This window comes from Enterobacter sp. E14S, from assembly GCF_055666685.1.
In genome coordinates this window covers 54,485-111,664 of sequence record NZ_JBVODQ010000006.1, presented here as the reverse complement: position 1 = coordinate 111,664, position 57,180 = coordinate 54,485, and the positions used below count along the sequence as shown (strand labels likewise).

Genomic DNA, 57,180 nt, shown 5'->3' with positions numbered 1-57,180 from the left:
CGCCGAAACGCGCGTGGCCAATCATGCGAAACACGGTATCGGCAATCATGTTGTCAGACTTTTTCAGCATGATTCGTAGTAAATCGTGCAGCGGCGGAGACTGTTTGCTGGCGATGACCGTGCCGGGCTGGTTAATCTGCGTCTGGCGAAGCAGCGTGCCGCTGTATGTAATGCCCGCTTGTTTCAGCTCATCTTTCAGAATGGCACCCGCATAGCTTGCGCCATCCTGTATCGCAAAGGCTAGCGGCAGCGGATCGGCGCGCTGCGTCAGGCAGCCGGTAAGCGTGAAGCGGTTAAGATCGCCCGGCACGACGTCCAGCTCACAATATTGCGCATCCGGGGAGCCTTTCGCCAGCGTTCGGACCTGACTAAACATTGTGACCGGGTAGTAGGACGCTATGCGGATAAACGCTAAATCGTCTGGCTTTGGCGCGCTGTAAAGCGAAACCGAGAAGCAGTTACGGTCAACAATCGCGGCGGCGGGCGGGGCGCTAAAACATTGGGTCATGTCGTTCCACGGCCAGCCTGGGGCTTTATCGTGGCTGGCAAAGATGGACGTGTCGATCAGCACATTGCCATCAATTTTCTGTACGCCCGATTTTTTCAGTACCGCAACCATATTGCGGATATCCTGGCGCTTAAAGGTCGGATCGCCGCCAAAACGGGCGATAAGATCGCCTTTCAGTTCGCCACCCTCGACGTTACCTTTGGTCTCGAGTGTGGTCGTAAAACGGAAGTCAGGCCCGAGCTGGAGCAGGGCGGCGAGGGCAGTGATCACCTTTTGGGTACTGGCAGGCAGCGCCATCTGTTGACTATGATAGTCAATCTCGGGAGCCTGTGCGCCAACCTTCTGCACCATCAGGGCAAGGTTCGCGCCTGCGGGGAGCTGATTAATGTACTCATCAACATTCGCGGCCTGGGCGGTGAACGTTATACTGGTAGTCAATCCGATGATAAATCTGGAAAATCGCATAATCTCGCGCTAACAACCCGAAAACAAACCGCCATACTACGGTGCATGGCACTGCAAAGTAAACGATGACCCATAATGAACTTCGCGGTAAAATGCATATCAAATTGAAAAATTGCTGCTGACCTGGGGCATTGCTCCCGGGTCGGTTTTCTTTTTGCTTCTTGCCCGCTTAGGGGGGCAGGAGCAGGGAACACTGCTCCCAACAGGAATGTTTAAGAGGTATAACAAATGCAAGCTATTCCGATGACCTTACGTGGTGCCGAAAAACTGCGCGAAGAGCTGGATTTCCTGAAATCCGTACGTCGCCCTGAAATCATCGCCGCTATCGCGGATGCGCGCGAGCATGGCGACCTGAAAGAGAATGCTGAATACCACGCCGCGCGTGAGCAGCAGGGCTTCTGTGAAGGGCGTATTAAAGATATCGAAGCAAAACTGTCCAATGCACAGGTTATCGATATCACCAAAATGCCTAATAATGGGCGTGTGATCTTTGGTTCTACCGTTACCGTGCTGAACCTGGACAACGACGAAGAGCAGACCTATCGCATCGTGGGTGATGATGAAGCAGACTTCAAACAGAACCTGATTTCAGTGAACTCCCCGATTGCTCGCGGCCTGATTGGCAAAGAGCAGGACGATGTTGTCACCATCCGCACCCCTGGCGGTGAAGTGGAATACGAAATTATCAAGGTTGAATACCTGTAATTCGCTTCTCTACTAAGATGTTGATACATTGTAAAGAAAAGAAAAAGGCCGCATAGCGGCCTTTTATCAACTCAAGGAGCATGGCATTTTGCTCGCCTGCTGACAGAAATCCCTCGTTTCACACAGAAAATGTGTTTGATTCAGGATATCCTTAGCGTGGCAGCGAGATTTTACGCTCTTTAGATGGGCGGTAGAGCACCAGCGTTTTACCGATGACCTGTACATTACAGGCGCCGGTTTCGCGCACGATGGCTTCCACGATCAGGTTTTTAGTGTCTCTGTCTTCAGAGGCGATTTTCACCTTGATCAGCTCGTGGTGTTCCAGCGCTTGTTCAATCTCGGCAAGCACCCCTTCGGTCAAACCATTGTTGCCAAGCATGACTACAGGCTTGAGCGGATGTGCCAGACCTTTTAGGTGCTGTTTTTGTTTAGTACTCAGATTCATCGTATATTTTTGCTTACGTTGGGATTGAAAACGGTTCATTCTACCGCCATCTCCCTTATATCGCCAAATAGCTGCGTAGAAATTTACGTCACAGGCAGGTAACGATGAACCAGGACGGAAATGTTAAATGACAGGTAAAAAGCGTTCTGCCAGCTCCAGCCGCTGGCTTCAGGAACACTTTAGCGATAAATATGTTCAACAGGCACAGAAAAAGGGGTTACGTTCCCGTGCCTGGTTTAAACTTGATGAAATACAGCAAAGTGACAAACTTTTTAAGCCGGGGATGACGGTTGTTGACCTCGGTGCGGCACCTGGCGGATGGTCCCAGTATGCGGTAACGCAGATCGGCGGAACGGGCCGAATCATCGCGTGCGATCTTTTACCAATGGATCCCATCGTCGGTGTCGACTTCCTTCAGGGCGACTTTCGTGATGAATTAGTGCTGAAAGCGTTACTTGATCGTGTAGGTGACAGTAAGGTCCAGGTTGTCATGTCAGATATGGCACCAAATATGTGCGGAACACCGGCGGTGGATATCCCCCGCGCCATGTATCTGGTGGAGCTAGCGTTAGAAATGTGTCGTGATGTACTAGCGCCTGGTGGTAGTTTTGTTGTGAAGGTGTTTCAGGGCGAAGGTTTCGAGGAGTATCTTAAGGAAATTCGCTCCCTGTTTGCGAAGGTTAAAGTTCGTAAGCCGGACTCTTCCCGGGCCCGTTCCCGAGAAGTGTATATTGTAGCGACCGGGCGAAAATGATAACCGGTAGATTTCAGGCGAAAGTTTGAATGAAACTGGATATAGAGTATCCTGACGCTGTTTTTAACACAGTTGTAATATGAGGTTAATCCCTTGAGTGACATGGCGAAAAACCTAATACTCTGGCTGGTCATTGCCGTTGTGCTGATGTCAGTATTCCAGAGCTTTGGGCCCAGCGAGTCGAATGGCCGCAAGGTGGATTATTCTACCTTCCTGCAGGAGGTCAATCAGGACCAGGTTCGCGAAGCGCGTATCAACGGACGTGAGATCAACGTTACCAAGAAAGATAGTAACCGTTACACGACTTACATCCCGGTGAACGATCCTAAGCTGCTTGATAACCTTCTGACCAAAAACGTCAAGGTGGTAGGTGAGCCGCCAGAAGAACCAAGCCTGCTGGCTTCTATCTTCATTTCCTGGTTCCCGATGCTGCTTCTTATTGGCGTCTGGATCTTCTTTATGCGTCAGATGCAGGGCGGCGGTGGCAAAGGTGCCATGTCGTTCGGTAAGAGCAAGGCGCGTATGCTGACGGAAGACCAGATCAAGACCACGTTTGCTGATGTCGCCGGTTGTGACGAAGCGAAAGAAGAGGTGGGTGAACTGGTTGAATACCTGCGTGAACCGAGCCGTTTCCAGAAGCTGGGCGGTAAGATCCCGAAAGGCGTGCTGATGGTTGGCCCTCCGGGTACCGGTAAAACCCTGCTGGCGAAAGCCATCGCAGGTGAAGCGAAGGTGCCGTTCTTTACTATTTCAGGTTCTGACTTCGTCGAAATGTTCGTGGGTGTCGGTGCATCTCGTGTGCGTGACATGTTCGAGCAGGCCAAGAAGGCAGCACCGTGCATTATCTTCATCGATGAAATCGACGCCGTGGGCCGCCAGCGTGGCGCAGGCCTGGGCGGTGGTCACGATGAACGTGAACAGACGCTAAACCAGATGCTGGTTGAGATGGACGGCTTCGAAGGTAACGAAGGTATCATCGTTATCGCGGCGACTAACCGTCCGGACGTACTTGACCCCGCGCTGCTGCGTCCAGGCCGTTTCGACCGTCAGGTTGTTGTGGGTCTGCCGGACGTTCGCGGCCGTGAACAGATTCTGAAAGTTCACATGCGTCGCGTACCGCTGGCGCCAGATATCGACGCGGCAATCATTGCGCGCGGTACCCCGGGCTTCTCCGGTGCTGACCTGGCGAACCTGGTCAACGAAGCTGCTCTGTTTGCCGCTCGCGGTAACAAGCGCGTCGTATCGATGGTGGAGTTTGAGAAAGCGAAAGACAAAATCATGATGGGTGCGGAACGTCGCTCCATGGTGATGACGGAAGCGCAGAAAGAGTCCACGGCATACCACGAAGCGGGTCACGCGATTATTGGTCGCCTGGTGCCGGAACACGATCCGGTGCATAAAGTGACGATTATTCCGCGCGGTCGTGCGCTGGGTGTGACTTTCTTCCTGCCTGAAGGCGACGCGATCAGCGCCAGCCGCCAGAAGCTGGAAAGCCAGATTTCGACCCTGTACGGCGGTCGTCTGGCAGAAGAGATTATCTACGGTGTGGAACATGTTTCTACCGGTGCGTCCAACGACATTAAAGTTGCGACAAACCTGGCGCGTAACATGGTGACGCAGTGGGGCTTCTCCGACAAACTCGGTCCGCTGCTGTATGCAGAGGAAGAGGGTGAAGTATTCCTGGGCCGTTCTGTGGCTAAAGCGAAACATATGTCCGATGAGACGGCTCGTATCATCGACCAGGAAGTAAAATCTCTGGTAGAGCGTAACTACGCACGTGCACGCCAGATCCTGAACGACAATATGGACATCCTGCATTCGATGAAAGATGCGCTCATGAAATATGAGACCATCGATGCACCGCAGATTGACGACCTGATGGCGCGCCGTGAAGTGCGTCCGCCAGCAGGCTGGGAAGACCCAGGCGCTTCCAATAATTCTGACAACAATGGCACCCCGCGTGCGCCGCGTCCGGTTGATGAACCGCGTACGCCAAACCCGGGCAACACCATGTCAGAACAGTTGGGCGATAAGTAAGTCACTGCTGTTGAAGCGTTTGTCTGTACTTCAAACCCTGGAGCTTGCTCCGGGGTTTTTCATTTCTGTTTAACGATATAGATACCAGGGATTTCGCCATGAAATTATTCGCTCAGGACTCGCATCTCGATCTTTCACATCCCCATGTGATGGGGATCCTGAATGTTACCCCTGACTCCTTCTCTGACGGCGGCACGCATAACACGCTTATCGAGGCGGTTAAGCACGCGAATTTAATGATTAATGCGGGTGCCACCATCATTGACGTGGGCGGTGAATCGACGCGTCCTGGTGCAGCGGATGTGTCTGTGGAAGAAGAACTGGCGCGCGTGGTGCCGGTGGTTGAAGCTATCGCGCAGCGGTTTGAAGTATGGATCTCCGTTGATACCTCTAAACCCGAAGTGATTCGTGAAGTGGCGAGAGTGGGCGCTCACATTATCAATGATATTCGTTCACTCACTGAGCCTGGCGCACTGGAAGCAGCAGCAGAGACGGGATTACCGGTATGCCTGATGCACATGCAGGGCCAACCGAAAACCATGCAGGAAGCACCGAAGTACGACGATGTCTTTGCCGACGTGAATCGCTTCTTTATTGAGCATATCGCGCGCTGCGAACGTGCAGGTATCCCAAAAGAGAAATTGCTGCTCGACCCGGGGTTCGGTTTCGGTAAAAATCTCTCCCACAATTATGCGTTGCTTGCGCGCTTATCGGAATTCCATCACTTTGACCTGCCGCTGCTGGTGGGGATGTCGAGAAAGTCGATGATTGGGCAGTTGCTGAACGTGGGGCCGAGCGAACGCCTGAGCGGCAGCCTGGCCTGCGCGGTGATTGCGGCGATGCAGGGCGCGCACATTATTCGTGTCCATGACGTCAAAGAAACAGTAGAAGCCATGCGTGTGGTGGAAGCCACACTGGCAGCGAAGGAAAACAAACGCTATGAGTAATCGTAAGTATTTTGGTACCGATGGTATCCGTGGGCGTGTAGGCGATGCTCCCATCACCCCTGATTTTGTCCTGAAGCTCGGCTGGGCTGCTGGCAAAGTGCTGGCGCGTCATGGTTCCCGTAAGATCATTATCGGTAAAGACACCCGTATTTCCGGCTATATGCTGGAGTCCGCGCTGGAGGCGGGTCTGGCGGCGGCTGGACTGTCCGCGTCCTTTACGGGCCCAATGCCAACGCCTGCAGTCGCGTATCTGACGCGCACCTTCCGTGCGGAAGCGGGGATTGTTATCTCAGCTTCTCACAACCCGTTCTACGACAACGGCATTAAATTCTTCTCCATTGACGGCACCAAGCTCCCGGATGACGTGGAAGAAGCCATTGAAGCCGAAATGGAAAAAGAGATCACCTGCGTTGATTCCGCAGAGCTGGGTAAAGCGAACCGTATCGTTGATGCGGCGGGCCGTTATATCGAATTCTGTAAAGGCACCTTCCCGAATGAGCTAAGCCTTGCTCACCTCAAAATTGTGGTGGACTGTGCTAATGGCGCGACCTATCACATCGCCCCGAATGTTTTCCGCGAACTGGGTGCGAAAGTCATCACCATTGGCTGCGAGCCGGATGGTCTGAACATTAACGAGCAGGTCGGCGCAACTGACGTTCGTGCCCTGCAGGCGCGTGTTCTGGCAGAGAAAGCCGACCTGGGCATTGCGCTGGACGGCGACGGTGACCGCGTGATCATGGTCGACCACGAAGGTAACAAGGTCGACGGCGATCAGATCCTCTACATCATTGCCCGTGAGGGCCTGCGTCAGGGCCAGCTGCGCGGCGGTGCGGTGGGCACGCTGATGAGTAACATGGGCCTGGAACTGGCGCTGAAACAGCTCGGTATTCCGTTTGTCCGCGCGAAAGTGGGTGACCGCTATGTGCTGGAAAAATTGCAGGAGAAGGGCTGGCGCATCGGCGCAGAAAACTCGGGTCACGTTATCCTGCTTGATAAAACCACAACCGGTGACGGTATCGTGGCCGCGCTGCAGGTGGTTGCCGCAATGGCGCGCAACCATATGAGCCTGCACGATCTGTGCAGCGGGATGAAAATGTTCCCACAGATCCTGGTTAACGTACGCTTCACTGCCGGTAAAGGCGATCCTCTGGAAAATGAGAACGTTAAAGCGGTGATGACTGACGTTGAAGCGGCCCTGGGCAATCGTGGACGCGTGCTGTTGCGTAAGTCCGGTACTGAACCGCTGATCCGCGTGATGGTGGAAGGTGAAGACGAAGCGCAGGTAACCGAATTTGCACACCGTATTGCGAATGCTGTAAAAGCTGCATAATCGTGCACGCTAAATGTATAAAAAGGCGGCTTTTGTCGCCTTTGTTTTAAGCAATTAATGGCTTTTTGCTGTTTTTTTCCGCAGTTGATACAATGCGTCAAAAATGCCCTTGCGAAGGTCATTCGCTTTGGTTAGTATTCACACCCGCTTCAGTGGGAAACAAAAATCCTGCTAATTGGTCGAAGCATTGGTATGCGGCAAATCCGCAAGGAACAGGTTGATTATGTACGAAGCTCTTTTAGTTATTTTCCTTATTGTAGCCATCGCTCTCGTAGCGCTGATCATGCTGCAGCAAGGTAAAGGCGCTGATATGGGAGCCTCCTTCGGAGCAGGCGCTTCCGGTACGCTGTTCGGTTCAAGTGGTTCTGCGAACTTCATGACCCGCACAACGGCGATTCTGGCTACGCTGTTCTTCATCATCAGCCTGGTGCTTGGCAATATCAACAGCAACAAGACCAGCAAAGGAAGCGAGTGGGAAAATCTGAGCGCGCCAGCGAAAACTGAGCAGACTCAGCCAGCTGCACCGGCTAAGCCAACCAGCGATATCCCGCACTAAGTATTCTGTACCGAGGTGGTGGAATTGGTAGACACGCTACCTTGAGGTGGTAGTGCCCTAACGGGCTTGTGGGTTCGAGTCCCATCCTCGGTACCAATATTCCAGAAGAAAGACGTCGAAAGACGTCTTTTTTTTCGTCTGTAGATTGCGAGTCCCCGATCTTTTGTAGGGCGGGAAAGCGCATGCGCCACCCGCCATGTTGCCCGGTGGTCTGCGCTTACCGGGCCTACGAAAATCAAAATAAAAAAGGCGCCCTGTGGGCGCCTTTTGCATGTTACATCAGCGATTACTTCTTATCGCTGTGCTCCAGGTTTTCAACCTGCGGCAGACCGTTACCTGAACTGGCGGAGAGCAGGCCATTCTCAACATAGTTGAACAGCTTCTCGCGGGTATCGGTGATGTCCAGATTACGCATGGTCAGCTGGCCAATACGATCGTCCGGCGAGAACACGGATTCACCTTTCTCCATGGTCAGACGCTCTGCTTTATAGGTCAGGTTGTCAGACACGGTGTTCAGGATGGAGTAGTCGTTACCGCGACGCAGTTCCAGCGTGACTTCACCGGTGATCGCGCTTGCCACCCAACGCTGCAGCGCATCGCGCAGCATCAGCGCCTGTGGATCGAACCAGCGGCCCTGATACAGCAGTTTACCCAGCTGACGGCCATGAGAGTGATACTGCTCAATGGTGTCTTCGTTGTGAATGCCGGTCAGAAGACGCTCGTAAGCGATGTGCAGCAGCGCCATTCCTGGGGCTTCATAGATGCCACGGCTTTTCGCTTCGATGATACGGTTTTCAATCTGATCGCTCATGCCCAGACCGTGACGACCGCCAATACGGTTAGCTTCCAGCATCAGTTCAACATCATCAGAGAAGGTTTTACCGTTCAGCGCAACCGGATGGCCGCGTTCGAAACGTACGGTAACTTCTTCAGCCTGGATTTTGACGTTATCGTCCCAGAACTTCACGCCCATGATCGGGTTAACGATCTTCACGCTGGAGTTCAGGAATTCGAGGTCTTTAGCTTCGTGCGTCGCACCCAGCATGTTGGAGTCGGTGGAGTAGGCCTTCTCGACTGACATCTTATAGTCGAAACCGCAGGCGATCATAAACTCAGACATCTCATGACGGCCACCCAGCTCGTCGATGAAGTCGGTATCCAGCCACGGCTTGTAGATCTGCAGTTCGGCGTTGGTTAGCAGGCCATAACGATAGAAACGTTCAATATCGTTACCTTTATAGGTGCTACCGTCACCCCAGATGTTGACGCCGTCTTCTTTCATTGCTGCAACCAGCATGGTACCGGTGACCGCACGGCCCAGCGGGGTGGTGTTGAAATAGGTCAGGCCGCCGGTGGTGTTATGGAACGCACCGCACTGAATAGCCGCGATACCTTCAGCGACCAGTTGCTTACGGCAGTCAATCAGGCGCGCGTTCTCTGCACCATACTCTTTAGCGCGACGAGGAATGGCATCATAGTCGTCCTCATCCGGCTGACCCAGGTTCGCAGTATAGGCGTACGGAACCGCTCCCTTCTGGCGCATCCACAGCAGTGCAGCGCTGGTATCCAGGCCGCCTGAGAAAGCGATGCCAATACGTTGTCCTACCGGAAGATGCTTGAGAATCGTCGTCATAGAATAAAACCCTGCTTGATTGACTGATTAGAGACCGCTTTCGCTCTCTTGTGCATTTTTATGCAAAATAAGTGAGTATTCATTTAATCATCTTTTGGCGAAGACCGGAAGAGAGTCGTGCGTTTTTTGTAAAAATTTTGGTCTAATCGATCTGGCGGAAGTTGGGTTGACAGGTGGGGTCAACTATCAATATACTAAACGCCGATTTTACGTCCCGTCTTCGGTACCAAATCCCAGCATTATTTGCAAATTCTGTCCAAAACGCGTAGAATTTGCCACGTTTCAGGCGCGGGGTGGAGCAGCCTGGTAGCTCGTCGGGCTCATAACCCGAAGGTCGTCGGTTCAAATCCGGCCCCCGCAACCACTTTCCCATAAAGTTCTTTTTCAAATATACTGTGAAGACTTAGAGCCTTCGTAGCTGGATTTGAAAAAATTCTTTCGGAAAGTGCTCCAGGCCACAGTTGTGGCTATAGGGTTCAGTTATCTAAAGCCCCGATTTATCGGGGTTTTTTGTTATCTGACTACAGAATAACTGGGCTTTACGCCCTTTTTTTATGTCTTGGGGGTGGGCTTGTCCACATTAGAGCAAAAATTAACAGAGATGATTACTGCACCGGTCGAAGCACTGGGCTACGAACTGGTCGGCATCGAATTCGTTCGCGGCCGTACATCGACGCTGCGCATCTATATTGATAGTGAAGATGGCATCAATGTTGATGATTGTGCTGATGTCAGCCACCAGGTGAGTGCGGTTCTTGATGTTGAAGACCCGATTACCGTTGCGTACAACCTGGAAGTTTCCTCACCTGGCCTCGATCGCCCGATGTTCACGGCCGAGCACTATGTGCGCTTTACCGGTGAAGAAGTGGCTCTCGTTCTGCGTATGGCCGTACAGAACCGCCGTAAATGGCAGGGAATTATCAAAGCCGTTGATGGTGAAATGATCACGGTGACAGTCGAAGGCAAAGATGAAGTGTTCGCGCTGAGTAATATCCAGAAGGCGAACCTGGTTCCCCACTTTTAACAGTCTGGATTGAGGTGAAAAGCCCGCGATGAACAAAGAAATTTTGGCTGTTGTTGAAGCCGTCTCCAACGAGAAATCACTGCCGCGTGAGAAGATTTTCGAAGCGCTGGAAAGTGCACTGGCTACAGCAACCAAGAAAAAATACGAACAAGAGATCGATGTTCGCGTAGAAATCGATCGTAAAAGCGGTGACTTCGACACATTCCGTCGTTGGGTAATCGTTGAAGAAGTGACCCAGCCGACCAAAGAGATCACGCTGGAAGCCGCCCGTTTTGAAGACGAAAGTCTGAACGTGGGTGAGTACGTTGAAGATCAGATTGAATCTGTGACCTTCGACCGTATCACGACCCAGACCGCTAAACAGGTTATCGTGCAGAAAGTGCGCGAAGCCGAGCGCGCGCTGGTTGTCGATCAGTTCCGCGATCAGGAAGGCGAAATCATCACCGGCGTGGTGAAGAAAGTGAACCGCGACAACATCTCCCTGGAGATCAAATCCGAAGGGTTGCCGGGTAACGCTGAAGCCGTGATCCTGCGTGAAGATATGCTGCCGCGTGAAAACTTCCGTCCAGGCGACCGTATCCGCGGTGTTCTGTACGCCGTTCGTCCTGAAGCGCGTGGTGCACAGCTGTTCGTGACCCGTTCTAAACCAGAAATGCTGGTAGAACTGTTCCGTATCGAAGTGCCGGAAATCGGTGAAGAAGTTATCGAGATTAAAGCGGCGGCTCGCGATCCGGGCTCCCGTGCGAAAATTGCGGTGAAAACCAACGACAAGCGTATCGACCCGGTCGGTGCTTGCGTCGGTATGCGCGGTGCGCGCGTTCAGGCAGTTTCAACTGAGCTGGGCGGCGAACGTATTGATATCGTTCTGTGGGATGACAACCCGGCGCAGTTCGTGATCAACGCAATGGCTCCAGCTGATGTGGCGTCTATCGTTGTTGACGAAGACAAACACACCATGGATATCGCTGTTGAAGCGGGCAACCTGGCGCAGGCAATCGGCCGTAACGGTCAGAACGTACGCCTGGCGTCACAGCTGAGCGGCTGGGAACTCAACGTAATGACCGTTGATGACCTGCAGGCTAAGCATCAGGCTGAAGCCCATGCGGCGATCGATACCTTCACTAAATACCTGGATATTGACGAAGACTTCGCCACTGTTCTGGTTGAAGAAGGTTTCTCTACGCTGGAAGAACTGGCCTACGTGCCAATGAAAGAGCTGCTGGAAATTGACGGTCTGGATGAACCAACCGTTGAAGCCCTGCGTGAACGCGCTAAAAACGCACTGACCACCCTGGCACTGGCTCAGGAAGAAAGCCTTGGCGATAAGAAGCCGGCTGATGACCTGCTGAATCTGGAAGGTCTTGATCGTGCGATTGCGTTCAAGCTGGCTGCCCGTGGTGTTTGTACGCTGGAAGATCTCGCTGAGCAAGGCGTTGATGACCTGGCTGATATCGAAGGTTTAACCGACGAGAAAGCCGGCGAGCTCATCATGGCCGCACGTAATATTTGCTGGTTCGGCGACGAAGCGTAATAAACTGTAGCAGGAAGGAACAGCATGACTGATGTAACTGTAAAATCGCTGGCTGCTGAGATTCAGACCTCCGTGGACCGCCTGGTACAGCAATTTGCTGATGCAGGGATCCCGAAGTCCGCTGATGACTCGGTGACCGCGCAAGAAAAACAAACCTTGTTAACGCACCTGAACCGTGAACACGGTTCTACGCCTGACAAGTTAACGCTGCAGCGCAAAACGCGTAGCACGTTAAACATCCCTGGTACCGGTGGCAAAAGCAAATCGGTCCAAATTGAAGTCCGCAAGACGCGCACCTTTGTAAAACGTGATCCGCAAGAGGCAGAACGCCTTGCCGCGGAAGAGCAGGCACAGCGTGAAGCGGAAGAACAAGCTCAGCGTGAGGCGGAAGCAACCGCCAAACGTGAAGCAGAATTAAAAGCTGAACGTGAGGCCGCAGAAAAAGCGAAACGCGACGCAAGTGATAAAGTGAAGCGTGACGCTGCGGAAAAAGACAAAGTGAGCAATCAACAGACAGACGAAATGACCAAAACCGCCCAGGCTGAAAAAGCCCGCCGTGAAAATGAAGCTGCCGAGCTGAAGCGTAAAGCGGAAGAAGAAGCCCGCCGTAAGCTGGAAGAAGAAGCTCGCCGCGTCGCCGAAGAAGCGCGCCGTATGGCAGAAGAAAACGAGAAGAATGGTGTGAATACCGTTGAGCCGACTGAAGACACCAGCGACTATCACGTGACCACTTCTCAGCATGCGCGTCAGGCTGAAGATGATAACGACCGTGAAGTTGAAGGCGGTCGTGGCCGTGGCCGTAATGCAAAAGCAGCGCGTCCGGCGAAAAAAGGCAACAAGCACGCTGAATCCAAAGCTGACCGTGAAGAAGCACGCGCTGCTGTTCGCGGCGGTAAAGGCGGTAAGCGTAAAGGTTCCGCTCTGCAGCAGAGCTTCCAGAAGCCTGCTCAGGCCGTTAACCGTGACGTCGTGATTGGCGAAACCATCACCGTTGGCGATCTGGCGAACAAGATGGCGGTTAAAGGCTCTCAGGTCATCAAAGCGATGATGAAACTGGGCGCCATGGCGACCATCAACCAGGTCATCGACCAGGAAACCGCACAGCTGGTTGCTGAAGAGATGGGCCACAAAGTTATCCTGCGTCGTGAAAACGAGCTGGAAGAAGCAGTAATGAGCGACCGTGATACTGGCGCTGCGGCTGAACCGCGTGCACCGGTTGTGACCATCATGGGTCACGTTGACCACGGTAAAACCTCTCTGCTTGACTACATTCGTTCTACTAAGGTTGCCTCTGGTGAAGCGGGTGGTATTACCCAGCACATCGGTGCTTACCACGTAGAAACCGAAAACGGCATGATCACCTTCCTGGATACCCCAGGCCACGCAGCGTTTACCTCAATGCGTGCTCGTGGTGCTCAGGCAACGGATATCGTTGTACTGGTTGTTGCCGCAGACGACGGCGTGATGCCACAGACCATCGAAGCTATCCAGCACGCGAAAGCGGCGCAGGTGCCTCTGGTTGTTGCAGTCAACAAAATCGATAAGCCAGAAGCCGATCTGGACCGCGTGAAGAACGAACTGTCTCAGTACGGCGTTATGCCGGAAGAGTGGGGCGGTGAAGCGCAGTTCATCCCAGTATCTGCGAAAGCGGGTACCGGTATCGACGACCTGCTGAACGCGATCCTGCTGCAGGCTGAAGTACTGGAGCTGAAAGCGATCCGTAATGGTATGGCGAGCGGCGCGGTAATCGAATCCTTCCTGGATAAAGGTCGTGGTCCGGTTGCAACCGTTCTGGTTCGTGAAGGTACGCTGAACAAGGGCGACATCGTTCTGTGTGGCTTCGAATACGGCCGCGTTCGTGCGATGCGTAACGAACTGGGTCAGGAAGTTCTGGAAGCGGGTCCGTCCATTCCAGTGGAAATCCTGGGTCTGTCCGGTGTTCCGGCTGCCGGTGACGAAGTGACCGTTGTGCGTGACGAGAAGAAAGCGCGTGAAGTTGCGCTGTATCGTCAGGGCAAATTCCGTGAAGTTAAACTGGCTCGCCAGCAGAAATCTAAACTCGAGAACATGTTTGCCAACATGACCGAGGGCGAAGTTCACGAAGTGAACATCGTTCTGAAAGCTGACGTTCAGGGTTCTGTGGAAGCGATCTCCGACTCCTTGCTGAAACTGTCTACCGACGAAGTGAAAGTGAAGATCATCGGTTCTGGCGTAGGTGGTATCACCGAAACCGACGCGACCCTGGCTGCTGCCTCCAACGCTATCCTGGTTGGCTTCAACGTTCGTGCGGATGCATCTGCGCGTAAAGTAATTGAAGCCGAAAGCCTGGATCTGCGTTACTACTCCGTCATCTATAACCTGATCGACGAAGTGAAAGCAGCGATGAGCGGCATGCTGTCTCCTGAGCTGAAACAGCAGATCATCGGTCTGGCTGAAGTACGTGACGTGTTCAAATCACCGAAATTCGGTGCGATCGCGGGCTGTATGGTTACCGAAGGTAACATCAAGCGTCACAACCCAATCCGCGTACTGCGTGACAACGTGGTTATCTACGAAGGCGAGCTGGAATCCCTGCGCCGCTTCAAAGATGACGTTAACGAAGTCCGTAACGGCATGGAATGTGGTATCGGCGTGAAGAACTACAACGACGTTCGCGTTGGCGATATGATCGAAGTGTTCGAGATCATCGAAATTCAGCGTACCATCGCTTAATCTTCGTCGGCTTTTGGGCCGCCACTGCGTTGGCTGCGCTCGTTCACCCCGGTTACATAGTTATCTATGCTCCCGGGGATTCACGAGCTTGCCGCCTTGTTGCAACCCAAAATCCTTAGAAGATTAACTAGCGTAGGCCGGGTAAGCGAAGCGCCACCCGGCAATAATTTTAAAAGGGGCTTTTAGCCCCTTTTTTGTCTGGAGAATTTATTATGGCGAAAGAATTTGGTCGCCCTCAGCGCGTAGCGCAGGAAATGCAGAAAGAGATCGCACTCATTCTGCAACGTGAAATTAAAGACCCGCGCGTCGGCATGATGACCACCGTTTCCGGTGTCGAAATGTCCCGCGATCTGGCGTATGCAAAAGTGTTCGTCACCTTCCTGAACGATCAGGACGAAGCGGCAGTGAAAAACGGCATTAAAGCGCTGCAGGAAGCCTCTGGTTTCATTCGCTCTCTGCTCGGCAAAGCGATGCGCCTGCGTATCGTGCCTGAGCTGACCTTCTTCTACGACAACTCGCTGGTCGAAGGTATGCGTATGTCCAACCTGGTGACCAGCGTGGTTAAACATGACGACGAACGTCGTGTTAACCCGGCGGACGACAGCAAGGAGGACTAATGAGTCGTCCTCGTCGTCGCGGTCGCGACGTGCATGGTGTGCTGCTGCTGGATAAACCCCAGGGCGCTTCCAGCAACGACGTGCTGCAGAAAGTTAAGCGTATTTATAACGCCAACCGTGCGGGCCACACCGGCGCGCTCGATCCGCTGGCGACCGGTATGCTGCCGGTCTGCCTGGGGGAGGCGACAAAGTTTTCCCAGTACCTGCTCGACTCGGATAAGCGTTATCGCGTTATCGCGAAGCTAGGCCAGCGTACGGATACCTCCGACGCGGATGGTCAGGTGGTGGAAGAGCGCCCGGTGACCTTCAGCGCCGAACAGCTTGATGCGGCGCTGGAGAGCTTCCGCGGGGACACGATGCAGGTGCCGTCGATGTATTCGGCGCTGAAATATCAGGGCAAGAAGCTCTACGAATATGCGCGCCAGGGCATTGAAGTCCCGCGTGAAGCCCGTCCGATAACCGTGTATGAGCTGCTGTTTATTCGCCACGAAGGTGATGAGCTGGAGCTGGAAGTACACTGTTCGAAAGGGACCTATATTCGCACCATCATCGACGACCTCGGTGAAAAGCTGGGCTGTGGCGCGCATGTGATCTACCTGCGCCGTCTGGCGGTAAGCAAGTACCCGGTGGAGCGGATGGTGACCCTGGAATATCTGCGCGAGCTGGTAGAACAGGCGGAAGCGCAGGGGATTGCGCCGGCAGATTTGCTGGATCCCTTGCTGATGCCGATGGACAGTCCGGCAGCGGACTTCCCGGTTGTTAATCTTCCTTTAACATCGTCCGTTTACTTTAAGAACGGCAACCCGGTTCGTACGGCGGAAGCGCCGCTTGAAGGACTGGTACGCGTGACCGAAGGTGACGAAGGGAAATTCATCGGTATGGGCGAAATGGATGGCGAAGGGCGCGTTGCGCCGCGTCGTCTGGTCGTCGAATATCCGGTCGACGCGTGACGGTGATAACGGCTTACCTTGCGATAAGCAGGGGAGACGAGTAGAATATCGCCGCTTAACGCCTGGTAAATTGTTTAACAATCTGCGAGGCGTACATGGGATTGCTGAATTAGAGATCGGCATCCTTACATTCTTTATATTTTGGAGTTTGAAAATGTCTCTAAGCGTTGAAGCTAAAGCTAAAATCGTTTCTGAGTTTGGTCGTGGTACTAACGACAGCGGTTCTACCGAAGTTCAGGTTGCACTGCTGACTGCACAGATTAACCACCTGCAGGGTCACTTTGCAGAGCACAAAAAAGATCACCACAGCCGTCGTGGTCTGCTGCGTATGGTTTCTCAGCGTCGTAAACTGCTCGACTACCTGAAACGTAAAGATGTTGCACGCTACACCGCGCTGATCGAGCGTCTGGGTCTGCGTCGCTAAGTCTTGCGAGTTTCAGAAAAGGGGGCCTGATGGCCCCTTTTTTCAACCAGACGGCAGCAATTCACTGGAAACTATTGTATTGTTGCTATAAATGATCTTCATTGCAGAGGTTCGCGCGGCTAATGAGAGGCTTCACCCATGGGGGTGTTGGTTGTCATTAGTCGCGAGGATGCGAAGAAGGTCGGGTTAAATCGACAGCACACCGGTGGTGTGCTGTCAAACATTTAAGAAAGGACAGAACTTTGCTGAATCCGATCGTTCGTAAATTCCAGTATGGTCAACATACCGTCACGCTGGAAACCGGCATGATGGCACGTCAGGCTACTGCTGCCGTTATGGTAAGCATGGATGACACTGCGGTATTCGTTACCGTTGTTGGCCAGAAAAAAGCTAAACCAGGTCAGGACTTCTTCCCGCTGACCGTTAACTACCAGGAGCGTACCTACGCTGCCGGTAAAATCCCGGGTGGTTTCTTCCGTCGTGAAGGCCGCCCAAGCGAAGGCGAAACCCTGATTGCGCGTCTGATTGACCGCCCGGTTCGTCCGCTGTTCCCGGAAGGCTTCGTTAACGAAGTACAGGTTATCGCGACCGTTGTTTCCGTTAACCCACAGGTTAACCCGGACATCGTTGCCATGATCGGCGCATCCGCTGCCCTGTCACTGTCTGGTATTCCATTCAATGGCCCAATCGGTGCCGCGCGCGTTGGCTACATCAATGACCAGTACGTGCTGAACCCAACCCAGGAAGAGCTGAAAGAAAGTAAGCTGGACCTTGTTGTTGCGGGTACTGAAGCGGCTGTGCTGATGGTTGAATCCGAAGCTGAACTGCTGAGCGAAGACCAGATGCTGGGCGCTGTGGTATTTGGCCACGACCAGCAGCAGATCGTTATCCAGAACATCAACGACCTGGTGAAAGAAGCCGGTAAACCACGTTGGGACTGGCAGCCAGAAGCGGCAAACGACGCGCTGAACGCACGCGTTGCAGCCCTGGCAGAGTCTCGCCTGAGCGATGCGTACCGCATCACTGACAAACAGGAGCGTTACGCTCAGGTTGACGTGATCAAGTCTGAAACTATCGCGACCCTGGTTGCTGAAGACGAAGCGCTGGACGCTAACGAACTGAGCGACATCCTGCACGCAATCGAGAAAAACGTTGTTCGTAGCCGTGTGCTGGCAGGCGAGCCGCGTATCGATGGCCGCGAAAAAGACATGATCCGTGGTCTGGATGTGCGTACTGGTGTTCTGCCACGTACTCACGGTTCCGCGCTGTTCACCCGTGGCGAAACGCAGGCGCTGGTTACCGCGACCCTGGGTACTGCACGTGACGCACAGATCATCGACGAACTGATGGGCGAGCGCACTGACAGCTTCCTGTTCCACTACAACTTCCCTCCGTACTCCGTAGGCGAAACCGGTATGGTTGGCTCGCCGAAGCGTCGTGAAATTGGTCACGGTCGTCTGGCGAAGCGCGGCGTGCTGGCAGTAATGCCAGAAGCCGACAAATTCCCGTATACCGTTCGTGTAGTGTCTGAAATCACCGAATCCAACGGTTCTTCTTCCATGGCTTCCGTGTGTGGTGCTTCTCTGGCGCTGATGGATGCAGGCGTGCCAATCAAAGCCGCCGTTGCGGGTATCGCAATGGGCCTGGTGAAAGAAGGCGACAACTTCGTTGTTCTGTCTGACATTCTGGGTGATGAAGACCACCTGGGCGATATGGACTTCAAAGTAGCGGGTTCCCGCGAAGGTATCTCTGCGCTGCAGATGGATATCAAAATTGAAGGTATCACCAAAGAGATCATGCAGGTTGCTCTGAACCAGGCTAAAGGTGCGCGTCTGCACATCCTGGGCGTGATGGAACAGGCGATTAACGCGCCGCGTGGCGACATTTCTCAGTTCGCTCCACGTATCCACACCATCAAGATCAATCCAGACAAGATCAAAGATGTTATCGGTAAGGGCGGTTCCGTAATCCGTGCGCTGACCGAAGAGACTGGCACCACCATCGAAATCGAAGATGACGGTACTGTGAAGATCGCAGCAACCGACGGCGAGAAAGCGAAATTCGCGATCCGTCGCATCGAAGAAATCACTGCAGAGATCGAAGTGGGCCGCGTCTACGCAGGTAAAGTGACCCGTATCGTTGACTTTGGCGCGTTCGTTGCCATTGGTGGCGGTAAAGAAGGTCTGGTTCACATCTCTCAGATCGCTGACAAGCGCGTTGAGAAAGTGACCGATTACCTGCAGATGGGTCAGGAAGTACCGGTGAAAGTTCTGGAAGTTGATCGCCAGGGCCGTATCCGTCTGAGCATTAAAGAAGCAACCGAGCAGTCTCAGCCAGCTGCTGCGCCAGAAGCACAGGCAGCAGAACAGCAAGGCGAGTAAGTTGCCATTTGCCCTCCGCTTTGCGGAGGGCCTATTATCAGGCAGGACGCCTTGTTAAGCCGCCGGGGGACAGGACGTTCATCCAATAGTTGTCTTCGGGAGTGGGAAATGAAGCCTTTTTTGCGCTGGTGTTTCGTTGCGACAGCTTTAACGCTGGCAGGATGCAGCAACTCTGCCTGGCGTAAGAGCGAAGTCCTCGCAGTGCCATTGCAACCGACTTTGCAGCAGGAAGTGATCCTGGCACGCATGGAACAAATACTTGCCAGTCGGGCTTTAACCGATGAAGAACGCGCACAGCTTTTATATGAGCGCGGAGTGTTGTATGATAGTCTCGGTCTGAGGGCATTGGCGCGAAATGATTTTTCACAAGCGCTGGCTATCCGACCTGATATGCCTGAAGTATTCAATTACTTAGGCATTTATTTAACGCAGGCAGGCAATTTTGATGCTGCCTATGAAGCGTTTGATTCTGTACTTGAGCTTGATCCAACTTACAACTACGCGCACTTGAATCGCGGTATCGCATTGTATTACGGCGGTCGTGATAAGTTAGCGCAAGATGATCTGCTGGCGTTTTATCAAGACGATCCTAATGATCCTTTCCGTAGCCTGTGGCTTTACATCGTTGAGCGGAAGCTCAATGAGAAGCAGGCAAAAGAGGCACTGAAACAGCGCTTCGATAAATCGGACAAGGAACAGTGGGGATGGAACATTGTCGAGTTCTACCTGGGCAACATTAGCGAAGCAACGCTGATGGAACGCCTCAAGGCGGACGCAACGGATAACACCTCGCTCGCTGAGCATCTCAGTGAAACCAACTTCTATTTAGGTAAGTACTACCTAAGTCTGGGGGATATGGACAGCGCTACGGCACTGTTCAAATTAGCGGTTGCTAACAACGTACACAACTTCGTTGAGCACCGTTATGCATTGTTGGAATTATCGCTCTTGGGCCAGGAGCATGACGACCTGGCAGAATCGGACCAGCAATAGCTGACGACATAAACATCAGCCCGTAATCTTTTGATTGCCATCATCTTAACTGGTGAGGGCGTTGTTGTTCGTCAATACACCTACTTTGAGCCGGTTCACACTTTTCAATGAAAATTGCTAATCATTTTCACGATGAGCTAAGTAGACTGGCCGCCATTAATATCGAGGCACTTGTACTACATGGCTGAATTCGAAACCACTTTTGCAGATCTGGGCCTGAAGGCTCCTATCCTTGAAGCCCTTAACGATCTGGGTTACGAAAAACCATCTCCGATCCAGGCTGAGTGTATCCCACACCTGCTTTCTGGTCGTGACGTGCTGGGCATGGCCCAGACTGGTAGCGGTAAAACTGCAGCATTCTCGCTGCCGCTGCTGAACAACATTGATCCGGACCTGCGTGCACCGCAGATCCTCGTCCTGGCTCCAACCCGTGAACTGGCTGTTCAGGTTGCAGAAGCCATGACGGAATTCTCTAAACATATGCGCGGCGTAAACGTGGTAGCCCTGTACGGCGGCCAGCGTTATGACGTGCAGTTACGCGCCCTGCGCCAGGGCCCACAGATTGTTGTCGGTACGCCGGGCCGTCTGCTGGATCACCTGAAGCGCGGTACTCTGGACCTCTCTAAACTGAGCGGACTGGTACTGGATGAAGCAGATGAAATGCTGCGTATGGGCTTCATCGAAGACGTCGAAACCATCATGGCGCAGATCCCGGACGGTCATCAGACCGCGCTGTTCTCTGCCACCATGCCAGAAGCGATTCGTCGTATCACCAAGCGCTTCATGAAAGATCCTCAGGAAGTGCGTATTCAGTCTAGCGTAACCACTCGCCCGGACATCAGCCAGAGCTACTGGTCTGTGTACGGCATGCGCAAAAACGAAGCGCTGGTACGTTTCCTGGAAGCGGAAGATTTTGATGCGGCGATTATCTTCGTGCGTACCAAAAACGCGACCCTGGAAGTGGCTGAAGCCCTGGAGCGTAGCGGCTACAACAGCGCAGCGCTGAACGGCGACATGAACCAGGCTCTGCGTGAGCAGACTCTGGAGCGTCTGAAAGACGGTCGTCTGGATATCCTGATTGCAACCGACGTGGCAGCACGTGGTCTGGACGTTGAGCGTATCAGCCTGGTTGTAAACTACGACATCCCGATGGATTCCGAGTCTTACGTTCACCGTATCGGCCGTACCGGTCGTGCAGGTCGTGCGGGTCGTGCTCTGCTGTTCGTTGAGAACCGCGAGCGTCGTCTGCTGCGTAACATTGAACGCACCATGAAGCTGACCATTCCAGAAGCTGACCTGCCAAACGCAGATCTGCTGGGCAAACGCCGTCTGGAAAAATTCGCCGCGAAAGTACAGCAGCAGCTGGAAAGCAGCGATCTTGACCAGTACCGTGCGCTGCTGTCGCAGATTCAGCCTGTTGCTGAAGGCGAAGAGCTGGACATGGAAACCCTGGCTGCAGCACTGCTGAAAATGGCTCAGGGTGAACGTAGCCTGATCGTGCCACCAGATGCGCCGATGCGTCCTAAGCGTGAATTCCGTGACCGTGACGATCGCTTCGAACGTCGTGGCGACCGTAATGACCGTGGCCCACGTGGTGACCGTCCAGAGCGTGGTGGTGAAGACCGTCCACGTCGCGAGCGTCGCGACGCGGGTGACATGGAACTGTACCGCATTGAAGTGGGCCGTGATGATGGCGTTGAAGTTCGTCACATCGTTGGCGCGATCGCTAACGAAGGCGACATCAGCAGCCGTTACATCGGTAACATCAAGCTGTTCGCATCCCACTCCACCATCGAGCTGCCAAAAGGCATGCCGGGCGAAGTGCTACAGCACTTTACGCGTACCCGCATCCTGAACAAGCCGATGAACATGCAGCTGATGGGTGATGCACAGCCACGCCCTGACCGCGGTGGTGAACGTCGTGGCGGTGGTCGCAGCTTCGGTGGTGAGCGTCGTGAAGGCGGCCGCAGCGAAGGTCGCGGTGGTGAAGGCCGTCGTTTCTCCGGCGAGCGCCGCGAAAACCGTGGCCCACGTCGTGAAGAAGGCACCAGCCGCCGTCGTTTCGGTGACGCGTAAGCCTTTCGCTTCTGACGTAAAGTAAAATATACAGCCCCGATATACGCTATCGGGGCTTTTTTTATTCCCTTTGTACTCTTGTACTGGTACAGTGCGTCACATTAAAATGCAGAACCGCATGATTGACTGGAGAAAAGGCTGTATGGCGACACTAACCACCACCCAAACGTCACCTTCGCTGCTTGGCGGCGCGGTGATCATCGGCGGAACCATCATTGGTGCCGGGATGTTTTCCCTGCCAGTGGTCATGTCCGGTGCGTGGTTCTTCTGGTCGCTGGCGGCGCTGGTGTTCACCTGGTTCTGCATGCTCCATTCCGGGCTGATGATCCTTGAAGCAAACCTGAACTACCGCATCGGCTCCAGCTTCGACACCATTACCAAAGATCTGCTGGGCAAAGGCTGGAACCTGGTGAACGGGCTATCCATCGCGTTTGTGCTCTATATCCTGACCTACGCGTATATTTCAGCGAGTGGCTCGATTCTGCACCACACCTTCTCGGAGATGTCGCTGAACGTTCCGGCGCGTCTGGCAGGGCTATGTTTTGCGCTGGCTGTGGCGTTTATCGTCTGGATGAGCACCAAAGCGGTGAGCCGTATGACGGCGATCGTATTAGGCGCTAAAGTCATCACCTTCTTCCTGACCTTCGGCAGCCTGCTGGGGCACGTGACGCCCGCCACGCTGTTTAACGTCGCCGAAGTGAACACCTCCTACACGCCGTACCTGCTGATGACGCTGCCGTTCTGTCTGGCGTCGTTTGGCTACCACGGTAACGTGCCGAGCCTGATGAAGTACTACGGCAAAGATCCCCGCACCATTGTGAAGTGTCTGGTCTACGGCACGCTGCTGGCGCTGGGTCTGTATGTGATTTGGCTGCTGGGGACGATGGGCAACATCCCGCGTCCGGAATTTATCGGCATTGCCCAGAAGGGCGGTAACATCGACGTGCTGGTGCAGGCGCTGAGCGGCGTGCTGAACAGCCGCAGCCTGGATCTGCTGCTGGTGATCTTCTCTAACTTTGCGGTGGCGAGCTCTTTCCTGGGCGTGACGCTGGGCCTGTTTGACTATCTGGCGGATCTGTTCGGATTTGATGATTCTGCGATGGGGCGTTTAAAAACCGCGCTGCTGACCTTCCTGCCGCCGATTGTGGGCGGCCTGCTGTGGCCGAACGGCTTCCTGTATGCCATCGGTTATGCAGGGCTGGCGGCAACTATCTGGGCGGCGATTGTGCCGGCGCTGCTGGCGCGCAAATCACGTAAACGCTTCGGCAGCCCAAAATTCCGCGTCTGGGGCGGCAAGCCGATGATTGCGCTGATTCTGGTATTCGGCGTTGGTAACGCTCTGGTACACGTGCTGTCGAGTTTTAATCTGTTGCCCGTTTACCAGTAAAACGTGCGGTTTGAACCCCTCACCCCGGCCCTCTCCCACGGGGAGAGGGAGAAAAGCAAAAACTACCCCACCAGCTCCTCTTTCACCTGCATCGCCAGTTCAAACGAATGCAAACGCGCCTGATGATCGAAAATCTGGCCGTTAACCATAATCTCATCCGCCTGCGTTTCGCGCAGCACCGCGTCCAGCCCGTGACGCACTTTCGCCTTATCGCCTACCAGCGACATGCTCAGGGCCTGCTGCACGCCATACTGCTCGGAGGCGGACCACAGCTGATGCATATTCTCCACCGGCGGCGGAAGCTGGCCCGTCTCACCGCGGCGCAGCTTCACAAACGCCTGCTGCATTGAGGTAAACAGGAATTCCGCATCGCGATTGCTGTCGGCCGCAATGATGTTGATGCACACCATCGCGTACGGCTTCTCAAGACGCTCGGACGGTTTGAAGTTGGTGCGGTAAAGGTGCAGCGCCTGATGCAGCATATCCGGTGCAAAGTGGGAGGCAAACGCAAACGGCAGCCCAAGCTGCGCGGCGAGCTGTGCGCTGTAGAGGCTTGAGCCTAACAGCCACACCGGGATCTTCTCACCGTAGCCCGGCACCGGGCGCACGTGCGGGTTCGGATCGCGCGCGTCGAACCAGTCCACCAGTTCAGCCACATCGCGCGGGAAGTTGTCGATATCGCCGCTCATATGGCGACGCAGGGCGCGCATGGTTGGCTGATCGCTGCCAGGCGCACGACCAAGCCCTAAATCTATACGGCCCGGGTAGAGCGTATTCAGGGTGCCAAACTGCTCGGCAATCACCAGCGGGGCGTGGTTCGGCAGCATTACGCCACCGGAGCCCAGGTGCAGGGTGGTGGTATTTGCCGCCAGATAGCCAATCAGTACCGAGGTCGCGGCGCTGGCGATGCCCACCATGTTGTGGTGCTCGGCCAGCCAGTAGCGGTGATAGCCACGCTTTTCGGCCAGCTGAGCCAGATCGAGAGAGTGCGAAAAGGCTTCTCTTGCCGAGGAGCCCTGAGGGATCGGCGCCAGATCCAGCACCGAAAACGGAATGGTTTTGTCAGTCATAACAGCTCACTTTGTCGACGGTCAATCTTTAATACTGCATTAAAAGATGATAACCGTTGTTAACAAAGTGAGCCTTTTTTACGCCTGCAGCTCCAGCCCGGCGAGCCGTCTCCAGTAGCCGTTGCAGTCGCTGTTTGCCGTCAGCGGCAGCGGAGCGGCGCCGTTTTCATTGGCGCGGAAGGCGTCCAGCATCGCGAACACCCCGGTATCCAGCGGCGACAGACGAACCATATCCACCAGCCCGTCCATCGACGCCAGCTCGTTGCCGAGGTTATAGACATAGCCGCTCATGGTCTGAATACCGTTGAGGACAAATACCTGCTGATTCTCCTGCGACAGCATGCTGCGTCCGTTCGGGTACTTGATGCAGCAGGTTTCGCACTCGTCTTTCGGGCGGTCTTCCGAGCGTGCGGTGAAGCAGCGGGCGGAGTAGGCCAGCGGCAGATGGCCGTAGCTCAGCACTTCCACTTCAAACTGATTGCGAATGCCCACCTCTTCGCACTGGTTAAGCAGGTTAGCCAGCCAGTCGCGGGAGAGTTCCACCGGCATACACCAGCGCGTCATTCCCTGTTTGAGCAGCAGGCGCAGGGTTACGGCGTTGTAGCAGTTGAGGGCATGGCCCGCGACAAACGGCAGCTTGCGTTCAGCGCACATGTTCACCACGCCCAGATCGCTCGCTTCCAGCAGGAACTCGCCGTTTTCGACGTAGCGCTTCAGCTCGCCCAGTTCGGAAGACGCTTGCACCAGTGCGAGCGTGGAGAGCACCACCTGCTTGCCGCTGCCGGCCAGGCCTTTCGCCATATCCAGCCAGTCGCCCACTTTGGTGGCGCGGCGCTTGCTGCACACCGCTTCGCCGAGGTAAATCACGTCGGCGCTGCTGGTCGCGGCCTGTTGGTAAAAATCTTCCAGCGTCTCTTTTGGCCAGTAGTAGAGCACCGGTCCTAATGAATATTTCATGATTTTCTCACTGCCATTTACGGTGATACGCGCCAAGCGTGGTTTGCGTGCCTTCGGACATCGATCCGAGCGTCTCCATCCAGGCCTGCTGTGGAGCGTAGTTCTGCGGATCCGCCATGCAGCGGTCGATGGCCTGACGCCACACTTTCGCCACCTGGCTCACATAGGCCGGGCTGCGCTGGCGGCCTTCGATTTTCACCGAGGCAATATTGGCCGCCAGCAGTTCCGGCAGCAGCTCCAGCGTGTTGAGGCTGGTCGGCTCCTCCAGCGCGTGATAGCGCTCGCCGTCGACCAGATAGCGGCCTTTACACAGGGTTGGATAACCGGCGTTTTCACCGTCCTGGTAGCGGTCAATCAGCACCTCATTCAGGCGAGATTCCAGCCCCTGAGGGGTCTGCTGCCAGCGAACAAAGCGGGCAGGAGAGCAGGCCCCGACGGTATTCGGTGATTCACCGGTTAAATAAGAGGAAAGATAGCAGCGGCCTTCGGCCATGATGCACAGGCTGCCAAAGGCAAAAACCTCCAGCGGCACTGGCGTGACGCGCGCGAGTTGCTTAACCTGATGAATAGAGAGCACGCGCGGCAGCACCACGCGGGCCACGTCAAAGTGTTGATGGTAAAAACGCACCGCCTCTTCGTTGGTGGCAGATGCCTGAACAGAGACGTGGCGCTCAATATGGGGATAGCGTTCTGCCGCATACTCAAGCATGGCGAGGTCGGCCAGGATCAGCGCATCGGCACCCAGCTGTGCCGCCATATCCACCGCGCGCTGCCAGCGGGCGTAGCCGTCAGGATGAGCAAAGGTATTGATGGCGATATGCAGCTTGCGGCGGTGCTGGTGAACGAAGTTAACGGCTTCCTGAAGCTTTTTCTCCGTAAAGTTGAGGCCAGCAAAATGGCGGGCGTTGGTGTCATCTTTCAGCCCGATATAGACCGCATCGGCCCCATTTTCGATGGCCGCCTTAAGCGCCGGAAGGTTTCCGGCAGGGCAGAGCAGCTCCATAATTTATCCTGATGTAGTCGATCGCAAAATTGTTAACGAGCTGGGATTTTAATTAACCCATACGCGACAATTTTTGATTTAAGGCAGCTAATGGCGTATTGATGACACCAATAATGAGGTACGGCTGACGACGGTTTGTTGATTTACGCCGCTATGTTGCGCTTCGGATATGGCAAAATAGCAGGACTATAGATATCAGGGAGTAAAGCTCGTGCTGGATAAACTGCGTTCACGTCTCGTACAATTTGGTCCATCAATGCTGAGCGTGCCGGTCAAGCTGGCACCGTTCGCGCTTAAACGGCAGGTGCTGGAGCAGGTCCTGAGCTGGCAGTTCCGCCAGGCGCTGCAGGACGGCGAGCTGGAGTTCCTGGAAGGCCGCTGGTTAAGCATTGAGGTGCGTGACATCGGGCTGCGCTGGTTTACCTCCGTTGAGAATGACCAGCTGATCGTACGTGAATCCGCCGACGCGGATGTGAGCTTTAGCGCCAACGCCAGCGATCTGCTGATGATCGCCGCGCGCAAGCAGGATCCGGATACGCTCTTCTTCCAGCGCCGTCTGGTGATTGAAGGCGACACGGAGCTGGGCCTGTACGTGAAGAATTTAATGGATGCCATTGAGCTGGAGCAGATGCCAAAAGCGCTGCGCGTGATGTTAATGCAAATGGCAGATTTCGTTGAGGCCGGGCTGAAAACCCCGCCGGACGGTAAACACACTTCAGTAGGTGAGCCATGCTGATTCGAGTCGAAATTGGGATTGATGCGCCGGGGATCGATGCGTTGTTACGCCGCGCCTTTGCGAGCGATGCCGAAGCCCAACTGGTCCACGACCTTCGCGAAGACGGCCTGATTACGCTGGGGCTGGTTGCCACCGATGACGAAGGTCAGGTGGTGGGCTATGTTGCCTTCAGTCCGGTCATCGTTCAGGGCGAAGAGCTGCAATGGGTCGGCATGGCGCCGCTGGCGGTAGATGAGAGCTATCGCGGGCAAGGTCTGGCGCGCCAGCTGGTCTATGAAGGGCTGGATTCGCTCAATGAGTTTGGCTATGCCGCCGTTGTCACGCTGGGCGATCCGGCGTTCTATGGCCGTTTAGGCTTTGAGCAGGCCGCGCATTACGATCTGCGCTGTCGCTGGCCGGGTACGGAATCCGCTTTCCAGGTCCACCGTCTGGCGGACGACGCGCTCAACGGCGTCAACGGGCTGGTCGAGTATCACGACCATTTCAATCGCTTTTAATCAGGCTCTCGCGTAGCGCCTCAAAGGAGCCGTCTCCGGTCACGAGGCGCTCTTTCTGGCGCTTCGTCAGCTGCTTGATGCGGTATTCCAGCCTGAGCGCCAGCGATCGGTCGCCGACCGCCGCTGAAAAGGCGAGCTGTAATTCCCCTTTCCCCCGCAGCGCTTTTGCCCCTTTCCCCGTTTGATGTTGTAAAAATCGCCGCGCCACATCGGTGGTGATCCCGGTGTAGAGGGCGTTATCAGCGGTTCGGACAAGATAGAGAAACCAGCACACGGTAAACGGATTCAGTATGTTAAGGTGAACGCACCATAGCATGAGAGAGAATGAAAATGGAAACACTGGCCGCCATTAACCGCTGGCTGGCGAAGCAGCATGTTGTCACCTGGTGCGTCTGTGACGAGGGGGAGATGTGGTGCGCAAATGCGTTTTACTACTACGATCCTGAGCGCGTGGCTTTTTATGTCATGAGTGAAGACAAAACGCGTCATGCGCAGATGACCGGCCAGCAGGCAAAGGTGGCAGGCACGGTAAACGGCCAGCCGAAAACGGTCGCGCTGATCCGCGGCGTGCAGTTTAAAGGGGAGATCCGTCGTCTGGATGGTGAAGAGAGCGACGCGCGCCGTAAGCTCTACACGCGCCGCTTTCCCGTTGCCGCTGCGCTAAAAGCCCCGATGTGGGAAATCCGCCTCGATGAGCTGAAATTTACCGACAACACCCTGGGCTTTGGCAAGAAGCTGCACTGGTTACGCGCCGAGCAGGCGTAGCGCTTCGCGGTTAAACGCCGGGAGATCGTCCGGGGTTCGGCTGGTGATCAGCTGGTCTTTGTCGTTGACCACCTCCTGATCGTAAAACTCGGCTCCCGCGTTTTTCAGATCGATAACGATCGGTTTCACGGCGGTCAGCTTACGCCCGCGGACCACTTCTGCGCTGATGAGCAGCTGCGGGCCGTGGCAGATGGCAAAGACCGGTTTGCCGGTCGAGACAAAGTCCCGGGTGAAGGTCACGAAGCGCTCGTCCCCGCGCAGTGAATCCGGGGAATGGCCGCCGGGTAACAGCAGAGCGTCGAAATCTGAGGGGCTAACGTTATCGATGGTCTCATCGATGGTCACGGTCGCCTCGCCCTTATGGCCTGTCACCGTTTTGCCCGCCTCTTTCTCAATGGTGATGACCTCATGTCCCGCCTTGCGGAACGCCTCTGATGGAGAGGTGAATTCTGAATCTTCAAACTCGTCGGTAATCAAGACTGCGATTTTCTTGCCCATGCTTCCTCCGTTGTTTTGGCTTCAGACTGATTTTTCTCCGCTTGTGGTAAATACTTACCCGTAACAGACTTCTAAGTGTGGTCGACGACGCTGAGTTCGCAAACGGACAATTCTGTAAAGGGGAAAAGATGAGTCAGGTATTGATTACAGGTGCTACCGGGTTAGTGGGCGATCATCTGCTGCGGCTGCTGATTCAGGATCGCCGCGTGAACTATATCGCAGCCCCGACGCGTCGACCGCTGGCGGACTTATCCGGCGTCTTTAATCCGCACGATCCTCAGCTGACCGACGCGCTGGCGCAGGTGCAGGATCCCATTGATATCGCCTTTTGCTGTCTGGGCACCACGCGGCGGGAGGCGGGCAGCAAAGAGGCCTTTATCCACGCCGACTACACGCTGGTGGTGGATACCGCGCTCACGGCGAAAAAGCTGGGGGCCAAACATTTTCTGGTGGTCAGCGCGCTGGGCGCCAGTGCTGGATCGCCTTTCTTCTACAACAAGGTGAAGGGCAAGATGGAGGATGCGTTGATTGCGCAGAAATGGGAGCAGCTGACGATTGTGCGCCCTTCGATGCTGATCGGCCACCGGGACGAACGCCGGTTTAACGAGTCAATATTTGCCCCGCTGTTTCGCGTCCTTCCCGGCAACTGGAAATCCATCGAGGCGCGGGACGTCGCGCGCGCGATGTTAAAAGAGGGGCTGGCCCCGTCGAAAGCGGGCGTAAACATTATCCCTTCGGCAAAACTGCGTGAAATCGCGCAGGGCGAGGCGTAAACTCCCCCGGCTAATAACCTAATACTCTCCGGGGAATGCTATGACTGGTCAGTCTTCATCTCAGGCGGCAACACCTGTTCAGTGGTGGAAGCCCGCACTCTTCTTTCTCGTGGTCATTGTTGGCCTCTGGTACGTGAAATGGCAGCCGTACTACGGTAAAGCCTTCACTGCCGCCGAAACGCACAGCATCGGTAAATCTATTCTCGCTCAGGCTGATTCCAGCCCGCTGCAGGCGGCGTGGGACTATGCCATGGTCTACTTCCTTGCCGTCTGGAAGGCCGCCGTTTTAGGCGTCATTCTGGGCTCGCTGATTCAGGTGCTTATCCCCCGCAACTGGCTGGTGAAAACCCTCGGGCAGCCGCGCTTTCAGGGCACGCTGCTGGGAACGATTTTCTCCCTGCCGGGCATGATGTGCTCCTGCTGCGCCGCGCCCGTGGCCGCAGGGATGCGCCGTCAGCGCGTGTCGATGGGCGGCGCGCTGGCGTTCTGGATGGGGAACCCGCTGCTCAACCCGGCGACGCTGGTGTTTATGGGCTTTGTGCTGGGCTGGCATTTCGCGTTCATCCGTCTGGTCGCCGGGCTGCTGACCGTGCTGGTGGTGGCGACGCTGGTGCAAAAACTGGTGAAGGATACTGCCGCAGAACCCGCAGCCGTTGAGCTGGACGTCAGCGAACCGCAGGGGGGCTTCTTTGCGCGCTGGGGCAGGGCGCTATGGCAGCTTTTCTGGAGCACCATCCCGGTCTATATTCTGGCGGTGCTGGTTCTGGGGGCGGCGCGCGTCTGGCTCTTCCCGCATGCGGATGGCGCTATCGACAACACGCTGATGTGGGTCATTGCGATGGCCGTCGCAGGCTGCCTGTTTGTGATCCCAACGGCGGCGGAGATCCCGATTGTTCAGACCATGATGCTGGCCGGTATGGGCACCGCGCCGGCGCTGGCGCTGCTGATTACGCTGCCGGCGATCAGCCTGCCGTCGCTTATCATGCTGCGTAAGTCGTTCCCGGCGAAAGCGCTGTGGCTGACCGCAGGGCTGGTGGCGTTGAGCGGGGTGATTGTGGGCAGTATTGCGTTGATGTAAAAAAAGCCCGGTGGCGCTGGCGCTTACCGGGCCTACAAAAAAATCCCCTCAAGCGAGGGGATTTTTTTATTTGATATAAGTAAACGCGGTGGTGACGTGCTTCACGCCGCTCACCCGGCTGGCGATATCCGCCGCCGCTTTCCCTTCACGGTCGGTCACCAGACCCAGCAGGAACACTTCGCCGTTTTCAGTCGTTACTTTCACGTTGGAGGATTTCACCTGGTCCGAGCCCAGCAGCTGGGAACGCACTTTGGTGGTGATCCAGGTATCGGAAGAGGCGTCACCCAGACCAATTGGCTTGCCCTGACGCACTTCGTTAAACACCTCTGTGGTCCCTTCGACGCCCATTGCAATCTGTTTCGCGCGAGAGGCGAGCTCCAGATTTGGCGCCTGGCCTGCCAGCAGCACTTTGCCCTGATAAGCCGTCACGTTGATACGCGCTTCTTTCTTGATTTGTTCGTCTTTCGACAGCGCACTGTTGACGCGCAGCTCCAGCGTACCGTCATCCACCTGTGTCCCCACGGTGCGTGGATCGGTTGCCGCTTTGGTGCCTACCGCGGCCGTACCCACAACGGCCGCAGCGATACATCCCTGAAGCAGTAATGCAGACATAAGGACTGCGAGGGTCGATAAAGCCTTCATAAGAACTCCTTAATCATCCTGGTGAGGGAAAAGCGTGTTATCGATCAAATCACATAAGCAGTTCACCGTAAGCATATGCATCTCCTGAATACGCGCGCTCCGGTGAGAAGGAATGCGGATTTCCACATCCTGCGGCCCAAGCAGACCCGCCAGCTCACCCCCGTCATAGCCGGTTAAGGCCACGATGGTCATGTCGCGGGTGACGGCGGCTTCAACGGCTTTGACTATGTCCCGGCTGTTGCCGCGCGTGGAGATGGCCAGCAGCACATCTCCCGCATGACCCAGGGCTCGCACCTGCTTTGCGTAAATTTCGTCATGCAGACGATCGTTAGCAATCGCCGTTAAGACCACATTATCGGTATTAAGTGCAATGGCGGGTAAACTCGGGCGTTCTGTTTCAAAGCGATTGATCATGCTGGCAGCAAAATGCTGTGCGTTGGCGGCTGACGTGCCGTTGCCACAACAGAGGATTTTGTTGCCATTAAGCAGGGATTGCACCAGCGTCATTGCGGCACGCGAGATAGCATCCGGAAGGGCTTCCGCCGCGGCAATCTGAGTCTGGATGCTTTCTGTGAAGCACACTTTAATTCTTTCGAGCACGTTATCCCTTTTAAATCTTAATTATGCGTCTTCGCCAAAAGCGTTTTTAAGCCATTCGATCTCATTTCCGGTGAAGGCTATCACATCGAACCGGCAATCCACAGTATCAAAGCTCCCATTATGGCGGGCAAGCCACAAGTGGGCAGTCTGTAATAATTTATGTTGTTTGGCGAGCGTCACGCTGGCGGCAGCACCGCCAAAACGGGAGGACTGTCGAAAACGGACTTCTACAAACACGATGACCTGACCCTCTTTCATGATCAGATCAATTTCGCCGCCGCGCCCGCGGACGTTAGCGGCGATAAAGCGCAGTCCTTTGCCTTCAAGCCAGCGACGCGCCTTTAACTCCCACGCATCGCCGGTCTCTTTACGGCTTAACTGGCCGGGACGATTTGCCCCTGCTGGTATTTGAGCCATGATAACTTCCTGTTGATCACGCAGTCCTGAGTCGCGGTCAGATCGCCGGTGTTGCCGTTAAGCTCAAAGCCCGGCACCTGACGCATCTGGGTAAAGTGGTTCGCCAGCGCCCATGCATCGACACCCATCGCATACAGACGCGCCAGCGAATAATCGTTACGTACGGTACTCAGCGCCTGCTGCATCAGCGCCGGGTTGCTGCCTGCCAGCATCGGGATTTCGCTGTACTGCAGACCGTCCATTTCCAGACGGAAATCCGGGCCTGCGGTGCCCTGCGCGCTGCGCGAGCTGGCGTAAAGCGTTGCGCCGCTCTGGCTGCCGTTACGCATCGCGATCATCGGTTTGATAAAGGCGATCTCCTGAGGTGTGGCAACGATATAGGCCGCATCCACTTTACCGCCACCGCTAATCTGCGCGTCGGTAGGCGGGGCAGGGATCGTCAGGCCGCCAATCGTCACGCCCTGCTGCTGCGGCAGGCTCGCGGTGACAGGACTGCCGTTAAGCGCGATACCCGCTCCACCGTTTACGCCCGCGCGCAGTTCAGAGACGGAACCGAATTTCTGCTGCAGCACCACGCCGCCGCCGAGCTTCTGCCACTCATCGGCAAAGGCATTGGCCACGCGATCGCCCAGCGCGCTGCGAGGGATGAGCAGCAGCGGAGCCTGCTTACCCTGCTCGTGAATGTGACGCGCCGCATCGCGGGCTTCATCTTCAGGGGAAAGCGCGAAGTAGCAAATATTGGCCCGGTTCTGAACCTGCTCAGGCTGGTTGAGCGCCAGCACGTTCAGCGTGGTATTGCTCTTCATCAGCTCTTCCACGTTGTTTTTCAGCAGCGGACCGACAACGATGCTGGCCCCGTCCTGCTGAACCTGCGCCAGAACCTGGTCAAGCGGCTGCGAGCTGGTGTCGTAAATTTTCACCTCAGCGCCAGGGTTGGCGCTGGTGGTTGCCACGGCCTGCGGCTGAGCGGCAGGCTGGGCCGCGGGTTGTGCAGGCTGCTGTTGTGGCTGTTCTGCTGTCGCTTCAGGTGCTGATGCCGCTTGCGTCTCGGCCGGAGCCTGAGTCGCTGGTGCTGTAGTAGCCGGGGCTGCCGCAGCAGGTGCTGCTGTAGCCGGAGGCGTCGTCGGGGCCGTCACCGGGTTTTGCATCGTACCCTGTGCCGGCGCTTGCGCCGTGGTCAGATCGCTGGTCTCCGCTGCGGACGGGCTGACCACATCATTCACGTTAGCCGCCTGGGCCGCCTGCGCGGGAACCGCGCTGCCGGTTACCGAAGTGGTACCGTTTTTCGCGGCTTCAAAGCCCTGCTGAATGGTACGGCCGAACACCGCCGCCTGGCCGTTGAGCGGCAGAAGCAGGGCGATTTTGCTGGTGGACGCTGGCTTAAAGTTCTGCACGTTTACCAGCTGGGTTGGCAGCATTTTCGCCCCCGGGTTTTGCGGGTAGCGCGTCTGCCAGTCCGTAATACCGGCCTTCAGCATCTTTGGATCGCTGCGGTTGTTAAACCACATCTGCTGCAGATCCAGCCAGCCCTGAAGGACGTTTTCATCGGCGTTGATGACCAGAGCCTGCGCCTGTTCCTGGGTCATCGAGGCAAGCGCTTGCCAGGTGGCATCAATATTTTTCTGCTTATCGGCACCGCCGAGCAGCGGCTCTTGCGCGATGAGGGCACGGAGCAGCGTCAGGGAAGGACGCCCCTGCTCTGCGGTAATGCCCGCCTGCCAGAAGCGAGCCTGCTGATTTTTATCCAGCGCGCTCACGTCAATGTCCCCGAGGATCTTCTTCGCGGCGGCGTTATCTTTCAGCGCGACCTTCAGCTCGGCAGAGAGCAGGCTCTGCTCACGACGCTGAGCGTCGTTAAGATCTTTCGGCAACTGGTTAAACAGTTCGGCTGCCTGCTGGGTTTTACCCTCTTTCAGCAGTGCACGAATGGCGAGTAATTGCCAGTTGGTCTTGGTATCATTTGAACTCTGCGACATTTGTTGCAGATAAAAGCCAGAATCAGCCTGAGCAGACCCCTGAAGATGGGCGGTGCTCTGGTCAGGTGCCTGGGTGCCACAGCCTGCAAAGATCAGGGCTGCCAGCAGAAGCGGCACGCTGCGCGTGGCTTTTTTTCGAAGAAACGTTAACGGTACCATACTGTATCCAGTGATTTTTTTACGCAATGCTCAATATTAAATCGGCAATACGGATGAAACAATGAAACAACACGAAACGGCAGATAATTCTCAAGGCCAGCTTTATATTGTACCTACTCCTATCGGGAATTTGTCTGATATTACCCAACGTGCGCTCACCGTACTGCAAGCTGTTGATTTAATTGCTGCTGAAGATACCCGCCACACCGGCCTGCTGCTGCAACATTTCGCGATTAACGCCCGTCTGTTTGCTTTGCACGATCACAATGAGCAACAAAAAGCCGAAACGCTGGTGGCTAAGCTGAAAGAGGGGCAGAACATTGCGCTGGTCTCCGATGCCGGTACGCCGCTGATTAACGACCCTGGCTATCACCTGGTGCGTACCTGTCGTGAAGCCGGTATTCGCGTGGTGCCGCTGCCGGGGCCGTGCGCTGCCATTGCTGCGCTGAGCGCCGCAGGTCTGCCGTCTGACCGTTTCTGCTATGAAGGCTTCCTGCCTGCTAAATCCAAAGGCCGCCGTGACGTGTTAAAAGATCTGGAAGCGGAACCGCGCACCCTGATTTTCTACGAATCCACGCACCGCCTGCTGGAGAGCCTGGAAGATATGGTGACCGTGTGGGGAGAAGCCCGCTACGTGGTGCTGGCGCGCGAGCTGACCAAAACCTGGGAAACCATTCACGGTGCGCCAGTGGGTGAACTGCTGGCGTGGGTGAAGGAAGACGAAAACCGCCGTAAGGGTGAAATGGTGCTGATTGTCGAAGGGCATAAGGCGCAGGAAGACGCGCTCCCTGCCGACGCGCTGCGCACGCTGGCGCTGCTGCAGGCGGAACTGCCGCTGAAGAAGGCCGCTGCGCTGGCGGCGGAAATTCACGGCGTGAAGAAAAATGCGCTGTATAAGCATGCGCTGGAGCAGCAGGGGGAGTAAGCCCCTGCCGCCTGTTTTGCCGGGTGGCGGCTGCGCCTAACCCGGCCTGCAGATCTTTATGTGCGTTTTAGCTAACTGGCACCGCCTCAAACACCAGCGTTTCCAGCGGCTGCAGCGTAATCACCACCGCGTTTTTATACTCCTCCGGTACGGTTGAATTACTGCCGTACACCGCTTTCAGACGAAACTGCGCCGCGTTCCCCGTCGGGATTTCAAAATCTTTTGTTAAATCCAGGTAGTAGCTTTGCGGCTTATCCGACGGGTTACGCAAGCCGAGAATCGCTTTGTCCTTGCTCCAGGATGCCCAGCCGTACACCTGCAGCGCGGTTGGATCGCCACCAACCCAGTGCGTATCCACCAGCACGCCGGCGTTTTCCCGCGACCACTTCGCGGCCCGCGCCAGGGTATCCCACTTCGCCTTGTTCAGCATTGAAGGGGTGATATACAGCTCCTGCAGCTGGGTTCCGGTCGCGAAGTAGCTCCAGACCTGATCGGCAAAGTCGCTGTCCGTTTGCACTTTCTCCAGCCCGTAATAGGCGTTTTCCGCGCTGACGATCCCGTGGTACATCAGCGAGTTCAGCGGGAACAGCGGCCCTTTGCGAATAATGGAGCGGTACGTTTCCGCATCGCGGTAGGTCATCCACTGCTGAACCGGCGTGCCGGGGCCGTACAGGTTGATGTCATCGCCCTGGCGCCAGATGGAATCAGCGTAGAACAGCCAGGACGGGCTGGCGTTGGTACCGGTCGTCAGGTTAATAAACAGATTCGGGTTGGCGCTGCGCATGTTGTGCAGCAGAGCGATAGAGGCGTCAAAATCCGAGGCGAACGGGCTGCCCTTAATATGCGAATTGGCATTACCCATCCCGTCCAGCTTGAACGAGGTAATGTGCTCGTTTTTAATTAGCTTAATGATCTGCTCATTGAAGTTTTTAAAATAGTTTGGGCCTGACAGCGCCAGCTTCCCGTCTACCGTTTCGAAACCGTACTCTTTTGCATGCGAGACGCGAGTGTCGCGCGGTTTGTTATATCCACCCCACGGCGAGAGCCACAGCCCGACCGAGCTGCGCAGGCTGTCGGCTTTTTCCCGAACTTTGCTAAAACCGTTGCTGAATGCCGGGCCAAACAGCCAGCGTCCGCTCAGGTCATCCCAGCCATCGTCAAGCAGGAACGCATCCAGCGCCACGCCGCGCCCGGTGATAAATTCCTTATTCCATTCATCCATTCGCCCCAGCACGTCCTGCTCGGAGTACGGATTGAAAAAGCCGATATCCATCCAGCTGTTGTAGTGCAGATAAGGCTTGTACGGTCGCGGACGCACGGCATCAATAAACTGATTCACGCTGCGGCGCAGCTGGTTGATTTCCGGGAAGGTGCCGAACCAGGTGGTAAAGCTGACAGGTGTTTCCGGCTGGATCGGCGTTTTCAGCTCTACGTTGAGATTGGTGGTCGCTTCATAGGCGTAAGTGTTTACGATGGGCTTGTCAGGCAGAATAAAGAACGAGTCTGCGACGATCGGCGAGCTGTTAATCGCCCCGTCTACGTAAGGTGCCTGAGCCTGCTTTTTGGTCGGGAAGAAGGTAATTTTCGCCACGTCTCGCGGCTGGCCAACGGCGGCAACGGTGTAGTCGATGCTGGCGTATTTCCCCTTCACCAGGTTCAGCTTCACCGTTACGTTAAAGTCCGGATGGGTGAAATCGATGACCAAGCCGCTGTCCTGCTTTTCGACATGCTTGATTTTAAAATCAGCGGTGTGGATTTTCGTCTCGTCCGGCAGCGTCAGAAAGAACAGCTCCTGCGGCGTGAGTGGATGGTTAGCCTTATTGTCCTTAACCACTACCGTTGAGTTTGTGTCATCAAACGAGAGGGCAATATTGTCGTTACCGAGCGCGTAGTTCGCGGCCACCGCGCTATGGGAAACGCACAGGGCCAGCACTGAGAGTGCGAGATTTTTTTCATCAGCGTAAGCTCCTTTTTAATCAGGCTTCTGCCGGAAGCAGCAATCGGTTTGCCGAACCGCAAACGGCGATCTTGCTTCTGACCACCTCTTTCATGGCGTCCATGCCTACCCGCATGTAGAAGCGCGGATCGTTCCCCTGCGGGTTTTCGGCAAACCAGGCTTTAACCGCGTCAGAGAAGGCAATTTTCAGCTCGGTCGCCACGTTGACTTTGCACACGCCCAGCTCGATGGTGCGGCGCACAAACTCATCCGGCACATCGCTCGCGCCGTGCAGCACCAGCGGCACGGTGACCACTTCGCGGATTTCCGCCAGACGCTGGAAGTCGATTTTCGGGCGTTTGGTATACAGGCCGTGCGCGGTGCCGATGGCGACGGCAAGGCTGTCTACGCCGGTCAGTTCGACGAAGCGTTTCGCCTCCTGCGGATCGGTGAGGAATGCGCTTTCCGCGTCCACGCTCATGTCATCTTCCATGCCGCCCAGACGGCCCAGCTCGGCCTCGACGCTGCAGTCGTTGAGGTGGCAGAAATCGACCACCGACTTCACCAGCTTCACGTTTTGTTCAAACGGATAGTGGCTGCCGTCGATCATCGCGCTGCGCACGCCCGCGTTGACCTTGCGGCGAATATCGTCCAGCGATTCGTGGTGATCGAGGTGCAGCGCCAGCGGCATGTCGTAGGTGTGGGAGTAGGCGCTGCACAGAGCGTAGATCTCTTCCAGCGCAATATGCTTAAAGGTGCCCGGCGTGCCCGCGAGGATCACCGGCGATCGCATTTCGCTGCACGCTTCGAGGATCGCCTGGATCGTCTCCGCGTTGTGGATGTTGAACGCCGGAACGGCGTAGCCTTTTGCCTGCGCATCCTGCAGAAGATATTTCGTTGAGATAATACTCATAATCAGATCCTCTTAAGCCTGCCACGGATGAATAACGACGCCCTGCACCACGCGGTTGACCGTCCCGCTGGCGGATGGCGTATCGGGCGTAATGCCTGTGCTAAGCGACTGGGTGAGCGCAAAGACCTGGGCATACATCAGGAAGCAGAACGCCTGTTCCATATCGATAAACGGACGTGAAGGCGGCAGCAGAATGTGCGGACCCGCTTCAATGACCGGATCGTTTTCAGCGGCGATGGCGACGACGCGCAGGGCCTGGCGATCGCGGCGCAGCTCGGCCAGCAGATCCAGATCGTACTGACGCGTATACGGATGGCTGGAGATGAACACCACCACTAGCGTTTCGCTATCGACCAGCGACTTCGGCCCGTGACGAAAGCCCGTTGGGGAGTCGTAAAATGCCGCCAGCTTGCCCGCCGTCAGCTCCAGCACCTTCAGCGCCGATTCGCGCGCCGCGCCCTGCAGGCCGCCGCTTCCCAGATACACGATCCGTTTCCACGGTTCGCTGCCAAAGACGCCGTGGCTGAAATCGCCGAGCGTAGTGAGGATCGCCTGACAGCGATCGGCGACGTCGCGGAAGGAGTGGGTATCGATCGTTTCCGGGGCGAACACGGCCAGACAGCTCGCCATCATGGTGGTGATGCTGCTGGTCATCGCGAACCCGCGATCGTGCGTTTCGGCAGGCATCAGCAGGGCAAAGGCGTTATCGCTGACGACGGCGTTCTGGTACAGGCTGCCCGCCTCGTTGCAGGTAATCGACAGGTGGTAGCACTCCGGCACGAACTGGTTTGCCCGCTCAACGGCCGCGACGCTTTCCGGACTGTTGCCGGAGCGGGCAAACGAAACCAGCAGCAGCGGGTGCGCAGGGCTGAAGTAATCCATCGGGTTTGTGACCAGATCGGTTGTCGGGACGGCGGTGAAGTTTTTCCCGGTGTGGCTCGAAAGCCATGGCGCAATGATATCGCCGATAAAGGCGGACGTGCCCGCGCCGGTCAGGACGATCCGCAGATCGCGCTTGCGCAGCAGCGGCGTCAGGAAACTGTCAATCGAAGCACGCAGGTTATCGATGTTGTTGAGCGAGCGGATCCAGCTGGCAGGCTGCTGGCGGATCTCTTCCTCGGTCCAGGTGCCGGTTGTGGCGGCGGTAGTGGTTTGTGGCATAACTCAGTCCTTAGTCGTGTGAATTCCACATCAGACGCTGGTAATCGTGTCGCTATCTTTCGTTTCGTTTCACTTGTTCACTTAAGCAGTTAAATAAAATCTATAGAAAAGAAATCGAAACTTCAATGAAAGAAAAGAAATAAAACGAAAAGTGTGATCGTAAAAGGAAAGGGAAAATTTAAGGAAAGGAAAAGAAAGGCCTTACGGTTTCAGGCCGTAAAGCCAAAAGGAGACACAATGAAAGGGCTAAAGGGGGAGAGCCTGGCCCTGAATCCAGATCCGCTGGAGGTGTAAACCCCCGTCCAGCGCAATGATATTGGCGCGTTTGCCCGGGGCTAAGGATCCAAGCTGACCGTCAACGCCCAGCAGCCGGGCAGGGTGCAGCGAGGCCATATGGATCGCCTCTTCGGCGGTTACGCCCGCATACTCCACCATATTCCTGACCGCGGCATCCAGCGACAGCGTGCTGCCCGCCAGCCCGCCGGAGCCGGTTCGAACCACGCCGTTTTGCATCATGACCTCTTCGCCGCACAGGGTATACCGACCGTCCGGCATACCTGCCGCCTGCATGGCATCGGTAATCAGCACCACGCGATCCTGCGCGCAGCAGCAGCATAAACGCATCGCCCCCGGATGGACGTGGTGGCCGTCGGCAATCAGCTCCAGCCACGCCCGTTTGTCCGTCAGCCCTGCGCCGACCATGCCGGGCTCTCTGTGGTGCAGCCCCGTCATGCCGTTGTAGCAGTGCACCAGCCCGTCGGCACCCGCATCAAACGCGGCAAGAGTTTGCCGGTACGTGGCAGTGCTGTGGCCCAGCATGACGCGTATACCGCGCTGTTTAAGATGGTGGATCGCCTGCAGCGCGCCGGGTTTTTCCGGCGCGAGCGCCACAACCCGTAGCGTGCCCTGTGAAACGTCAACCAGCCTGTCCAGCTCGGCGATATCCAGCTCCCGGAACAGCTCGGGCGGATGCGCCCCTTTGTTCTGGGGCGTAAAGTACGGTCCTTCCAGATAACTGCCCAGGATCTGCGCGCCGGGTCCGCCGGACTGACTGCGCCGGGCGATACGCATCAGCGCGCTGTGGATGGCTTCCAGCGGAGCGGTCACGGTGGTGGGCAGAAATGCGCCCACCCCTTCACGCGCTTTATGCATTGCCAGGGTGTCCAGCACGTCAAGCGCATCATCCATGACGTCCACGCCCGCGCCGCCGTGGACGTGCGTATCGATATAGGCCGGGCAAAGCAGCTCCGTATCGCGCGCCGTAACGCCCGCCGGGATGGGTTCAATCGCCGCAACCGCGCCGCTTTCAATGCGTAGCTGGTGGTCGTCCAGCCAGCCCTGTTCGGTAAGGATCCGTCGCGCGCGCAGCAGCTGGCTCATATCCCTTCCTCAGCCGGAGCTTCCTCGCGACAGCGCCCCAGCTCGTCGACCAGGCTCGTCAGGCCGCGGTGCCCGCACTCCAGCGCCTGCAGACGAAACGCCTCGCTGCTTAATCCGTCGCGCTCCAGCACCATTTCCAGCAGCAGCTGCAGGTTGGTGCCGGTAATCACTTCGCTACCTGGCCTTTGCATCGCGAGCGTTGACGCCACGCGGAACGGCGTGCCGCCGAGCAGGTCGGTGAGAAACACAATATCGTGCTGCGCATCGAGTTCGCTCACCGCCTGCTCAAGCTGAGCGGTCAGCCGCGCGGTGGTGGACGTCTCTGGAAAATCAATGGCGATAAACTGCGGCTGCTCGCCGAGGATCTGCTTCATCGCCTGCTCAAGCCCGCTGGCAAAACCGCCGTGACCCGTCAAAATAATGCCTAACATCGCAACCTCTTTGCTTTTACAGGAAGTGACAGAATTTACCGACAACGCCCAGCAGCACGGTGATACCGATCAGCCGCAGCGGGCTCCAGCCGCGGCGTACCAGCCAGAACATCGTCAGGGTGTAGACCAGCGGCAGGAACGCGGGCATCAGCTTGTCGATGACGTCGGCCTGCAGTTTGACCACGGCATCACCCGCCTTGATTTCGAGCGTGGTATTGAGGCGGACGTAGGTTGCCACCAGCGCGCCGATCACCGTCATCCCGACGATAGACGCCGCGTGGCCGACCTTTTTGGTGTTGGCCTTAATCAGCGGAATGGCCGCGACGCCCATCCGGTAAGCGTAGTGCGCCAGGCCAAAGCGCAGGCCAAGGTGTACCACGTTAAACAGCACGATAAAGACCACCGCGCCCAGAATCGATCCCTGCAGCGCCAGGCTGGCGCCAATACCGCCGCAGATGGGCAGCAGGGTTAGCCAGAACATGGCGTCGCCAATACCGCCGAGCGGCGCGCCGACGGCAATTTTGGTGCTCTGGATGCTGTTCACATCCTGCTTGGATCGCTCCATCGCCAGAATGATGCCGATAACAAAGGTCACCAGGAACGGATGGGTGTTAAAGAAGCCCATATGGCCTTTCATCGCCCGCGCCAGGTCCCGCTTGTTGGTGTGGATCTTTTTCAACGCGGGCAGCAGCCCGTACAGCCAGCCGGAGGCCTGCATACGTTCGTAGTTAAACGATGCCTGCAGCAGCATGGAACGCCAGGCCACGCGGTTTATATCCTTTTTCGTCAGCTCGGCACCGATGTTCTGGTCTTCGTAGACGTTTTCATTCACGCCGGTCAGCAGTGTCTCTTCGCTTTCAGACACGCCCGGCAGGGTGGTGTGGTTAGATGCCATCTTCGAATTCCTCTTTCTGGGCTGCGGGAGCCGTCGGTTCAGGTGATTTACGCATCAGGTCAATCAGCGCCATGGCCAGCGCGGCCGCCGCAATCGCCAGCACCGGAAGCTTGAGCCAGGCGGCGGCGACAAAGCCGATAATGAAGTAAGGGATGTAGACGTTTTTCATCATGATCTTCAGCAGCACGGCGAAGCCGATGGCTGGCATGATGCCGCCCGCGACGCCGAGGCCGTCAATCAGACGCGCTGGCAGAACGTCAATGGCGGTTTTCGCATGTTCCGCACCGAAGTAGATCGGCAGGAACGCGCACAGAAAATAGAAGATGCCGAGCGCCAGCAGCGCAAGATAGTTAACCCGTTCAATACCGTGAGTATCTGCATTGGCCGCCATGCGATCGCAGCGCGACATGACGCCGGACATCACCGAGAAGAGGAACGTAATCCCCATCTGAACCGCCACGGCAAACGGCACGGCGACGCCAACCGCAACTTCTGGCTTCACGCCGGTGCTGATGGCAAATGCGGTACCCACGATGGTGCCGATAATGACGTTAGGCGGCTGGGCACCGGCTAGCGGGGCCAGCCCCATCCAGACCAGCTCTAACGTCCCGCCGGTCAAAATGCCGGTGTGCAGATCGCCCAGAATCAGGCCGACCAGCGGCCCGAGTACCACCGGGCGGTGCATGTGCGTTAACCCGTTAAACATATCCAGACCGGCGATAAAGGCGAGTATGCCTAACCCCAGCGCCTGCAACAGACTGATTTCCATTGTGAATCCCTCAGAGCAGTTTAAAGAGATCCAAAGCAGTTTCTGTTGGAACGCCCTGAACGAAGCATTCCACACCGGCCACTTTCAGGCCGTTGAACGCGGCGATATCGTTCGCGTCGACAGAGACCGTTTTGGCAATTTGTTGTTTGCCACTGGCGTAGTGCATGTTTCCGACGTTAATACGGGTGATGGGCACGCCGCCCTCAACCAGCTTCAGAAAATCGGCGGGTGATTTGCAGACCAGCAGGATTTTCTGGCGGTCAGCGGCGCGGTGAATGTTGTCGATCGCTTTTTGCAGCGACCAGAAGCGCACGGCGATCCCTTCCGCGAGCACCATTTCCATCAGGTTCTGTTGAACCGGATCCTCAGCGACCTCATCGTTAGCGACGAGCACCAGGTTTGCCCCCGCAAACCCCACCCACTGCACGCCCACCTGACCGTGGATCAGGCGTTCGTCGATGCGGCATAAAACAATGTTTGGCATAGCGTTTTCCTCTTTTTTAATTATGCGTTTTGAGTCGTTACGCCTTCGCAGGCGGCGTGGTACTGCTGGAGTATGTCCTGAATGTGGTCGATGATGAGTTCCCGTGGCGTTGACTTGAGAGCGCCCTCGCGAACTTTGGCGTACTGCAACGGCAGGTACTGGCTGATCAGAGGCAGGGGAATAGGCTCGTCTGCCAGGTTACGCACCAGCCGTGCAAAGGCGTCGTCAATCTGGCTGTCCGGCCAGTAGTAGCGCACGCGGTCAGAGTAGCTGTAGCCGCGCGCCAGGCGACGCGCGTTGCCGTCACCGTGGTAATGGCTTTGCCAGTATTCCGGGCGATCGAGCATGACGTTTTCCAGCACGTGACGCAGGCCGGAGCTGGCTTTTGCCGGCAGCAGCTCCTCTTCTATGGCGGCCAGCGAGAACAGCGCTTCGCGCATGGCGAAGGTCAGGGCGGGGCCAACTTTCAGAATGGCAAAGTGATCGTTAACCAGCTGGCGCAGCGCCTGCGGCGTCTGGTAGTCGGTGGAGTGCGCTTCAAACACCAGCGTATCGTAGGCTTCAACCATTTTGCTCAGGGCAACGGCTTTCTGCGGCTGATAGTCGCAGACGTGCGCATGATCGAACTCCACGCCAGGCTGGACCACCAGGCCAATAATGCGCGGCCAGATATCGCTTAAACCTTCCTTTTCGAACGCGTGGCGGTGCGCCTCAAGCGTGGCGCGGGCCGCGTCCGGCGTGGTGACGGCAAGTTCGGTGAGCGTCTCGTGCGCGCCACCGGGAACCGGCACTTCCGTGCCGATAACGTAGACCAGATCGGATTCACCAAACTGCTCGCGACAGGTCGCTTCGGCAATCTTCGCCAGGCGTGCGGAGCGTCCGGCAACGATCGCGTCGGTCAGGGGAACCGGGTCGTCCTCGCAGGACATGCTGCAGTCGAGGTGGATCTTTTTGAATCCGGCAGAAACATAGCTTTTGATCAGATCGTTGGCATTTGTCATCGCCTGTTCCGCAGGGAGATTTTGCCAGCGGTTAGGGCCCAGATGATCGCCGCCGAGGATCAGCTGTGACGTCGGAAAACCGAGCGACTCGGCCAGCCGGCAGACAAACCCGTGAAAATCCGCAGGCGTCATGCCGGTATAGCCGCCAAACTGATCCACCTGGTTGGAGGTGGCCTCGATCAGCAGCGGCGACTGATGCGAATGCGCGTAACGAATGGCTGCTTCAAGTACCAGCGGATGTGCGGAACAGACGGCATAGATCCCGTATGAATTCCCTCGTTTATGTTGTTCCACCATTTCTGTCAGATGTTTCACTTTCCTCTCCATTTCGGATGGCAATGACACTTGTCTTTCGTTTTGTTTCATTTAATCCTGCATCATGGTGATATAAAAATAAAACGAAAGATAATGGTTTTCCGATCTGTTTCACAAAAGAAACATAATGAAAGGTTTCAGCGCAGTGTAGGCTTGCGTCTGGACGTAAGGCGGGACTTGCATTCCCGAAAAAGAAAGGCCTTAATAGACAAAACGAAATGAAACGAAAGTTTATTTATTAAGGAGCTCGTATGAGCAGCACCGATTCATCCGCAGAAAAGCGCATCACCGGGACCAGTGAAAGGCGAGAGCAGATCATTCAGCGGTTGCGGGCGCAGGGAAGCGTGCAGGTTAACGACCTGTCTCATCTGTACGGCGTATCGACGGTGACGATCCGCAACGATCTGGCGTTTCTGGAGAAGCAGGGCATTGCCGTTCGCGCTTACGGTGGGGCATTGATTTGCGAAGGCAACATGCCGGGCGCTGAGCCTTCCGTGGAGGATAAAAGCTCGCTGAATACGGCGGTAAAGCGCAGTATCGCGCAGGCCGCTGCCGCGCTGGTCAAACCCGGGCACCGTATTATTCTGGACTCCGGCACCACGACGTATGAAATCGCCCGCATGCTGCGCCAGCACACGGACGTGATTGCGATGACCAACGGGATGAACGTGGCGAATGCGTTGCTGGAAGCGGAAGGGGTGGAACTGCTGATGACCGGCGGGCATCTGCGCCGTCAGTCGCAATCTTTCTACGGTGACCAGGCAGAACAGTCGCTACAGAATTACCATTTTGACCTGCTGTTCCTCGGCGTTGACGCCATCGATCTCGACCGCGGCGTGAGTACGCATAACGAGGACGAAGCCCGTCTGAACCGCAAAATGTGCGAGGTGGCGGAGCGTATTATCGTTGTCACGGACTCCAGCAAATTTAACCGCTCAAGCCTGCATAAAATCATTGATACGCAACGGATTGATATGATTATTGTCGATGAAGGCATTCCGGCGGAGAGCCTGGACGGGCTGCGGAAAATCGGGATTGATGTGGTGTTGGTTTAAGGGGGCTTTTCCCCTCACCCTAACCCTCTCCCCATAGGGGAGAGGGGACCGTTCGGTGCGGTTGGGAATATGAATCACGTCACCGGTGCCGGGTTGAACACCGCCAGCTGATTATGTAATCCCCATTGATCCGAGAAGGTTTTCTTCCGTCCGCTGGCGACATCCAGAATGAAGTGGAACAGCTTCCAGCCCACGTCCTCAATGCTCTCTTCCCCGGTGGCGATGGTGCCCGCGTTGATGTCCATTAAGTCATACCAGCGGTTTGCCAGCTCGGTACGGGTCGCCATCTTGATCACCGGCACCGCCATCAGGCCGTACGGCGTGCCGCGCCCGGTGGTAAAGACCTGTACCGTAATGCCTGACGCTACCTGCTGCGTGCCGCAGACGAAATCGCTGGCCGGCGTTGCCGCGTAAATCAGGCCGCGCTTCGTCGGGCGCTGGCCCGGAGAGAGCACTTCCACAATCGCGCTCTGTCCGGATTTGGCAATCGACCCGAGGGCTTTTTCCACCACGTTCGCCAGGCCGCCTTTTTTGTTCCCCGGAGACGGGTTGGCGCTGCGGTCGGTTTTGCCCATATCGAGATAGCTATCGTACCAGGCCATTTCCTCGAGCAGGCGCTTCCCGACCTCTTCATTAACGGCGCGCGGCGTAAGCAGATGGATGGCGTCACGGACTTCGGTCACTTCGGAGAACATCACCGTGGCGCCGCAGCGGACAAGCAGATCGGACGCATAGCCTACCGCCGGGTTGGCCGTTACGCCGGAGAAGGCATCGCTGCCGCCGCACTGGGTGCCCACGACCAGCTCTGAGGCCGGGCACGTTTCACGCTGCCGGCGGTTGAGTTTGTCGAGATGACGCTCAGCCACCTGCAGGATATCGTCGACCATTGAGCGGAAACCCACGTGGCGTTCGTCCTGCAGGCGCACGATGCTGGCCTCGTCTGCCGGAATGGCTTTCACATCTTCGGTACCCTGCAGCAGGCGCTCTGGCTGCAATTTTTCACACCCCAGACCGATGACCATCACCTCGCCGCCAAAGTTCGGGTTCAGGGCGATATTGTGGATGGTACGGATAGGCACTACCGCAGCGGGGGCGTTAATCGCCACACCGCAGCCGTAGAGGTGGTTCAGGCCCACCACGCCGTCGACGTTCGGGTATTTCGGCAGCAGGTCGCGCTCGATGATTTTCACCACATAATCCACTACGCCCGCCACGCAGTGCACGCTGGTGGTAATGCCGAGCAGATTCTTGGTGCCGACGCTGCCGTCCGCGTTGCGGTAGCCTTCGAAGGTATAGCCCTCCAGCGGAGGAAGCGGTTCCGGCACGCGGGTCGCCAACGGAAGCGTGTTCAGCGGCGGCGCTTCCGGCAGCGCCACCAGCGACTCCTCAACCCAGCTGCCCTGCGGTATAGAGCGAACGGCATAGCCGATGACTTCACCGTAACGTACGATTTCGCTGTTAGCAGGGATATCCACCAGGGCGACTTTATGTCCCTGCGGAATATGCTCAATCAGTTCCAGCCCGTCCGGGAAGCGGGTGCCCGCTTTTAAGCCATTGTCGTTGACAATTATCGCCACATTATCGGTGTCGTGGACTTTTATATAAAACGCCGTCGGCGATGCCTGTCGAATTTCAATGTCGGCCATTGTTCAGTATTCTCCAGCAAAGTGTCTGATAATAAATTCAGCCAATTTTCAAAGGGCAGAAATAAATACGCGGCTTTCAGAATTAAAGCATGTCAGCATAGGGGATATGAAAATGTGATCGCGATCGCTCCAGAACCAGTAATGCCTGATTCTGTGCATTAGCGCCCAGCGCCTTGTGCATATGCAAAAAAATTCATTGAAATGTTACGCAATGCTTGAGCATTAAAACAATGTGCGGTCGTGGATTGCGTCTTATACTGAATGACGATTTTATAACGCCAAAATACGTCAGAATAATAAATATAATGCTGGTGCGGTGTCTGAATAAATAAAATGATGCTGATATAGGCTGCGAATTAAAAAGGTAAATATGATGAATAACGATATCTTCCCGAATAAATTTAAAGCGGCCCTCGCGGCGCACCAGATTCAGATTGGCTGCTGGTCCGCGCTGGCAAACCCTATCAGCGCCGAAGTGCTGGGCCTGGCCGGGTTCGACTGGCTGGTGCTGGACGGCGAACATGCTCCGAACGATATCAGCACCTTTATTCCGCAGCTGATGGCGCTGAAAGGCAGCCCCAGCGCCCCGGTAGTGCGCGTGCCAACTAACGAGCCGGTAATTATCAAGCGCCTGCTGGATATCGGTTTCTACAACTTCCTGATCCCGTTTGTGGAGACGGAAGAACAAGCGGCGCTGGCCGTAGCCTCCACGCGCTATCCGCCAGAAGGGATCCGCGGCGTTTCCGTTTCTCATCGCGCCAATATGTTTGGCACCGTGCCGGACTACTTCGCGCAGTCCAATAACAACATCACCATTCTGGTTCAGATCGAGAGCCAGCAGGGCGTTGATAACGTTGACGCGATTGCAGCCACAAACGGCGTGGACGGCATCTTCGTCGGCCCAAGCGATCTGGCGGCCGCCTTTGGCCATCTGGGTAACGCCAGCCACCCTGACGTGCAGCGCGCGATCCAGCACATCTTTGCCCGCGCTAAAGCACACGGCAAACCGTGCGGCATTCTGGCGCCGGTTGAGGCTGATGCTCGTCGCTATCTGGAGTGGGGAGCCACGTTTGTAGCCGTCGGCAGCGACCTCGGCGTATTCCGCTCGGCCACGCAGAAATTAGCCGACGCTTTTAAAAAATAACCATCATTGAGGAAACAGATTATGACGCTGAAAGTGGGTTTTATTGGCCTGGGCATCATGGGTAAACCAATGAGTAAGAACCTCATCAAAGCGGGTTACTCACTGGTGGTATCCGATCACAATCCGCAGGCCGTGGCAGAGGTGATAGCGGCGGGCGCTGAAACGGCCACCACCGCGAAGGCCATTGCTGAACAGTGCGATGTCATCATCACCATGCTGCCAAACTCACCGCATGTTAAAGAGGTTGCGCTGGGTGAGAACGGCATTATCGACGGTGCGAAGCCGGGCCTGGTGTTGATTGATATGAGCTCTATTGCACCGCTCGCAAGCCGTGAAATCAGCGAGGCGTTAAAAGCGAAGGGCGTCGATATGCTGGATGCACCGGTCAGCGGCGGTGAGCCGAAAGCGATCGACGGCACGCTGTCGGTGATGGTCGGCGGCGATAAAGCCATTTTCGATAGATACTACGACCTGATGAAAGCCATGGCGGGCTCCGTGGTGCATACCGGGGACATCGGGGCGGGTAACGTGACCAAGCTGGCAAACCAGGTGATTGTGGCGCTGAACATTGCCGCCATGTCCGAAGCGCTGACGCTGGCAACCAAAGCGGGCGTCAACCCGGATCTGGTCTATCAGGCCATTCGCGGCGGTCTGGCGGGCAGTACCGTACTGGATGCCAAAGCGCCGATGGTGATGGATCGTAATTTCAAACCCGGTTTCCGCATCGACCTGCATATCAAAGATCTGGCGAACGCGCTGGATACGTCACACGGCGTGGGCGCGCAGCTGCCGCTGACCGCGGCGGTCATGGAGATGATGCAGGCGCTGCGTGCGGATGGCCTGGGCACGGCCGATCACAGCGCGATTGCGTGCTACTACGAAAAACTGGCGAAGGTGGAAGTGGCGCGTTAATCACGCCTTGCCCACACCTGAGGGTGACAGCGGCGCGCAAACCCTCTATACTGCGCGCCGAAGCTGACCAGACAGTCGCCGCTTCGTCGTCGTCCCTTTCGGGGGAGACGGGCGGAGGGGAGGAAAGTCCGGGCTCCATAGGGCAGGGTGCCAGGTAACGCCTGGGGGGGAAACCCACGACCAGTGCAACAGAGAGCAAACCGCCGATGGCCCGCGCAAGCGGGATCAGGTAAGGGTGAAAGGGTGCGGTAAGAGCGCACCGCGCGGCTGGTAACAGTCCGTGGCACGGTAAACTCCACCCGGAGCAAGGCCAAATAGGGGTTCACATGGTACGGCCCGTACTGAACCCGGGTAGGCTGCTTGAGCCAGTGAGCGATTGCTGGCCTAGATGAATGACTGTCCACGACAGAACCCGGCTTATCGGTCAGCTTCAACTTCTTAAAAAACCCCGCTTCGGCGGGGTTTTTGCTTTCCGGGTGATGCTGGATGGGTAAGTGCAGAACCGGACAAACGACATCAATTCTCATATTTGCGACATTAAGCACATTTCACTGCTTTTATACCTTTCGTATCGATCCTGTACCTGTAGACGATCGCCATCACAAAATTTCACGCTAAAAAACAGGTGATTTTCAGTATTGATAATTTGTTATGTTTGTTATCTATATGATCGAGAATCTTTTCTCGTTTGATATGCATATATTGAAATCAAATACATTTCTCCCGTGAATATGTGACGCATTCCACTCTTTTCCGCAAACCTGAAAATTTGCATCGGAAAAATTTAATAAATTGAAAGATTGTTTCAAGCAAATAGCGGTTATTTATTGGTCTTTAATTGCCTGAAAGATCGTCTTTATTGATTTTTTTAACGCTGAAAAATTTATCAAGGTTATCGCCATAAAATAAATTTATTACTACTGCTTTTATTGATCGATATCAGCGTAATGGTGTGGCTGTATTTATTCATGTTATTGATAATAAATGCATTTTTTGGTTGTCATTGTTCCTGTGAAGCACGCGGAAAAGCAAATTGTGAGTGACAGCACATACCCCCTTAAACACTATTAGGTAGAATCCGCTCCGTCATAGGGAAATAAGCGCAGAATATTATGAACACTATTATTCTACCGAAAACACAGCACCTCGTGGTATTTCAGGAAGTCATTAAAAGTGGCTCCATAGGTTCTGCAGCAAGACAGCTTGGCCTGACGCAACCCGCCGTCAGCAAAATCATCAGCGATATTGAGTCCTACTTCGGCGTGGAAGTGATGGTGCGTAAAAACACCGGCGTAAAACTCACTGCCGCGGGCCAGGTTCTGCTCTCGTACTCTGAGTCGATCACCCGCGAAATGAAAAACATGGTGAGTGAGATTAACAGCCTGAGTTTCAGCACCGTTATGGACGTCTCCTTTGGCTACCCGTCGCTGATCGGCTTTACCTTCCTGTCCGAGATGATCAAAAAATTCAAGGAAGTGTTCCCGAAAGCACGCGTCTCGATGTATGAAGCCCAGCTCTCCTCTTTCCTTCCGGCCATTCGCGACGGCCGTCTGGATTTCGCTATCGGCACGCTAAGCGATGAAATGCTGCTGCAGGATCTGCACGTCGAACCGCTGTTTGAGTCCGAGTTTGTGCTGGTCGCCAGCAAAACGCGAACGTGCACCGGCCCGACGACACTGGCATCGCTCACGCACGAGCAGTGGGTGATGCCGCAAACCGATATGGGCTACTACAAAGAACTTCTGACTACCCTGCAAGACAACCACATCAGCATCGAAAACATCGTCCAGACCGATTCCGTCGTCACCATTTATAACCTCGTGCTGAATGCCGATTATCTGACGGTCATTCCCCGCGACATGATTGCCCCGTTCGGTTCTGACCAGTTTATTGTGCTGCCCGTGGAAGATGAATTACCCGTGGCGCGTTATGCCGCCGTGTGGTCAAAAAATTACAGGATTAAAAAATCGGCGTCAGTATTAGTTGAGCTGGCAAAACAGTATTCGTCGATGAATATCGAAAGACGACGATGAATAATGAGTAATCATTTTAAAAACACCCAGAGCTTATCTCTGTAACGCTCTGATACCCTGACTTTGCCTGAAAAGAATGAATTATTATAACGAGGATATTATGCATATTACCTACGATCTCCCGGTAACGATTGAAGATATTCAGGACGCCAGAAAACGACTGGCAGGAAAAATATATAAAACAGGTATGCCGCGCTCGAATTATCTTAGCGAACGCTGTAAGGGCGAAATATTCCTGAAGTTTGAGAACATGCAGCGTACCGGCTCGTTTAAGATCCGCGGCGCGTTTAACAAATTAAGCTCGCTGACCGACGCCGAAAAACGCAAAGGCGTTGTCGCCTGCTCCGCGGGGAACCACGCCCAGGGCGTGTCCCTCTCCTGCGCGATGCTCGGTATCGACGGCAAAGTGGTGATGCCGATGGGCGCGCCGAAGTCTAAGGTGGCCGCGACGCGCGACTACTCCGCTGAAGTGGTGCTGCACGGCGAGAACTTCAACGACACCATTGCCAAAGTCAGCGAAATCGTCGAGATGGAAGGGCGCATTTTTATTCCTCCGTACGATGATGCCAAAGTCATTGCCGGGCAGGGCACCATCGGTCTGGAAATTCTCGAAGATTTATACGACGTGGATAACGTTATTGTGCCTATCGGCGGCGGCGGTTTAATTGCCGGGATTGCGACGGCAATTAAATCCATCAACCCCACCATTAATATTATCGGCGTGCAGTCAGAAAATGTTCACGGCATGGCGGCATCGTATCAGGCCGGGGAAATAATGAGCCATCGCATTACCGGCACGCTGGCCGACGGCTGTGATGTTTCTCGTCCCGGTAATTTACCGTTCGAAATTGTTCGCGAGCTGGTTGATGACATTGTGCTGGTCAGCGAAGACAACATTCGCGACAGCATGATCGCGCTTATTCAGCGAAATAAAGTGGTGACGGAAGGCGCCGGCGCGCTGGCCTGTGCCGCGTTATTAAGCGGCAAACTTGACCACTATATTCAGGGTCGTAAAACCGTCTGCATTATTTCCGGCGGCAATATCGATCTCTCCCGTGTTTCCCAAATTACCGGCTTCGTTGACGCATAAAGGTGACCTATGAGCAACACAGAAAGCATTATCGTTGGCCAGACAAAAACGTCCTCCTGGCGTAAGTCTGATACCACATGGACGCTCGGCCTGTTTGGTACCGCCATTGGCGCAGGCGTGCTGTTCTTCCCCATTCGCGCAGGCTTTGGTGGATTGATCCCTATTCTGCTGATGCTGGTTCTCGCGTTCCCGATTGCATTTTACTGCCACCGCGCGCTGGCGCGTTTGTGCCTCTCCGGCAGCAACGTCTCGGGCAACATCACCGAAACGGTGGAAGAGCACTTTGGTAAAACCGGCGGGGTGGTGATCACCTTCCTCTACTTCTTCGCCATTTGCCCGCTGCTGTGGATTTACGGCGTCACCATTACCAACACCTTTATGACCTTCTGGGAAAACCAGCTCCAGCTGCCTGCGCTGAACCGCGGCGTGGTGGCGCTGTTCCTGCTGCTGCTGATGGCCTTTGTTATCTGGTTTGGTAAAGACCTGATGGTGAAAGTCATGAGCTTCCTGGTGTTCCCGTTTATCGCCAGCCTTGTGCTGATTTCCCTGTCGCTGATCCCTTACTGGAACTCGGCGGTGATTGACCAGGTCAACCTGAGCGATATCGCCTTCACCGGTCATGACGGCATTCTGGTCACGGTGTGGCTGGGTATCTCCATTATGGTCTTCTCCTTCAACTTCTCGCCTATCGTCTCCTCGTTTGTGGTCTCCAAGCGCGAAGAGTACGAGCCGGAGTTCGGGAAAGCGTTCACCGAGCAGAAATGTTCCAAAATCATCGGTCGCGCCAGCCTGCTGATGGTGGCCGTGGTGATGTTCTTCGCCTTTAGCTGCCTGTTTACGCTCTCTCCGCAGAACATGGCGGACGCTAAGGCGCAGAACATTCCGGTGCTCTCCTACCTGGCGAACCACTTTGCGTCAATGTCAGGAACCAAATCGACGTTCGCGACGGTACTGGAATACGGTGCCTCCATCATTGCGCTGGTCGCTATCTTCAAATCCTTCTTCGGTCATTACCTGGGCACGCTGGAAGGGCTGAACGGCCTGATCCTCAAGTTCGGCTACAAGGGCGATAAGAAGAAAGTCTCCGTTGGCAAGCTGAACACCATCAGCATGGTGTTCATCATGGGCTCCACCTGGGTTGTGGCCTACGCCAACCCGAACATTCTGGACCTTATTGAAGCCATGGGCGCGCCAATCATCGCCTCTCTGCTGTGCCTGCTGCCGATGTATGCCATCCGCAAAGCACCGGCGCTGGCGAAATACAAAGGGCGTACCGAGAACATCTTCGTTACCGCGGTCGGCCTGCTGACCATTCTGAATATCGTTTACAAACTGTTCTAACCCATTGCTCAGGAAGAGCGGAGTCACATGATGATTGAGTTTCCGGTTGTACTGGTTATTAACTGTGGATCGTCCTCTGTTAAGTTTTCGGTGCTCGACGCCAGCAGCTGCGATGCCCTGATGACGGGCATTGCAGACGGGATCAACACCGAGAAGGCCTTTATTTCCGTGAGCGGGGGTGAGCCAGCCAGACTGGCTCACCAGGACTACGAAGGGGCGCTGGCTGCCATCGCCCTGGAGCTGGAGAAGCGTAACCTGATGAGCAGCGTGGCCTTAATTGGCCACCGCATTGCGCACGGGGGAAATCTCTTCAGCGAGTCGACCCTGATCACGGAAGAGGCGATCGCGCAGATCCGCCAGGTCTCCCCGCTGGCGCCGCTGCATAACTACGCCAACCTGAGCGGCGTGGAAGCGGCAGAGCGTCTGTTCCCGGGCGTGCAGCAGGTCGCGGTATTTGATACCAGCTTCCACCAGACGCTGCCGCCGCAGGCGTATCTGTACGGATTGCCGTACCGCTATTTTGAAGAGCTGGGCGTGCGCCGCTACGGCTTCCACGGCACCTCTCACCGCTACGTGGCCGCACAGGCGCATACGCTTCTCGGGCTGTCCCCCGATGACAGCGGCCTGGTGATTGCCCATCTCGGCAACGGGGCGTCCATCTGCGCGGTGCGCAACGGCGAAAGCGTCGATACCTCGATGGGGATGACGCCGCTGGAAGGGCTGGTGATGGGGACGCGCTGCGGCGATGTGGACTTCGGCGCGATGGCGTGGATTGCCCAGCAGACTGGCCAGTCGTTTGAGGATCTGGAGCGCGTGGTCAATAAAGAGTCCGGGCTGCTGGGGATCTCCGGCATCTCCTCCGATTTACGCGCGCTGGAGAAAGCCTGGCACGAAGGCAACGAGCGGGCGCAGCTGGCTATCCATACCTTCGTGCACCGCATTGCGCGACATATTGCCGGCCACGCGGCGTCGCTGCACCGCCTGGATGGGGTGGTCTTTACCGGCGGAATTGGCGAAAACTCGAAGCTTGTCCGCACGCTGGTGGCGGAACATCTGAAAGTCTTCGGCATCATCCTCGACGACGCCAAAAATGCCCTGCCGGGGAGCGCGGGTGAGCGCGTGATCTCCACCGAATCGTCCCGCGTGGCCTGCGCGGTTATCCCTACCAACGAAGAAAAAATGATCGCGCTGGACGCCCTCCGTCTTGGAAAGGTTACCCCGGCCGCGGCTTACGCCTGATAAAGCGAGAATCACATGAAAGTAACAATCGATACGGGCGTCGCGCCCTACAGCGACGCATGGGCCGGGTTTCGCGGTGAAGAATGGAAAAACGCCGTCAACGTCCGCGATTTTATTCAGCATAACTACACCCCTTATGAAGGCGATGAAGCTTTCCTCGCGCAGGCGACGCCAGCAACGACGGCGCTGTGGCAGAAGGTAATGGTCGGCATTCGCCAGGAGAATGCCACCCACGCCCCGGTGGATTTTGACACCAACATTGCCACCACCATTACGGCCCACGGGCCGGGCTACATCGACCAGGATCTGGAGACGATCGTCGGCCTGCAAACCGATAAACCGCTCAAGCGCGCGCTGCATCCTTATGGCGGGATCAACATGATCCGCAGCTCGTTCGAAGCCTATGGCCGGGAGATGGATCCGCAGTTCGAATACCTTTTTACCGACCTGCGCAAAACCCACAACCAGGGCGTGTTTGACGTCTATTCGCCGGAGATGATGCGCTGCCGTAAATCCGGCGTGCTGACCGGTCTGCCGGACGGCTACGGGCGCGGACGCATCATCGGTGACTATCGCCGCGTGGCGCTGTACGGGATCGCTTATCTGGTGCGCGAGCGCGAACTGCAGTTTGCCGATCTGCAGGGCAGGCTGGAGCGCGGTGAAGATCTGGAGGCCACGATCCGCCTGCGTGAAGAGCTGGCGGAGCACAGGCGCGCGCTGCTGCAGATCCAGCAGATGGCGGCGAACTACGGCTTTGATATTTCACGTCCGGCGATGAACGCCCAGGAAGCGGTGCAGTGGGTCTATTTTGCCTACCTTGCAGCGGTGAAATCCCAGAACGGCGGGGCGATGTCGCTGGGGCGCACGGCCTCGTTCCTCGATATCTACATTGAACGCGACATGCAGGCAGGACGCCTGAATGAAGTCCAGGCGCAGGAGCTGATCGACCACTTCATCATGAAGATCCGCATGGTGCGCTTCCTTCGCACGCCGGAGTTCGACACGCTCTTCTCCGGCGATCCGATCTGGGCGACGGAAGTGATCGGCGGCATGGGGCTGGACGGGCGCACGCTGGTGACCAAAAACAGCTTCCGCTATCTGCATACCCTGCACACCATGGGGCCTGCGCCGGAGCCGAACCTGACGATCCTATGGTCTGAACAACTGCCGATCGCGTTCAAGAAATACGCCGCGCAGGTGTCGATCGTCACCTCTTCGCTGCAGTATGAGAACGACGATCTGATGCGTGCGGACTTCAACAGCGACGATTACGCCATTGCCTGCTGCGTCAGCCCGATGGTGATCGGCAAGCAGATGCAGTTCTTTGGCGCGCGCGCCAACCTCGCCAAAACGCTGCTGTACGCGATCAACGGCGGGGTGGACGAGAAGCTGAAGATCCAGGTCGGCCCGAAAACCGAGCCGCTGCTGGACGACGTGCTGGATTACGATACCGTGATGGCGAGCCTCGACCACTTTATGGACTGGCTGGCGGTGCAGTACATCAGCGCCCTGAACCTCATTCACTACATGCATGATAAGTACAGCTACGAAGCCTCGCTGATGGCGCTCCACGACCGGGACGTCTATCGCACCATGGCCTGCGGCATTGCCGGGCTGTCGGTGGCGGCGGATTCCCTGTCGGCCATTAAATACGCCACGGTGAAGCCGGTGCGCGACCACACCGGTCTGGCGGTCGATTTCGTGATTGAAGGAGACTATCCGCAGTACGGCAACAACGACGACCGCGTGGACAGCATCGCCTGCGACCTGGTGGAGCGCTTTATGAAGAAAATTCAGGCGCTGCCAACCTACCGCAACGCGGTGCCAACCCAGTCGATCCTGACCATCACCTCCAACGTGGTGT

Annotated in this window: 53 protein-coding genes, 2 tRNA genes and 1 other RNA gene (2 of these 56 only partly in view); 34 read left to right on the top strand and 22 right to left on the bottom strand. The window is 55.9% G+C overall.

Annotation, left to right across the window (positions count from 1 at the left end; all coding sequences use genetic code 11):
• Nucleotides 1-973, bottom strand: partial view of a serine-type D-Ala-D-Ala carboxypeptidase gene (dacB, locus tag ACZ6J2_RS14345; RefSeq protein WP_471726022.1) — the 5' portion only. It extends 461 nt beyond the left edge of the window; only the first 973 of its 1,434 coding nucleotides appear in the window; its start codon is at nt 971-973; its stop codon lies beyond the left edge, outside the window.
• Between the two features lie 228 nt (nt 974-1,201).
• Between dacB and greA the strand changes: the two genes are divergently transcribed.
• Complete coding sequence (gene greA / locus ACZ6J2_RS14340; protein WP_014171793.1) at nt 1,202-1,678, top strand: transcription elongation factor GreA; 477 nt, start codon at nt 1,202-1,204, stop codon at nt 1,676-1,678.
• 151 nt (nt 1,679-1,829) lie between these two features.
• On the opposite strand, the gene yhbY is transcribed toward greA, so the two are convergent.
• Nucleotides 1,830-2,123, bottom strand: coding sequence for a ribosome assembly RNA-binding protein YhbY (gene yhbY, locus ACZ6J2_RS14335; RefSeq protein WP_003861814.1), 294 nt, complete (start codon nt 2,121-2,123; stop codon nt 1,830-1,832).
• A gap of 127 nt (nt 2,124-2,250) precedes the next feature.
• On the opposite strand from yhbY, the gene rlmE reads away from it, so the two are divergent.
• From rlmE to ACZ6J2_RS14305, 6 genes are all read left to right on the top strand, one after another.
• Complete coding sequence (gene rlmE, locus ACZ6J2_RS14330; protein WP_003861812.1) at nt 2,251-2,877, top strand: 23S rRNA (uridine(2552)-2'-O)-methyltransferase RlmE; 627 nt, start codon at nt 2,251-2,253, stop codon at nt 2,875-2,877.
• 102 nt (nt 2,878-2,979) lie between these two features.
• Nucleotides 2,980-4,914: an ATP-dependent zinc metalloprotease FtsH gene (ftsH, locus tag ACZ6J2_RS14325; protein ID WP_010436002.1), complete on the top strand. Its 1,935-nt coding sequence runs from the start codon at nt 2,980-2,982 to the stop codon at nt 4,912-4,914.
• A 98-nt stretch (nt 4,915-5,012) separates the two neighbouring features.
• Nucleotides 5,013-5,861 carry a dihydropteroate synthase gene (gene folP / locus ACZ6J2_RS14320; RefSeq protein WP_023309340.1) on the top strand — a complete coding sequence of 283 codons (849 nt, stop codon included), beginning with the start codon at nt 5,013-5,015 and terminating at the stop codon, nt 5,859-5,861.
• On the top strand, nt 5,854-7,191 hold the full coding sequence (gene glmM, locus ACZ6J2_RS14315; RefSeq protein ID WP_471726020.1) for a phosphoglucosamine mutase: 1,338 nt from the start codon (nt 5,854-5,856) through the stop codon (nt 7,189-7,191). The genes folP and glmM overlap by 8 nt, the downstream gene beginning before the upstream one ends.
• Nucleotides 7,192-7,414: 223 nt before the next feature.
• Entirely contained in the window at nt 7,415-7,747 is a 333-nt protein-coding gene (gene secG / locus ACZ6J2_RS14310) for a preprotein translocase subunit SecG (RefSeq protein ID WP_023333590.1), read from the top strand.
• A 9-nt stretch (nt 7,748-7,756) separates the two neighbouring features.
• Nucleotides 7,757-7,843: transfer RNA gene (locus ACZ6J2_RS14305), tRNA-Leu, on the top strand.
• Nucleotides 7,844-8,033: 190 nt separating this feature from the next.
• Here the strand turns inward: ACZ6J2_RS14305 and argG are convergent.
• On the bottom strand, nt 8,034-9,380 hold the full coding sequence (gene argG / locus ACZ6J2_RS14300; protein ID WP_333090897.1) for an argininosuccinate synthase: 1,347 nt from the start codon (nt 9,378-9,380) through the stop codon (nt 8,034-8,036).
• A gap of 287 nt (nt 9,381-9,667) precedes the next feature.
• On the opposite strand from argG, the gene ACZ6J2_RS14295 reads away from it, so the two are divergent.
• From ACZ6J2_RS14295 to mtr, 12 genes are all read left to right on the top strand, one after another.
• A tRNA-Met gene (locus tag ACZ6J2_RS14295) sits at nt 9,668-9,744 on the top strand.
• Between the two features lie 207 nt (nt 9,745-9,951).
• Nucleotides 9,952-10,404, top strand: coding sequence for a ribosome maturation factor RimP (gene rimP / locus ACZ6J2_RS14290; RefSeq protein WP_014833432.1), 453 nt, complete (start codon nt 9,952-9,954; stop codon nt 10,402-10,404).
• 28 nt (nt 10,405-10,432) lie between these two features.
• Nucleotides 10,433-11,935: a transcription termination factor NusA gene (gene nusA / locus ACZ6J2_RS14285; RefSeq protein WP_029739628.1), complete on the top strand. Its 1,503-nt coding sequence runs from the start codon at nt 10,433-10,435 to the stop codon at nt 11,933-11,935.
• A 24-nt stretch (nt 11,936-11,959) separates the two neighbouring features.
• Nucleotides 11,960-14,647: a translation initiation factor IF-2 gene (gene infB / locus ACZ6J2_RS14280; protein WP_029739629.1), complete on the top strand. Its 2,688-nt coding sequence runs from the start codon at nt 11,960-11,962 to the stop codon at nt 14,645-14,647.
• A 212-nt stretch (nt 14,648-14,859) separates the two neighbouring features.
• The gene (rbfA, locus tag ACZ6J2_RS14275) at nt 14,860-15,264 is read left to right on the top strand and encodes a 30S ribosome-binding factor RbfA (protein ID WP_003024988.1); all 405 of its coding nucleotides are present in this window, start codon (nt 14,860-14,862) and stop codon (nt 15,262-15,264) included.
• Nucleotides 15,264-16,214: a tRNA pseudouridine(55) synthase TruB gene (truB, locus tag ACZ6J2_RS14270; protein ID WP_471726018.1), complete on the top strand. Its 951-nt coding sequence runs from the start codon at nt 15,264-15,266 to the stop codon at nt 16,212-16,214. The genes rbfA and truB overlap by 1 nt, the downstream gene beginning before the upstream one ends.
• 154 nt (nt 16,215-16,368) lie before the next feature.
• Nucleotides 16,369-16,638 (top strand): 30S ribosomal protein S15, encoded by a 270-nt coding sequence (gene rpsO, locus ACZ6J2_RS14265; protein ID WP_003861789.1) that lies wholly within the window; start codon nt 16,369-16,371, stop codon nt 16,636-16,638.
• 242 nt (nt 16,639-16,880) lie between these two features.
• A complete protein-coding gene (pnp, locus tag ACZ6J2_RS14260) occupies nt 16,881-19,019 on the top strand; it encodes a polyribonucleotide nucleotidyltransferase (protein WP_023309332.1) in 2,139 nt (712 codons plus the stop codon).
• Nucleotides 19,020-19,127: 108 nt separating this feature from the next.
• The gene (nlpI, locus tag ACZ6J2_RS14255; RefSeq protein WP_149367574.1) at nt 19,128-20,012 is read left to right on the top strand and encodes a lipoprotein NlpI; all 885 of its coding nucleotides are present in this window, start codon (nt 19,128-19,130) and stop codon (nt 20,010-20,012) included.
• A gap of 107 nt (nt 20,013-20,119) precedes the next feature.
• Entirely contained in the window at nt 20,120-20,200 is an 81-nt protein-coding gene (yrbN, locus tag ACZ6J2_RS14250) for a protein YrbN (RefSeq protein WP_097397692.1), read from the top strand.
• Entirely contained in the window at nt 20,193-22,088 is a 1,896-nt protein-coding gene (locus tag ACZ6J2_RS14245; RefSeq protein WP_032639702.1) for a DEAD/DEAH family ATP-dependent RNA helicase, read from the top strand. The genes yrbN and ACZ6J2_RS14245 overlap by 8 nt, the downstream gene beginning before the upstream one ends.
• Before the next feature lie 142 nt (nt 22,089-22,230).
• Nucleotides 22,231-23,475 carry a tryptophan permease gene (gene mtr / locus ACZ6J2_RS14240; RefSeq protein ID WP_471726017.1) on the top strand — a complete coding sequence of 415 codons (1,245 nt, stop codon included), beginning with the start codon at nt 22,231-22,233 and terminating at the stop codon, nt 23,473-23,475.
• A 62-nt stretch (nt 23,476-23,537) separates the two neighbouring features.
• On the opposite strand, the gene ACZ6J2_RS14235 is transcribed toward mtr, so the two are convergent.
• The 3 genes from ACZ6J2_RS14235 to ubiU all read right to left on the bottom strand — a co-directional run bounded on the left by ACZ6J2_RS14235 (nt 23,538) and on the right by ubiU (nt 26,505).
• Nucleotides 23,538-24,545, bottom strand: coding sequence for a luciferase-like monooxygenase (locus ACZ6J2_RS14235; RefSeq protein WP_047646424.1), 1,008 nt, complete (start codon nt 24,543-24,545; stop codon nt 23,538-23,540).
• Nucleotides 24,546-24,623: 78 nt separating this feature from the next.
• Nucleotides 24,624-25,502 (bottom strand): U32 family peptidase, encoded by an 879-nt coding sequence (locus tag ACZ6J2_RS14230; protein ID WP_471726016.1) that lies wholly within the window; start codon nt 25,500-25,502, stop codon nt 24,624-24,626.
• A gap of 7 nt (nt 25,503-25,509) precedes the next feature.
• Nucleotides 25,510-26,505 carry a ubiquinone anaerobic biosynthesis protein UbiU gene (ubiU, locus tag ACZ6J2_RS14225; RefSeq protein ID WP_023309326.1) on the bottom strand — a complete coding sequence of 332 codons (996 nt, stop codon included), beginning with the start codon at nt 26,503-26,505 and terminating at the stop codon, nt 25,510-25,512.
• Nucleotides 26,506-26,716: 211 nt separating this feature from the next.
• Between ubiU and ubiT the strand changes: the two genes are divergently transcribed.
• Nucleotides 26,717-27,241 (top strand): ubiquinone anaerobic biosynthesis accessory factor UbiT, encoded by a 525-nt coding sequence (gene ubiT / locus ACZ6J2_RS14220; RefSeq protein WP_029739636.1) that lies wholly within the window; start codon nt 26,717-26,719, stop codon nt 27,239-27,241.
• Nucleotides 27,235-27,738, top strand: coding sequence for a GNAT family N-acetyltransferase (locus ACZ6J2_RS14215; RefSeq protein WP_023309324.1), 504 nt, complete (start codon nt 27,235-27,237; stop codon nt 27,736-27,738). Before ubiT ends, ACZ6J2_RS14215 begins: the two co-directional genes overlap by 7 nt.
• Here the strand turns inward: ACZ6J2_RS14215 and ACZ6J2_RS14210 are convergent.
• A complete protein-coding gene (locus tag ACZ6J2_RS14210; protein WP_023309323.1) occupies nt 27,725-28,054 on the bottom strand; it encodes a GIY-YIG nuclease family protein in 330 nt (109 codons plus the stop codon). The two genes, ACZ6J2_RS14215 and ACZ6J2_RS14210, sit on opposite strands and share 14 nt — an antisense overlap.
• A 14-nt stretch (nt 28,055-28,068) precedes the next feature.
• Here ACZ6J2_RS14210 and ACZ6J2_RS14205 point away from each other — a divergent pair, with 14 nt between their 5' ends.
• Complete coding sequence (locus tag ACZ6J2_RS14205; protein ID WP_409245638.1) at nt 28,069-28,503, top strand: YhbP family protein; 435 nt, start codon at nt 28,069-28,071, stop codon at nt 28,501-28,503.
• Here the strand turns inward: ACZ6J2_RS14205 and ACZ6J2_RS14200 are convergent.
• A complete protein-coding gene (locus ACZ6J2_RS14200) occupies nt 28,483-29,001 on the bottom strand; it encodes a type 1 glutamine amidotransferase domain-containing protein (RefSeq protein WP_471726015.1) in 519 nt (172 codons plus the stop codon). The genes ACZ6J2_RS14205 and ACZ6J2_RS14200 overlap by 21 nt on opposite strands.
• 128 nt (nt 29,002-29,129) lie before the next feature.
• Between ACZ6J2_RS14200 and ACZ6J2_RS14195 the strand changes: the two genes are divergently transcribed.
• Nucleotides 29,130-29,774: an NAD(P)H-binding protein gene (locus ACZ6J2_RS14195; RefSeq protein WP_471726014.1), complete on the top strand. Its 645-nt coding sequence runs from the start codon at nt 29,130-29,132 to the stop codon at nt 29,772-29,774.
• Between the two features lie 40 nt (nt 29,775-29,814).
• The gene (locus ACZ6J2_RS14190) at nt 29,815-30,852 is read left to right on the top strand and encodes a permease (RefSeq protein WP_064673360.1); all 1,038 of its coding nucleotides are present in this window, start codon (nt 29,815-29,817) and stop codon (nt 30,850-30,852) included.
• Nucleotides 30,853-30,918: 66 nt separating this feature from the next.
• Here ACZ6J2_RS14190 and dolP read toward each other — a convergent pair whose 3' ends face one another.
• From dolP to ACZ6J2_RS14170, 4 genes are read right to left on the bottom strand one after another with little or no spacing between them, the layout of a single operon-like run.
• On the bottom strand, nt 30,919-31,494 hold the full coding sequence (gene dolP / locus ACZ6J2_RS14185; RefSeq protein ID WP_029739641.1) for a division/outer membrane stress-associated lipid-binding lipoprotein: 576 nt from the start codon (nt 31,492-31,494) through the stop codon (nt 30,919-30,921).
• A 9-nt stretch (nt 31,495-31,503) separates the two neighbouring features.
• Nucleotides 31,504-32,094: a DnaA initiator-associating protein DiaA gene (diaA, locus tag ACZ6J2_RS14180; protein ID WP_003861754.1), complete on the bottom strand. Its 591-nt coding sequence runs from the start codon at nt 32,092-32,094 to the stop codon at nt 31,504-31,506.
• A gap of 21 nt (nt 32,095-32,115) precedes the next feature.
• A complete protein-coding gene (locus ACZ6J2_RS14175) occupies nt 32,116-32,511 on the bottom strand; it encodes a YraN family protein (RefSeq protein WP_025756731.1) in 396 nt (131 codons plus the stop codon).
• Nucleotides 32,469-34,646, bottom strand: a complete 2,178-nt coding sequence (locus tag ACZ6J2_RS14170; protein WP_471726013.1) for a penicillin-binding protein activator — start codon at nt 34,644-34,646, stop codon at nt 32,469-32,471. The genes ACZ6J2_RS14175 and ACZ6J2_RS14170 overlap by 43 nt, the downstream gene beginning before the upstream one ends.
• 61 nt (nt 34,647-34,707) lie before the next feature.
• On the opposite strand from ACZ6J2_RS14170, the gene rsmI reads away from it, so the two are divergent.
• Nucleotides 34,708-35,571 carry a 16S rRNA (cytidine(1402)-2'-O)-methyltransferase gene (gene rsmI, locus ACZ6J2_RS14165; protein WP_023309315.1) on the top strand — a complete coding sequence of 288 codons (864 nt, stop codon included), beginning with the start codon at nt 34,708-34,710 and terminating at the stop codon, nt 35,569-35,571.
• Between the two features lie 67 nt (nt 35,572-35,638).
• Here rsmI and ACZ6J2_RS14160 read toward each other — a convergent pair whose 3' ends face one another.
• The 9 genes from ACZ6J2_RS14160 to kbaZ all read right to left on the bottom strand — a co-directional run bounded on the left by ACZ6J2_RS14160 (nt 35,639) and on the right by kbaZ (nt 44,856).
• Entirely contained in the window at nt 35,639-37,504 is a 1,866-nt protein-coding gene (locus ACZ6J2_RS14160; RefSeq protein WP_471726012.1) for an alpha-galactosidase, read from the bottom strand.
• Nucleotides 37,505-37,547: 43 nt separating this feature from the next.
• Nucleotides 37,548-38,420: a tagatose-bisphosphate aldolase subunit KbaY gene (gene kbaY / locus ACZ6J2_RS14155; protein WP_023309313.1), complete on the bottom strand. Its 873-nt coding sequence runs from the start codon at nt 38,418-38,420 to the stop codon at nt 37,548-37,550.
• 12 nt (nt 38,421-38,432) lie between these two features.
• A complete protein-coding gene (locus tag ACZ6J2_RS14150) occupies nt 38,433-39,581 on the bottom strand; it encodes an SIS domain-containing protein (RefSeq protein WP_471726011.1) in 1,149 nt (382 codons plus the stop codon).
• Nucleotides 39,582-39,827: 246 nt separating this feature from the next.
• Nucleotides 39,828-40,961 carry an N-acetylglucosamine-6-phosphate deacetylase gene (gene nagA / locus ACZ6J2_RS14145; RefSeq protein ID WP_471726010.1) on the bottom strand — a complete coding sequence of 378 codons (1,134 nt, stop codon included), beginning with the start codon at nt 40,959-40,961 and terminating at the stop codon, nt 39,828-39,830.
• The gene (gene agaF / locus ACZ6J2_RS14140; RefSeq protein ID WP_023333563.1) at nt 40,958-41,392 is read right to left on the bottom strand and encodes a PTS galactosamine/N-acetylgalactosamine transporter subunit IIA; all 435 of its coding nucleotides are present in this window, start codon (nt 41,390-41,392) and stop codon (nt 40,958-40,960) included. Before agaF ends, nagA begins: the two co-directional genes overlap by 4 nt.
• A 16-nt stretch (nt 41,393-41,408) precedes the next feature.
• The gene (agaE, locus tag ACZ6J2_RS14135) at nt 41,409-42,287 is read right to left on the bottom strand and encodes a PTS N-acetylgalactosamine transporter subunit IID (RefSeq protein WP_045355422.1); all 879 of its coding nucleotides are present in this window, start codon (nt 42,285-42,287) and stop codon (nt 41,409-41,411) included.
• Complete coding sequence (gene agaW, locus ACZ6J2_RS14130; RefSeq protein WP_024906387.1) at nt 42,277-43,056, bottom strand: PTS N-acetylgalactosamine transporter subunit IIC; 780 nt, start codon at nt 43,054-43,056, stop codon at nt 42,277-42,279. The genes agaE and agaW overlap by 11 nt, the downstream gene beginning before the upstream one ends.
• Before the next feature lie 10 nt (nt 43,057-43,066).
• A complete protein-coding gene (agaV, locus tag ACZ6J2_RS14125) occupies nt 43,067-43,540 on the bottom strand; it encodes a PTS N-acetylgalactosamine transporter subunit IIB (RefSeq protein ID WP_471726009.1) in 474 nt (157 codons plus the stop codon).
• Between the two features lie 20 nt (nt 43,541-43,560).
• Nucleotides 43,561-44,856 (bottom strand): tagatose-bisphosphate aldolase subunit KbaZ, encoded by a 1,296-nt coding sequence (gene kbaZ, locus ACZ6J2_RS14120; protein WP_471726008.1) that lies wholly within the window; start codon nt 44,854-44,856, stop codon nt 43,561-43,563.
• Nucleotides 44,857-45,107: 251 nt separating this feature from the next.
• On the opposite strand from kbaZ, the gene ACZ6J2_RS14115 reads away from it, so the two are divergent.
• Complete coding sequence (locus tag ACZ6J2_RS14115) at nt 45,108-45,911, top strand: DeoR family transcriptional regulator (RefSeq protein WP_471726007.1); 804 nt, start codon at nt 45,108-45,110, stop codon at nt 45,909-45,911.
• Nucleotides 45,912-45,985: 74 nt separating this feature from the next.
• On the opposite strand, the gene garD is transcribed toward ACZ6J2_RS14115, so the two are convergent.
• A complete protein-coding gene (garD, locus tag ACZ6J2_RS14110; protein ID WP_471726006.1) occupies nt 45,986-47,557 on the bottom strand; it encodes a galactarate dehydratase in 1,572 nt (523 codons plus the stop codon).
• A 373-nt stretch (nt 47,558-47,930) separates the two neighbouring features.
• Between garD and garL the strand changes: the two genes are divergently transcribed.
• The 8 genes from garL to pflB all read left to right on the top strand — a co-directional run.
• A complete protein-coding gene (garL, locus tag ACZ6J2_RS14105) occupies nt 47,931-48,701 on the top strand; it encodes a 2-dehydro-3-deoxyglucarate aldolase (protein ID WP_471726049.1) in 771 nt (256 codons plus the stop codon).
• A 21-nt stretch (nt 48,702-48,722) separates the two neighbouring features.
• A complete protein-coding gene (gene garR, locus ACZ6J2_RS14100) occupies nt 48,723-49,613 on the top strand; it encodes a 2-hydroxy-3-oxopropionate reductase (protein WP_023309302.1) in 891 nt (296 codons plus the stop codon).
• Between the two features lie 59 nt (nt 49,614-49,672).
• An RNA gene (gene rnpB / locus ACZ6J2_RS14095) (RNase P RNA component class A) lies at nt 49,673-50,049 on the top strand.
• 676 nt (nt 50,050-50,725) lie between these two features.
• Nucleotides 50,726-51,646 carry a transcriptional regulator TdcA gene (gene tdcA / locus ACZ6J2_RS14090; protein WP_008501504.1) on the top strand — a complete coding sequence of 307 codons (921 nt, stop codon included), beginning with the start codon at nt 50,726-50,728 and terminating at the stop codon, nt 51,644-51,646.
• A 100-nt stretch (nt 51,647-51,746) separates the two neighbouring features.
• Complete coding sequence (gene tdcB, locus ACZ6J2_RS14085; protein WP_213788063.1) at nt 51,747-52,736, top strand: bifunctional threonine ammonia-lyase/L-serine ammonia-lyase TdcB; 990 nt, start codon at nt 51,747-51,749, stop codon at nt 52,734-52,736.
• Nucleotides 52,737-52,745: 9 nt separating this feature from the next.
• A complete protein-coding gene (gene tdcC, locus ACZ6J2_RS14080) occupies nt 52,746-54,077 on the top strand; it encodes a threonine/serine transporter TdcC (protein WP_029739656.1) in 1,332 nt (443 codons plus the stop codon).
• A gap of 30 nt (nt 54,078-54,107) precedes the next feature.
• Entirely contained in the window at nt 54,108-55,316 is a 1,209-nt protein-coding gene (tdcD, locus tag ACZ6J2_RS14075) for a propionate kinase (RefSeq protein WP_471726048.1), read from the top strand.
• A gap of 15 nt (nt 55,317-55,331) precedes the next feature.
• Nucleotides 55,332-57,180, top strand: partial view of a formate C-acetyltransferase gene (gene pflB, locus ACZ6J2_RS14070; RefSeq protein ID WP_471726005.1) — the 5' portion only. Its footprint extends 446 nt past the window's final position; the window shows 1,849 of its 2,295 coding nt (coding positions 1-1,849); it begins with the start codon at nt 55,332-55,334; the stop codon falls past the right edge of the window.

Bases quoted from the DNA above. Each gene is read 5' to 3' on its own strand.
- greA (WP_014171793.1), top strand. From the start codon at position 1,202: ATGCAAGCTATTCCGATGACCTTACGTGGTGCCGAAAAACTGCGCGAA.
- yhbY (WP_003861814.1), bottom strand. From the start codon at position 2,123: ATGAATCTGAGTACTAAACAAAAACAGCACCTAAAAGGTCTGGCACAT.
- rlmE (WP_003861812.1), top strand. From the start codon at position 2,251: ATGACAGGTAAAAAGCGTTCTGCCAGCTCCAGCCGCTGGCTTCAGGAA.
- ftsH (WP_010436002.1), top strand. From the start codon at position 2,980: ATGGCGAAAAACCTAATACTCTGGCTGGTCATTGCCGTTGTGCTGATG.
- folP (WP_023309340.1), top strand. From the start codon at position 5,013: ATGAAATTATTCGCTCAGGACTCGCATCTCGATCTTTCACATCCCCAT.
- glmM (WP_471726020.1), top strand. From the start codon at position 5,854: ATGAGTAATCGTAAGTATTTTGGTACCGATGGTATCCGTGGGCGTGTA.
- secG (WP_023333590.1), top strand. From the start codon at position 7,415: ATGTACGAAGCTCTTTTAGTTATTTTCCTTATTGTAGCCATCGCTCTC.
- argG (WP_333090897.1), bottom strand. From the start codon at position 9,380: ATGACGACGATTCTCAAGCATCTTCCGGTAGGACAACGTATTGGCATC.
- nusA (WP_029739628.1), top strand. From the start codon at position 10,433: ATGAACAAAGAAATTTTGGCTGTTGTTGAAGCCGTCTCCAACGAGAAA.
- infB (WP_029739629.1), top strand. From the start codon at position 11,960: ATGACTGATGTAACTGTAAAATCGCTGGCTGCTGAGATTCAGACCTCC.
- rbfA (WP_003024988.1), top strand. From the start codon at position 14,860: ATGGCGAAAGAATTTGGTCGCCCTCAGCGCGTAGCGCAGGAAATGCAG.
- truB (WP_471726018.1), top strand. From the start codon at position 15,264: ATGAGTCGTCCTCGTCGTCGCGGTCGCGACGTGCATGGTGTGCTGCTG.
- rpsO (WP_003861789.1), top strand. From the start codon at position 16,369: ATGTCTCTAAGCGTTGAAGCTAAAGCTAAAATCGTTTCTGAGTTTGGT.
- nlpI (WP_149367574.1), top strand. From the start codon at position 19,128: ATGAAGCCTTTTTTGCGCTGGTGTTTCGTTGCGACAGCTTTAACGCTG.
- yrbN (WP_097397692.1), top strand. From the start codon at position 20,120: ATGAAAATTGCTAATCATTTTCACGATGAGCTAAGTAGACTGGCCGCC.
- ACZ6J2_RS14245 (WP_032639702.1), top strand. From the start codon at position 20,193: ATGGCTGAATTCGAAACCACTTTTGCAGATCTGGGCCTGAAGGCTCCT.
- mtr (WP_471726017.1), top strand. From the start codon at position 22,231: ATGGCGACACTAACCACCACCCAAACGTCACCTTCGCTGCTTGGCGGC.
- ACZ6J2_RS14235 (WP_047646424.1), bottom strand. From the start codon at position 24,545: ATGACTGACAAAACCATTCCGTTTTCGGTGCTGGATCTGGCGCCGATC.
- ACZ6J2_RS14230 (WP_471726016.1), bottom strand. From the start codon at position 25,502: ATGAAATATTCATTAGGACCGGTGCTCTACTACTGGCCAAAAGAGACG.
- ubiU (WP_023309326.1), bottom strand. From the start codon at position 26,505: ATGGAGCTGCTCTGCCCTGCCGGAAACCTTCCGGCGCTTAAGGCGGCC.
- ACZ6J2_RS14215 (WP_023309324.1), top strand. From the start codon at position 27,235: ATGCTGATTCGAGTCGAAATTGGGATTGATGCGCCGGGGATCGATGCG.
- ACZ6J2_RS14210 (WP_023309323.1), bottom strand. From the start codon at position 28,054: ATGCTATGGTGCGTTCACCTTAACATACTGAATCCGTTTACCGTGTGC.
- ACZ6J2_RS14205 (WP_409245638.1), top strand. From the start codon at position 28,069: ATGGAAACACTGGCCGCCATTAACCGCTGGCTGGCGAAGCAGCATGTT.
- ACZ6J2_RS14200 (WP_471726015.1), bottom strand. From the start codon at position 29,001: ATGGGCAAGAAAATCGCAGTCTTGATTACCGACGAGTTTGAAGATTCA.
- ACZ6J2_RS14195 (WP_471726014.1), top strand. From the start codon at position 29,130: ATGAGTCAGGTATTGATTACAGGTGCTACCGGGTTAGTGGGCGATCAT.
- ACZ6J2_RS14190 (WP_064673360.1), top strand. From the start codon at position 29,815: ATGACTGGTCAGTCTTCATCTCAGGCGGCAACACCTGTTCAGTGGTGG.
- dolP (WP_029739641.1), bottom strand. From the start codon at position 31,494: ATGAAGGCTTTATCGACCCTCGCAGTCCTTATGTCTGCATTACTGCTT.
- ACZ6J2_RS14175 (WP_025756731.1), bottom strand. From the start codon at position 32,511: ATGGCTCAAATACCAGCAGGGGCAAATCGTCCCGGCCAGTTAAGCCGT.
- ACZ6J2_RS14170 (WP_471726013.1), bottom strand. From the start codon at position 34,646: ATGGTACCGTTAACGTTTCTTCGAAAAAAAGCCACGCGCAGCGTGCCG.
- rsmI (WP_023309315.1), top strand. From the start codon at position 34,708: ATGAAACAACACGAAACGGCAGATAATTCTCAAGGCCAGCTTTATATT.
- kbaY (WP_023309313.1), bottom strand. From the start codon at position 38,420: ATGAGTATTATCTCAACGAAATATCTTCTGCAGGATGCGCAGGCAAAA.
- ACZ6J2_RS14150 (WP_471726011.1), bottom strand. From the start codon at position 39,581: ATGCCACAAACCACTACCGCCGCCACAACCGGCACCTGGACCGAGGAA.
- nagA (WP_471726010.1), bottom strand. From the start codon at position 40,961: ATGAGCCAGCTGCTGCGCGCGCGACGGATCCTTACCGAACAGGGCTGG.
- agaF (WP_023333563.1), bottom strand. From the start codon at position 41,392: ATGTTAGGCATTATTTTGACGGGTCACGGCGGTTTTGCCAGCGGGCTT.
- agaE (WP_045355422.1), bottom strand. From the start codon at position 42,287: ATGGCATCTAACCACACCACCCTGCCGGGCGTGTCTGAAAGCGAAGAG.
- agaW (WP_024906387.1), bottom strand. From the start codon at position 43,056: ATGGAAATCAGTCTGTTGCAGGCGCTGGGGTTAGGCATACTCGCCTTT.
- agaV (WP_471726009.1), bottom strand. From the start codon at position 43,540: ATGCCAAACATTGTTTTATGCCGCATCGACGAACGCCTGATCCACGGT.
- ACZ6J2_RS14115 (WP_471726007.1), top strand. From the start codon at position 45,108: ATGAGCAGCACCGATTCATCCGCAGAAAAGCGCATCACCGGGACCAGT.
- garD (WP_471726006.1), bottom strand. From the start codon at position 47,557: ATGGCCGACATTGAAATTCGACAGGCATCGCCGACGGCGTTTTATATA.
- garL (WP_471726049.1), top strand. From the start codon at position 47,931: ATGAATAACGATATCTTCCCGAATAAATTTAAAGCGGCCCTCGCGGCG.
- garR (WP_023309302.1), top strand. From the start codon at position 48,723: ATGACGCTGAAAGTGGGTTTTATTGGCCTGGGCATCATGGGTAAACCA.
- tdcA (WP_008501504.1), top strand. From the start codon at position 50,726: ATGAACACTATTATTCTACCGAAAACACAGCACCTCGTGGTATTTCAG.
- tdcB (WP_213788063.1), top strand. From the start codon at position 51,747: ATGCATATTACCTACGATCTCCCGGTAACGATTGAAGATATTCAGGAC.
- tdcC (WP_029739656.1), top strand. From the start codon at position 52,746: ATGAGCAACACAGAAAGCATTATCGTTGGCCAGACAAAAACGTCCTCC.
- tdcD (WP_471726048.1), top strand. From the start codon at position 54,108: ATGATTGAGTTTCCGGTTGTACTGGTTATTAACTGTGGATCGTCCTCT.